This is a genomic window from Deinococcus malanensis (assembly GCF_014647655.1).
In the GTDB taxonomy this organism is placed as follows: Bacteria; Deinococcota; Deinococci; order Deinococcales; family Deinococcaceae; genus Deinococcus; species Deinococcus malanensis.
The window spans coordinates 1-53,612 of sequence record NZ_BMPP01000008.1 but is presented as its reverse complement, the minus strand read 5'-3'; the positions used below and the strand labels follow the sequence as shown (position 1 = coordinate 53,612).

Genomic DNA, 53,612 nt, shown 5'->3' with positions numbered 1-53,612 from the left:
TCCACGGTGGGGCCCTGACCCTGCCCGATATCGCCGGTGAGATGCAGGCCAAGGTGCATGGCGGGAACGTCCGGATGGGTCAGGCGCTCAGCCTGCAGGCCGAAGTTCACGGTGGAAATCTGACTGCCACCGAAATCGGCGGTCCCACCCAGCTGAATGTCCATGGCGGCAACCTCAGCCTGACCGGTGCCGAGTCGCTGAATGCCAGCGTCAACGGCGGCAACCTCAAGTGGGCCGGCGTACTGGGAGACGGCACCCATCGCCTGGACGTGAATGCCGGAAATGCCACTCTGTACCTCAACACCGGCAGCAGTCTGCAGGTGGATGCCGAGGTCACGATGGGCGCCTTCAAGGCCAACTTCCCTACCCAGAAGCAGGGCAGTTTTGTGACCACCCGGCACAGTGGGCAACTGGGCACCGGAACTGGCCGCCTGAGCTGCCGCGTGGCGGCTGGCCAGCTGAAGCTGGTGACGCCATGAGCGGGTCTGCTGTGACGGTGCCGGTCTACGGCGGGCTGGTCTGTACCAGCCTGACCATCAACGGGGGGACCACGGGTCCAGCGGCCCCCCGGAAAGGAGGCGACCCGAGATGACTGTTCCACTGCGTACCCATTCCTTCAGGATTCACCCTGCTCCGGGTCGCCTGAGTGGCTCCTCTGGCCCGGTGGTGACCGCTGTCATCAGGTCCGGACGCGGTTACCGCGTAATTCGCCGGGTTCGTCTGGCGCAGGCGACAGGATCCCGGCGTGCGAGCCTCTGGCAGCGCATTCTGAGCGTGCTTCACCCTTCTGCAGACGCTGAACTGCTGTATGATCGCCAGTCCTGGCGCCGCGCCCTGCATCAGGAACGGCTTGAGTTTCCCGCGCCCCTCATGCTGGGCGGACAGCTCACCTTTCTCCCAGGCACCAGCCGGTCCCGTTACCAGCGCGTGACGAGCAAAGGAGGCCTGTGATGAAAGAAAAGGTCAAACGCATTCTGGAACTGGTCCGCGCCGGCAAACTCAGCCTGGAGGACGCCGCGCCCCTGCTCGCCGCCCTGAACACCCGCCTGGCGCTGACGGACAGCGACCGTGAACTGGTGGCCTCGCTGCTGGCCCGTGAGGAACTCGACGCTGGTCAGGTTGCCGACCACCTGCTGCTGCTGCGTGGCGTCAGGGACATGGCGCCCTCTCCGCCTTTGCCGCCACGTCCCCCGCGGGTCGTCGTGGGCGGCCGGCCGATGCCGGGAATGGACGGTTTCGTTGATCGCCTTTCGGGCAGCCTGGACGGTCTATTCGACCGCGTCACCGAGCAGGTCGAACGGTCCATCGAGGGCAGCATGCCACCCCGGCACCGGACCGTGACGGTTCACAGCGGCCACTCCCACGGATCGGCGCGCATCCTGCGGGTAGAGGTCGAGTCCTCGACCGGCGACGAATACTCGGCCAACCTGCCGGTCAGCCTGGCGCCCCACCTGCACAAGCTGATTCCGCCGCACGGCCTGAGTGCTCTGGAACGGGCCGGGCTGAGCATTGAGGCGCTGCAGCTGCTGATCGAGTCCGATCCTCCTCCTGGCGATCTGATCAACGCCGAGGACTCGGAGGGCAACTCGGTCCGGATCACCCTCCGGTGAAGTCCGGCGGCGCTGACCCTGAAGGGGTGGCGGGCCCGGCCCAGCCCTACAGTATGTTTATGCGCCCTCTGCCCCTGCCTTTTCCCGACGAGACCGAATCGCCGCTGGTGACGGAACTTCGCTTTCCGACCAGCGGCGTTACGGTGCGCGGCGTCTTTGAACTGAACGAGTTCGCGGTGCTGACCCCCGACAATCTGGAGTTCCTGCGGCTGTACATCCGGGTGCGTGGCAACCTCAAGGAGGTCGAGCGCGTGCTGGGCGTGAGTTACCCCACGGTCCGGGCGCGCTTCGACACGCTGCTGCGCGCCATCGGCTACGAGTCGGAGGTGGCTGACCCCCATGACGAGGTGCTGGAAAAGCTCGAACGCGGGGAAATCACCCCCGACGAGGCCGCCCGCAAGCTCAGACGCTGAGTTGCTGTTCACCTGCGACCAGGGACGCGAGGCTGTCCCAGACCATTCGCACCTCGCGCAGCTGCCCACCGGAAACTGGCACGGTTTTCTCACCGTGCTCCCGTGCGCCCTGGCGGAGGTACCAGCCACGCGAGGGATTGACGTCCAGCACCCACAGCGCCATCGAGTGCGCGCCTGCTGCGTGCAGGTCCTGGGCCAACGTCAGCAGCAGCGCACGGCCTGCTCCCCTGCCCTGCACGCGACGGAACCTGTACAGCGTGTACAGTTCGGCATCGAAACCTGGGTGTTGCGGCGCCGGGCCACCCGAGGTGAATCCCACGATCTCTCCAGCAAGTTCCGCGACATAGACCGGCTGCCCGGGACGACCGATGGCTGCGGCCCAGTTGGCCGTGCGGCGCTCCCGGGCCGCAGCGTCGGTCATGTGGGTCAGGAACTCGGAGGGGACCAGACCAGGATAGGTTTCCGCCCAGCTCCCCGTATGCACGGCGGCTATGGCAGGGGCGTCGTCAGGGCACGCGGGCCGCACGGCTACAGTCATAGCCCAGCCTAAAAGAACATTCCCCTTCCCGCCTGCTTGATCTGGCGTAGGAAGGGGCACCTGCTCTGCTCAGTGGCTCTGTTCCAGATACTGCTTCAGGGCGTCCATGCGCACGATGATGGGTGTGCGGGCCCGCACGATGGCGCCGTCCTGCTTGAGCTTGCCCAGGCTGTGGCTGACCGTCTCGCGGGTGGCACCCACCATGCGGGCAATGTCTTCCTGATTGAGCTTCAGGGCCAGTTCCACACCCTGCGCGTGAGGGCGGCCAAATTCACGCGCCAGCCGGTAGAGCAGGCTGGCCACGCGTTCCGGGGCACTGTAGGCACTGACCGCCGCCGTCCAGGACTGGGCCTCGAACAGCCGCGCGGCCATCAGCCGGATCAGCTTCATCGCCAGATCCGGCTTGCTGTTCAGGAGCTTTTGCAGCTCATTGCGGGGCAGCACGATCAGGGTAGTGCGCTCCAGGGCCTCGGCCTGGGTGGGCCGGCGTTCCTCGGCCTGCAGCAGCAGTTCACCAAAGGTGTCGTGCTGACCGATCACACCCAGGATGGCTTCCTTGCCATTGGGAAACAGCTTGCTGATCTTGATCAGGCCGCTGCGCACGAAGTACAGCGCGTCTGCCGGATCGTCCATGCGGTAGATCACTTCCCCCGGCTGATAGGAGCGGTAGGGAGTGGTGGCAGCGACCTGTTCCAGTTCGGCAAGTTCAAGGTCAGCGAACAGCTCCGTACGCTTGAGGTGCCAAACCAGGCTTGGGTAATTCATGATCCTGTACACCATACCTGAAAACCCTGTGTTCAGGGGGTTGCGCAGGCAACAGGGAACGTCCGGGCTCCGGAGATGTTCAGGAAAACCGGAGCGTGACTTTCATCCACCCAAGTTTTATACTCGGTATAATTAACAGACCCGGGTCTCCTCCTGTTGTAGGCGGAACCCACCCAAGGAGGATGGACCGATGCCCACCTACAAAGCTCCGCTGCGCGACATGAAATTCATCATGAGTGAGCTGCTCGACGCCCCTGCCCAGCTTGCCCAGATGCCCTTTTACACCACCAACGAAACCGCCGATGCCGATCTGATGACCCAGGTGCTGGAAGAAGCGGCCCGGTTCGTGGAGACCGAACTGGTGCCCCTGAACCGCGTGGGTGACCAGGAAGGCTGCAGGCGCGACGAACAGGGCAACGTGACCACGCCCACCGGTTTCAAGGCTGCGTACAAAAAGTACCGTGAGGCCGGCTGGACTGCGCTGGACGCTGACCCCAACTACGGGGGGCAGGGCATGCCTCACCTGGTCAGCAACATGCTGGTCGAGATGATGTGCAGCGCCAACGTGGCCTGGAGCATGTACCCGGGACTGTCTCACGGCGCCTACAGCGCCCTGCGGGCCGTGGGCAGCGATGAGCTCAAGGATCTGTACCTGCCCAAGATCGTCTCAGGCGAGTGGACCGGCACCATGTGCCTGACCGAGCCGCACGCCGGCACCGACCTGGGTATGATCCGCACCCGGGCCACCGACAACGGTGACGGCAGCTACAGCCTCACCGGCACCAAGATCTTTATTTCGGCCGGTGAGCACGACCTGGCCGACAACATCGTGCACCTGGTGCTGGCCCGCCTGGAAGGCAGCCCAGAAGGCACCAAGGGCATCTCGCTGTTCGTGGTGCCCAAGTTCGTGCCCACCGCCGAGGGCGGGGTCGGCGAACGCAACGGCGTGGTCTGCGGGAGCCTGGAGCACAAGATGGGCATCCACGGCAACGCCACGGCCGTGCTGAACTTCGACGGCGCCAAAGGCTGGCTGGTCGGCGAGGTCAACAAGGGCATGAACCACATGTTCATCATGATGAACGCCGCGCGTCTGGGCACCGGCCTTCAGGGCCTGGGCCTGGGCGAGGTCGCCTACCAGAACGCACTGGTGTACGCCAAGGACCGCATCCAGATGCGCCACACGCCGCGCGTGAGCAGCGAAAGCGCCGACCCCATCATCGTGCACCCCGACGTGCGCCGCATGCTGCTGACCGGCAAGGCCTACACCGAAGCCGGGCGCGCGCTGGCCATGTGGCTGGCCCTGAGCATCGACACCGAGCACCATCACCCCGACGAGGCCAAACGCAAGGAAGCCGCCGATCTGGTCGCGCTGCTGACCCCCATCGCCAAGGCCTTCATGACCGACAACGGCTTCCACGTGGCCGTGCAGAGCCAGCAGGTCTACGGCGGACACGGCTATATCCAGGAATGGGGCATGGAGCAGTTCGTGCGTGACGCCCGCATCGGGCAGATCTACGAAGGCACCAACGGCATTCAGGCGCTGGACCTGCTGGGCCGCAAGGTCCTGATGGACGGCGGCAAGAAGCTCCAGAATCTGGCCGGCACCCTCCAGGAATTTGCCGAGGCGCATGAGGACGACGAGCACATCGGCGAGTACGTGAATCAGCTCGGCAAGGCCGCGCAGCAGCTGGGCAGCCTGACCATGGTGATCGGTCAGAAGGCCATGGGCGGCGAAGGCGGCGCCGACGAGGTGAACGCCGCCGCCGTGGACTATCTGCGCTACTTCGGCCACGTGGTGTACGGCTACCTGTGGGCCCGCATGGCCAAGATCGCCCAGGAGAAAATCGACGCTGGCACCGATCGCGACGGCTTCTACCTGGCCAAGGTGCAGACCGCCCGCTTCTACTTCGCCAAGCTGTTCCCCGAGACCAAGACGCTGGCAGCGACCATCAAGGCCGGCAACGAGTCGCTGGCGGTCGATGACCAGGCGGTCTTCGGCTGGGAACCGGCCCTCGCGCTCGCCTGAAGCGGGTCCCGATAAAAAGAGCACCTCTGACCGGTCTGGTCAGGGGTGCTCTGCTTTCGCAGCGGCTCTGCCTAGGACGCCACCCTGCGGGTGCGTTTAATCGTGCCGATGCCTGCTTCCGAATGCAGGACATGCCGGTACAGCTGCCAGCGCTCGCGTGCCACCAGCGGGTCGCGGGTCAGGTGGTCAAACCGGTAGTAGGCTGCGTGACCGTCCGGCAGGACAAACGTGGGTGTGCCGAATACACCCAGACGGTGGGCTTCGCTCAGGTCCGATCGCAGGCCCTCGCGCAGGCCAGCATCGTCAGCACGGTCGGCGGCCCAGCGGTCCGTGTCCAGGCCCGCTGTCCGGGCGGCCTGGGTCAGGGCCTCCTCCTCCAGGGGCTGCCCGTCCTCATGGCGAATGCGCAGCAGCGCCAGAGAGAACGCCCAGGCGGCCTCGTCTCCCTGGCAGGCCGCCGCACGCGCGGCCAGAAATGCCGCGAGGCTGCTGCGCTGGGAAACGGTGCCCTCCCCTGCCGGCTGGTCAGTCAGCCACCAGCGCGGCTCCGGCTGGCCGGCGTTGTCAGGGTGGTTGCCCTGCACCAGGGAGAAGTGCCGCAGCCGGAAGGTTTCCCCTTCGGCGCGCAGCACATGGGCCAGTTCCATTCCCCGCCACGCATACGGGCACACGAAATCGAAAAACAGATCGGTCGCGGTCATCCGGCGACCCTAGCACGGCGGATCTGAGGCCTGACGGGAAGGTAAACCCCACATGGCGACCCGGCCCAGCATTCACGGGGGCCGGGTCCGGTACCCTTTTCGTCATGAGCCGTACTCCTGACACCGTGAAGCTGGCCGCCGTGCAGATGCACGTGACCGATCAGCTCGAAGACAACGTGGCCCGCGCCGAGGCGCACGTCCGCGACGCTGCGAAGCAGGGTGCGCAGGTGGTGCTGCTTCCGGAGCTGTTCGAGAACCTGTACTTCTGTCAGGTGGAGCGCGAGGACTACTTCGGGCTGGCCCATCCTATCGAGGACCACCCGTTTATCGGCCGCTTTCAGAATCTGGCGCAGGAACTCGGTGTGGTGCTGCCACTCTCGTACTTCGAGGCCGCCGGGCAGGCGCACTACAACTCGCTGGTCTGCATCGACGCGGACGGTTCACTGCTGGGCAACTACCGCAAGACCCACATTCCTGACGGCCCCGGTTACGAGGAGAAGTACTACTTCAATCCCGGTGACACCGGCTTCAAGATCTGGCCGACTCGCTACGGCCGGGTAGGCGTGGGAATCTGCTGGGACCAGTGGTACCCGGAAACCGCGCGGGTGATGATGCTGCAGGGCGCGGACTTCCTGCTCTATCCCACTGCCATCGGCAGTGAACCGGCCGAGGTCGAGACCCCCAACAGCCACCACATGTGGCAGCGGGCCATGGTGGGCCACGCGGTCAGCAACTCCACGTACGTAGGTGCCGCCAACCGGATCGGCACCGAGCGGGTCGGTGACCTGGAGCAGACCTATTACGGCCACACCTTCGTCAGTGACTACACCGGCGAGATCGTGGCCGAACTCGGCGAGCAGGAAGAAGGCGCGCTGGTGCAGGACCTCAACCTGACAGGGGCAAAGAAATTCCGCGCTGGCATGGGCTTTTTCCGCGACCGCCGCCCAGAGCTGTACGGCGCCCTGCTGACCACCGACGGCGTGACCCGCCGGGGCTGACTTCAGGACTCAGGGAGGTCCGGCGCGAGGTTGAGACGGTAGAGGTACCGTTCCGGCCCGCGCCTTGACGCGTAGCGGACACGCAACTCATGCAGCTCCCGTTGCAGGGCCTTGGCGTCCTCCCGGGTGAGCTGCAGTTGCCCCCAGTCCACGGTCAGGGCCGGCCCGGAGTCGTGGAGCAGATCTGCCAGATCGAAGGCCTCGGCACGGGGCGTGATATCAAAACTGACCTCATCCCCTGTGCGGTACAGCCGCAGGGCGATGTCCTCGTCACGCTGTACCAGCTTGACACCGGCCTGTACCACCGCGTGGTGGAAACGGGTCTGGAAGGTGCCCTCGTGCAGGGAGATCAGGTCTTCCAGACTGCCCAGTGCCGTCAGATGGTATGGAATCAGAAAGGCGTCCGAGACAGCGCGGTAATGCCGCATGGCGCGGCCCCGCCTCGGCTCCAGACGTGTCTCGGTGACCAGACCGGCAGCCAGCAGCCGGCGCACCCGGCGGTGTGTGGCATTGACCGGTCGCGCGCAGGCAGCGGCAAGCGGCGCCACGCTCCATTCGCGCCGCATCAGGTGCTGCAGGACCAGGGTGTACTCGGGGGACAGGCACAGCTGCGCGGCAAACGGGTCGCGGATATGCAGCCAGACGCGGGACATGGCCCTCAGCGTACCGCGGGGGCCCGGAGCTCTACTCGACCTGAGGACTTGATGGTCGAGTAGACAGCAGGGCACGCTGGGGCATGACCACACCCGCTCCGCAGCCGGCTCCGGAACTTCTGGCCATTCAGGCCCTGTGGCACCCGGAGGCCGTGCGCAACCCATATCCCGGCTATGAGCGGGTCCGGGCTCTTTCCAGCGGGGGTGTGTTGTCTGTTCCGGAATGGAACGCGACCTTCATGAGCGGACACGCCGCCAACAGTGCCCTGCTGCGCTCCCCGGCGGTCCGCAGCGGGAGCATGATTGCCCAGGCGCCCGGAGATACCGAGGCCATGCGCCTGCTCAAACCCATGATGCTGTTTCACGACGGCGCCGGGCATGCACGCCTGCGGGGACTGGTGCAGGCGGCCTTTACGCCCCGGGTGGTGGCCGAGCAGCGCGAACTGGTCAGAGCCATGCTGGCAGAGCTTCTTAAGGCCCTGCCCCGCGAGGCCGAGACTGATCTGGTTGCCGGCCTGGCCGCGCCGCTGCCTGCGCGCGTGATCATGCACATGCTGGGCCTGCACGGCGACGACGAGGCCCGCTTCATCCGCTGGACCCAGAGTGTGGCGGACCTGCTGGGCGGTGCCGACCAGAGCGCGGAGCTGATGGCGAGGATCGAGACCGATGCGAGCGAGATGCGCGAGTATTTCCGGGGGCTGGCCGACGAGCTGCGGGCCTCTCCCCGCCCGGGGCTGTTGAGTGCCCTGGCCGCCACCGAGGACGGCGGCGAGCGCCTGAGCAGCGACGAACTGCTGTCCAACGCGGTCCTGCTGCTGGCCGCCGGTCACGAGACCACCAGCAATCTGATTCCGGGTGGTCTGCTGGAACTCTCACGTCAGCCGGAGGCGTGGGCCGCCCTGGTCGAGCAGCCTGACCACCCCAACGTCGCCGACGAGCTGCTGCGCATCGTTTCGCCGGTGCAGTACGACGGCCGGACCCTGGCCGAGCCGCTGACCCTTCAGAACATACCGTTGCCTGCCGGCAGCCACGCCCAGCTGATGCTGGGGGCCGCCAACCGTGACCCGCAGGTTTTCCCGGAGCCGGACCGTATCCGCTGGGAACGGCCCAACAGCGCGCGGCATCTGGCCTTTGCTGCCGGCGCCCACTACTGTCTGGGCGCCAGTCTGGCCCGGCTGGAAATCCGCGAGACCTTCTCGGCGCTGGCCACCCGTTTCCCTGGACTGCGGGTGACAGACACCACCCCGCCCTTCAAAACCAACCCGGTGCTGCGCGGGGTCACCCGGCTGAACGTCCGCCTCAACGGGTAAGCCATGCCACCCTGGTGCGCCGCTGCAGGCCTCCCCTGACCTGATCTGTGCCTGGAATTTCCGCGCCCGCCTCCGGGTAACTTGCCCCCATGAAATAGAGGCCATGCGCCGGCACATTTGCTCCCGCCTGCGAACGCTGCCGGCGTGCAAGCACGTCGCGGACCGCCTGCGGCTCCAGCTTCCCCTGGCCGCACAGCAGCAGCGTTCCCACCAGTCCGCGCACCATGTGGCGCAGAAAGCTCTCGCCGACCACCTGAACCTCCCAGAGGGGCGTAGCCGGAACCACCTGCAGGAGACGCAGTTCGCGCACGGTCTGGCGGTCCTCCTGGGTGGCAAAGGCGGCGAAATCATGCGTACCGGTCAGGTACGAGGCTGCCGCGTTCATGGCGCCGGCATCCAACCCCCCGGGTAGGTGCAGCGCCCGCCCATGCCACAGCGGATGGCGCTGTGGACTGACCAGCAGCCGGTAGACATAGCGCCGCTCGGTGCAGGAAAAGCGGGCGTGGAAACCTGCGGGGGCTTCATGGGCGTCCAGAACCGACACACTGGGCGGCAGCCAGGCATTCAGGGCGCGCGCCAGTTTCGCCGCCGGCACCCGGAAGCCGCCCGGCACATCCACATGCACTGGCATGGCCTCGGCGTGCACGCCCGCGTCGGTGCGGCCGGCGGCCACGGGCCGGAAAGCCCCGTCTCCCAGCCGCCCAAACGCCGCATGCAGCGTGTCCTGGACACTGGGCGCGTTGGGCTGTGACTGCCAGCCGGCGTAGGGTCCGCCGTCCCACGCCAACGTCAACAGAACCCGCCGGTAGCCGTCAGGCGGGCGGAACTCTGGGCGGGCTTCGGGCAGGGCATCCATCGCAGGCAGGGTAGCGCGGCCACACCGTCGTCCGCCAAAAGGCATTCATCCGCCGGGCCAGAGCGGGACTTATGCTGGGCGACCGTGACTGCCCCGCTGCTCCTTGGCCCGCTACGCTCGACCGGACGGCTTCTGCTGACGGCTGCCCTGTGTATCTCGCTGTTGACGGGCGTGGCCGACGCAGCCACTGCCTACCGCGTGAAGCCCGGTGACACCCTGAGTGGCATCGCCGCGCGCGCCGGCGTCAGCATGGCGAGCATCCAGGCCATCAACCCGTCACTGCGTCGCACCGATCGGGTGCAGTTGGGCCGCGTCCTGAAGCTTCCCAACCGGAAACTGGCGGCGCGCACCCATATCGTCAGGGAAGGTCAGAACCTGACCGTCATTGCCCGCAAATACGGCCTGAGCGTGACGCAACTGGTGCGCGCCAATCCAAAGTACGCCGGAGGCCGGGCGCTGTGGGCCGGCACGAAGCTCACCATTCCGGCCCGGCGGGCCGCCGCGCGCACCAGCACGCCAGGCGCGACCGTGCGCCGGGCCAGCGTGCGCGTCAGCAGGGCCACAGGAGGAACCTGGTTGTGGCCGGTCAAGGGTCACCATAACGTCAGCAGCGGCTATGGTGAGCGCACGCTGGAAGGCGAGCAGGAGATTCATTACGGCATCGACATCGTGGCGCCCGTGGGTACCCTGGTGAGCGCGGCACGTTCAGGGCGGGTGCTCGAATCCCGGCCGGACTTCGACCGGGGCTGGGGCTGGACGGTCGTGATCGAGCATCCGGACGGCTGGATCACCCGTTACGCGCACCTCAGCGCCAACCTGGTCCGCACCGGCGAACTGGTGGTGCGTGGCCAGCCGGTGGGCCGGGTGGGCAACACTGGACGCAGCACGGGTCCCCACCTGCATTACGGCACGTATCTGCGCTGGAACCCTCGCGACCCCATGAGTCTGTACTGAGATGGCCGGCGCAATGGCGTCCCAGCCAGCACAGATTCCGCCTGCACAGATCTGGTACGTCGAGTCCAGGGGCAAGGACGCCCTGAGCAACCTGCACGCGTTTCTGAACTCGCTGCGTGGGCTGCCCGGTCTACTGGGTGCAGAGCTGCTCACCAGCCCCGCCCAGCCGGACCTGGCCCTGGTCGCCAGCCGCTGGTCGGCCCCTCCTCCTGACATGCAGCTGCCACCCGGCGCGCGGGGCTGGACATTTGAAGTGGCGGCCAGTTGCCGACCCGGTTCTGAAGTACAAGCCCTGCAGGCTGAGCCCGAACCGGCTCCGGACCGGAAAGCAGCATCGAGCGCCCGCCGTGAACCAGGTACATAGATAGCGCCGCAATTGATCAGACCCTTGCTCATCCTGCCGGGGCCACTGGGCTGGCCGGAACCATCCCGCTGCTGTCAGCCCAGCTTCCACCTACAGCATTGGTCAAAAAGAGGCCATCTTTTTGACCGGGCGAAGCGAATAAATTTTAGCGAGCAGGACGCAGAACGAAGCCGCCAAGAGGCTGTCTTCCGGGTGGCGTCATTCGGAGAACTGCCCTACAAAGCAGGAACGTATCCTGCCACCTCGTCCATCAGGTCGCGGGCCGTCAGGTCCAGGCGGACCGGCGTCACGCTGATGTATCCGGCCTGGATGGCACCGTAGTCGGTCTCCACGTCGTGAGCGTCGCGGGCGCGGCTGGTGCCGGCAACCCAGTGGTAATCGCGGCCCTCGGGGTCCTCGCGGGTCACGATGGAGTCTTCCCAGCGGTGTTCACCCACCCGCGTGACCCGCACGCCTTTGGGCACGCCATGCGGGAAGTTCACGTTGAGCAGCACGCGCGGGGGCAGGCCCCGGGCCAGCACCTGCTGGGCCAGACGCACGGCGTAGGCGGCCGAGGCCGCGAAATCGTACTCCCCGGAAGGCGCAGACTGCTGACTGAAGGCGATACTGGGCAGACCCAGCGCCAGACCCTCGATGGCCGCCGCGACGGTCCCGCTGTGGGTCAGGTCGTCGCCCAGGTTGGGGCCAATGTTGATGCCGCTGACAATCAGGTCCGGGGTGCCCAGCAGGTGCACACCCATCACCACGCAGTCGGTGGGGGTGCCGTCCACCCGGTAGGCCGGAATGTCTCCGAACCCCGCGGAGGCTGTGTGCTTGAAGCGCAGCGGGCGGCGGATGGTAATGCCGTGTCCTACCGCAGACTGCTCCACGTCTGGGGCCACCACCACCACATCCGCAATCTGGGCCATGGCCTGTCCCAGGGCCTTGATTCCAGGTGAGAAGACGCCGTCGTCGTTGGCCACCAGCACCTTTTTTCTGTTCGTTCCGGTCATTGGCCCTACTCTAGTGTGGCCCTGGCGACGGGAGTGACAGAGCCCTCCACGACATCTTGTGAAAAGGCCCGCCAGTCAGTGCACCCGATGCTTCTGATGGGACCGTCCGCAGCTTTGCGTGTCTCACGGGCCTGTGGGACGTCTCCGCGTGTCAGGCCTTGAGCTGACCTCAGACAGAGGCGGGATCTGCGTCTGGCTGTGGAAGGGTAAACCCAAAGGTCGCGCCCCGCCCCGGCTGGCTGCTGGCCCACACCCGGCCTCCGTGCCGCGTGATGATGCGCCGGACATTGGCCAGCCCCACCCCTGTCCCTTCAAACTCGTGCTGGTGATGCAGGCGCTGGAACACCCCAAACAGCTTCTCCTGGTATTTCGGATCGAAGCCCACGCCGTTGTCGGCCACCAGCACCGCCGTGGCCCCGTCGTGCTTCTCGGCCCAGATCCGGATGCTTGCCACCTCACGGGGACGGGTGTATTTCAGGGCATTGGACAGCAGATTGACCAGCACCTGCCGCAAGGTGTCCCAGTCGCCGGCCACCACCGGAAGGGGATGCACCTCCCACTCCACACTACGCCCGGCAATGTCCGGCTCAAGCTCGTTGCGCACGGACTGGACCAGGACTTCCAGATCCACGGCTTCATACTGAATGGGCAGTCTTGAGGTCCGCGAGAGGTCCAGCATCGCGTCGATCAGGACATTCATCCGCCCGGCCGCCTCGCCCACCACGTTGAGGTAGCGCGCCGCCTTGGGGTCCAGGGCCTCACCAAATGATTTGCGCAGCAGGTCATTGAAGCCGGTGATATGCCGCACCGGGGTACGCAGGTCATGCGACACGCTGTAGGCAAAGGCCTCAAGTTCCTCATTGGCGTCGGCCAGCGCGGCCGTGCGCGCCGCGAGCACAGCGCGTTCCTGGGCCAGTTCCGTGATCTTGTCGGCGCGGTCCACGGCCAGTTCCAGACTGCGCGCAACCGTCTCGATCACGGTGCGCTCCACCTCGGTCCAGCCCTCGCGCCCGAACAGTGCCAGCCCAAAAATCCCGCGCACACCGTGTGGCGACCTGAGTGGCAACATAGCGGTGGCTGTTACATGGGCGGTGTGATCCGGGAGGTGATCGGTCGCCCGGTTATACAGATGCTGGTAGTACGGCTGCCCTGTCTCGAAGGGAATGCGCAGGTTTGAGGTCTGCTCGTGTGCCAGACCGGCATCGTGGGCCTGCCTGAGCTGTTCGTCACCGTACTCGCCCAACATCTGCCGGACGTACCAGCGCTCTCCACTGCGTTCGTAATACACCGCTGTGCCCAGGGGAATCAGGGATTTCAACAGGGATTGGGCCTGCCCGATCAGGTCGTAGGGTTCTCCTGTGGCAGTGAGGTCACGGGTCCATTCGTCGAAAGCGGCCAGCGCACGGTTGCGGGCAGCAAGTTCCGCGTTGCGCTGTTGCAGTTCGCGGGCAAGCCTGGCTGACTGAAGGCTGGAAGCCACCTGCGCGGCCAACAGCCGCAGAAAGTCGCGGTAGTCCTCGTCAAGCCGTTTGCGGGGGTTGATTCCGGTGATCAGCAGCCCCAGCAATGTGCCGGTGTCCGTCTGTCTCAGGGGCAGCAACGCCACCTGCTCGACCGGCTCGGGCCAGGGTCCGGCAGCCAGAGGGGTCGTAGCCATGACCTGCAGGGTGAGTTCCTGCTGCGCGAGCCCAGCCGTCCAGTGTTCGGGCAGCAGGCGCCAGGCTTCTGCCTGATCCTGTTCCAGCCTGGCATGGCCGGACAACGACAGGGTGCCGTCAGCTTGCGGCAGGTACAGCAGCACGAACGGCAGGTCATGGGGGTTGTCATCGGCAACGCTCAGGGTTTGCCGGACGGTGTCCCCGGACCCGGCGGTCTCCAGCAGGCGCGCAGTCAGCGCTGCATGGGTTTTTGTCCGCCGCGCCGCAAGCACCCGGTCTGTCGTCTCATTGACCAGCGAAAGCACACCCCCGACCTCCTGATCCACGTACAGGGGGGTCCAACTGACGTCGAAGTAACACTCCTCCATGTACCCATGGCGCACCAGGGGCACCAGCAGATCCACGTATGCGGCGCTCTCGCCCCGTTCAAGAGCGGCGTCGAAGACAGGCTTGAGCCCTGGATACCCATCCTGTCCGAAGATATCGGCGGTCCGTGCACCCAGCGCCCAGGGGTGCTTGTCCTGCCCCAGGATGGGCCGGTAGGCATCGTTGTACAGCGCGATCAGATCGTGCGTCCACCCCAGGTACATCGGCTGAGTGGACGAGAGGATCAGTTGCACGAAGGTGCGCAGCGGCCCTGACCACGACCCGGGCGGTCCCAGGGTCGTGGACGCCCAGTTAAAGTCGCGCATCAGCACGGCCATTTCGCCGCGCTGCCGGAACAGGACGTCAGACGACTCCAGGGACTCGGGACTGCCAGAGGGGAACATCAGTTGTCAGTCAGAATACCAGCTTGGTCTTCTGACTATGAAAAATGCGCCTCCGGCCTTCACCTCCAGCAGGCCCGGTCTCCCTGTACGGTCAGCTGTTCTGCAGCAGGACGCGCATCTTCTTGACGAATACTGCATAAGACGCTATTTTTTGTCCATCACCGCCCGAGAGGCGGCTTTTTTATTGCCTGTTGTCCGCTCTGGTGCGCCCGACACACCCAGGGCAGGTGTACGCTTCGGGCATGACTGCTGCCTCATCGTCAGGTTTTCCGCTGGCCCGTGCCGAGTGGCTGGTCGCCCACCTGCACGACCCGCGCGTGCGGGTGCTGGATTGCCGCTATGGCCTGAGCGATCCGCTGCTGGGGCGCATCGCCTACCTGGAGGGTCATGTGCCGGGTGCCGTGTACGCCGACCTGGAGACGGACCTGAGTGGACCGGTACAGCCCGGTGGCGAAGGCGGGCGGCATCCCCTGCCTGCTCCCGAAATGCTTGCGGCGTGGCTGGGACAGGTGGGGATCGGCAACGACAGCGTGGTGGTCTGCTACGACGACCCGTCCGGTGGTCAGGGCTTCTACGCGGCGCGGGCGTGGTGGCTGCTGCGCTGGCTGGGTCACCGTGAGGTCAGCGTGCTCGATGGCGGCTGGCCTGCTTATCTGGCAGCCGGGGGTCCGGTGAGCACGGAAGATGCCAGGTATCCTGCTGCCACCTTTATCCCTGAAGTTCAGGCTGACTTCGTGGCCGGTGCCGATGAGGTGGCCACGCGTGACGCGGCCACACTCCTGATCGACTCGCGCGCCGCGCCACGGTACCGCGGAGAGACCGAGCCTCTGGACCGCAAGGCTGGTCATATTCCGGGGGCGGTGAACCGTGACTGGAGCAGCGCGCTGCACCCTGACGGTACCTTCCGTTCCGGCGAGGAGCAGGCGACCCGGCTGCAGGCTGGTGAGCAGACGACCATCACCTACTGCGGCAGCGGCGTGAGCGCCACACCAAACCTGCTGGCCCGCGAACTGGCCGGTATACCGCTGGGTCCCCACAACCGCCTGTACGCCGGCTCCTGGAGCGACTGGGTCAGCGACGACAGCCGGCTAGTGGCCACCGGGGAGGAGGACGCCAAGCCTCAGCAGATGTAAAGCAGACCCATCCCCAGCTTTCTGTCACCCCACGACAGGCGCCCGGACCATGTCTCATTTCTGCTTTGGATGCATCGAATTCAGATGCATACTGGAGCCATGAAGACGCGGGAGCAATTGCGGATGCTGATTCTGGCGGTGCTGGAACGCCAGCCAGAGCACGGCTACGCCATAGCCCAGGCCATCAAGGCGCGCTCGGAAGGTCTGCTCACCGCCCGCGAAGGCAGCCTCTACCCGGCCCTTCACGCCCTGGAAGCCGAAGGCCTGGTCGAAAGCGAAGAGCACGATGTGGGTGGCCGGGTGCGCCGGGAATACCGACTGACCGAGAAGGGCAAAGGGGTGCTGGCCAAAGCCCGCAAGGAGTGGGAGAAGCAGGTGCGTGCTGTGGGGGCTGTGATCGGAGGACAGTCATGAACGCCCAGAACTGGCTCACGCGGGCCACCGGGGAGTTCCCGGAAGGCGTGACCCGGCGGGTCAGTGCTGAAACGCTGGCTCACCTTCAGGACACGGGTCTGCCCCAGGACGCGGACGTTTCGGTCGTGCTTGGGTCACCTGACGACACGGCGCGTGAATTGAGGCAGCTTTACCTGAGCCGAAGAGAGTGGGCCGGTCTTCAGCCGGGAAGCAGTTACCGGGCGCTGATCACCTTTGCCAAATGGGGCGTGTGGGCCGTGGCTGTTCTCCTTTGCATAGAGGCCCTGAATGAGATCAGCGTGCTGTACACAATGGCACTGGTGGTCTACCTGCTGGGGCTGGCCTGGACTCACAGGCTTCCCTATGTCCGGCGGTGGAATCTGCGAATGGGGGCCATGCTTGCGACCATGTGCGTGTTCAGGTGGCTGCCTGACCTGTGGAAAGACGCAGGTCTCAGCCCGGACTACCTCTGGGTGATTACCCCGGTTCTGCTGGTCAGCATGACGGCATACCTGTGGACAGAAAATGGCCGCCTGCGCCGCACGCTCACGCTTGAAGGAGAACCCGCATGAGCCTGGAAAAGTATCTGCAGGACGTGACCTGCCGGTTTCCACCCGACACGGCCGAGCGCATCCGCCGAGATCTTGAGGAGCACGCCCTGGCCCATATTCAGGAGCTGAAGGAAGCAGGACACCCGGATCCGGAAGGCACTGCGCTGGCCGCTCTGGGCTCGGTCTCGGAGGTCTACCGGGCCCTGGAGCAGCAGCACTACACCCTGTTACAGGAAACGGAGTTGGAGGCCATCCGGGCGTACCGGAACGTCAAAGTTCAGAGCCTTGCCCAGATCCTGCTTGGATTCCCCCTGTGGCTCGCACTTCCATTTTTGAATGTGCTGCTTGACCCGGAGGAGACGTTTTTCTGGGGATGGTACGCCGCCTACGTCCTGGGCCTTCTGCCAATCCTGGCACTGGAATGGTGGATCCCCCGGCATTTTGCCACCCGGAGTGCCAGGGTACTGCTGGGGCTCCTGCGTTTTATGTGGTTTCCGATGATGTACCTAGGAATGCATCTGGTATGGCAGGAGGAAGATGACTTCTGGTTCGGGATCGTCGGAACATTGGCGGGCCTTGGCGTCCTCCTGCTGATTCCGAGCGGACCAAGTGTCCTGTGGGCTTATGTCCGCAAAGCGCTGCGCAATGCCCGCTGACCGGTGAAAAAGCAGAACTGGGTAGCCCCTCCAAGTCCCGTGGCCAGCAACATGATGCACCGAAGGTCATTTTCGTCACATTAGGCAAAGAGTTAACTTATCTTAAAGAAGATGAAGATCTCTCCTTATCTCGTGCTCGCTCCTGTCGCTGTTCTATCGGCCTGTACTGCGGCCATTCCGCAGGAGCCCTTCAGGGCTGGCGATGTGTTTGTGATGACCGGACTGACGAAAGACAATCAGGGAGTCTCCCAGACCTTCACCCTGCGGGGTAAGGGCACCTGGGACAAGGACGAGTGGGACTATGACGCCGACGGTACCGGTACAAACACCGCTTCTCTGACGATTTCAGCCGAACAGGACTTCGTGTCTGTCTTTGACTATCAGGAGGCTCCTGTCGGCAAGACGATCGGCAGTGCCCAGGTTCTGGCATGCCTGGCTCCTGTCTCCGGCCCAGGATGGAAAGTGGCCAGTGGCCGCCTGCTCCGGACTACACACGACAACGTCCGCACCATGGTGGCCACCTGGAACACCCAGTCCAAGGAGAACGCCTACGCCGCATTAATCGAAGCCACCGGTACCTGCGTCCTTAAACGCCAGTAAACATTACGGGGCTTTATCAGATGGCGTGGTCAGGGTGCGGACCCTGACCACGCCATCCTGAAATTCCAGCGTCAGGTCCTGGGTACCCCCCACCTGCTCGGCGCGCGTGACCGGCTGCCTGGCTGCGTCACGTACCAGCGCGTAGCCCCGGGCCAGCGTGCGCCCAGGCGTGAGCCCCAGGGCCTGCCTCATCAGGGCGTCGGTCTGTGCCTGGGCGTGATCGGTGGCGCGGTGGGCAGCCCGCAGGGCACGGTCCACGGCCCAGGCTGCCCCGGCGTCCGCGTTCAGCAGCAGTTGCGCGGCATGGGCGCGGATGGTTCGGGCATGCTCCTGGGCCTGCGCAGCGGCCTGCACCACGGTGCGCACGATCAGGGCAGCGGCCTTGCTGGGGGTGTCGGTGCGGATGGAAGCCACCTCGTCGGGCAGGGTATCGTCGCGGGCGTGCCCCAGGCCAGTGATCACAGGAACTGGAAAAGTCGCCAGGGCGCGCACAAAATCCAGGTCATTGAGCCAGGCGAGGTCCGTCACGGCGCCGCCGCCCCGGATCACGACCAGGGCGTCCAGGGGCTCCCGGGCATGCAGGACCCGTGCCTGTTCAACCGCACGGGTCAGACTGGCTGATGCTTCACGGCCCTGAAAAGTGGCTTCCAGATACCCGAACCGGACCAGCCCAGCAGCCTCCAGCGCGTCCGCCTCGCGCCGGAAATCGCCCAGACCGGCCGCTTCCACCGGGGCAATCACCGCCACCCAGGTGAAATCGGAGGGGGCCGGCAACAGGCGATTGAGGCCGTAGACCCCTTCGAGCAGCAGGGCCTGCCGCATGGCGTCGAGTTTCAGCGCCGTGTCTCCCAGCGTAAATTCCGGAGCGATGTCGAGCACATTCAGAGAAAATCCGTACTGGGCGTGAAACTCGGCGGTGCAGAACAGCAACACCTTCACCCCGGCCGTCAGGGTTCCGCCGGTGGCCTTCCGGAACTTGCCTTCCAGGCTGAAGCGTTCACGGGCCCAGACGGTCGCGCGGCACTTGGCCACCTCCACGCCGTCTTCGAGCTGCACGAGGTCCAGGTACAGATGACGGCGGTCGGTCACGCTGACCAGTTCGGCACGCACCCACACACCGCCCGGTACTCCCCTGGCGATGACCTGCCCCACATAGGTCAGCACATCGGCCAGTTCCAGAAACTGCTCCGGCGGACGCGCCGTGTCTTTCTTGCGTTTACGCCCGCTCATGTGGCGGCTCCCAGCCGGTCTCCCAGCAGCCGGCCAGCCACGGCCGCCAGGACGCCCAGGCTCACGCTCAGGCTGATGTACAGCAGCGCCATCCCCCCGGACCCACGCGCCGTCAGACTGTCGAGTTCCACGCTGAAGGTGCTGAAGGTGGTAAAAGCCCCCAGAAACCCTGTGCCGAAGGCCAGACGCGCGGTCTCGGGCCAAAGTCCGCGCCCCACCAGGGCCACCGTCAGGCCCAGCAGAAACGAGCCCACCACGTTGATCAGCAGGGTCGGCACCGGAAAGCCGGAGCGAACCAGCGGCGTCAGGACCAGCATCACCCCGTAGCGGGCCGCGGCCCCCAGCGCCCCGCCCAGCATCACCCACAGCCACGTGCCCACGCAGCACAGCATAGGCGACGTAGCATGGGCGTCATGATTCGTGCCCGCCTGCTGGCCACTGGCCAGGAATTTGACTGGCAGGACCAGACCAGTGGTGTGTGGGTGGATGCGCAGGCGGCGACCGACGCCGAACTGGCCCAGTTGAAAGCCGCCTTCCCGCTGAACCGTCTGGCCCTGGAAGACGTGCTGGAGGTCGGGCACTGGAGCCGCGCCGAGCAGTATCCGGAACATGCCTTTATCACGGTGCGCAGTTACGCGCGCCCCGACACCGACGACGAGTTCACCGAGCGCCTCAGCATCTTCGTGTTCGACGGCGCCGTGCTAACGCTGAGCAGCCACGGCACCCTCGCGCTGGGCCGGGTGTGGCCGCTGGCCAACGGCCGCGAGGCGCTCAACAGCCCGCACGAGGTGACCTACGAACTGCTCGACCATACGGCCGATACCTTTTTTACGGTCGCCGATACGCTCGAAGAGCAGGTAGACAAGCTGGAAGAACGGGTCTTCCAGAATGAACGAAGGAATCCAGTGGCCGACGTGTTCGAGCTCAAGCACCTGATTACCCAGGCCCGCCGGCTCGCCAACGAGGCCCGGGAAGCGACGGCCATCCTGGGACGTTACGCTGCGGCGTCTCCCGCCGATCTGGTGCGCTACCGCGATGTGCAGGACAGCTTTACGCGGGCGGTCAGCCGCTTCGAGGGCCTGCGCGAATATCTGACCAGCCTGCTTGACCTGCACCTGAGTCTCCAGAGCCAGCGCATGAACGAGGTCATGCGGACCCTGACGGCCGTCAGTGTCATCTTTCTGCCCCTGACCTTTCTGGCCGGGGTGTGGGGCATGAATTTCGAACACATGCCGGAACTGCGCAGCCCCTACGGTTATGTCTTCGCCTGGAGCAGCTTTCTGCTGGTCGGCGGCCTGCTCGCGGCGTACTTCAAGCGGCGCGGCTGGTGGTAAGTGACCGTGCTGGCTGCCCCAGGGCCAGTCCTGCGCCCACCAGCAGCACCGCTGCACTGAAGCCCAGACCCAGCCGCAGGCCCCCGGCACTGTCTGCGGCCAGTCCAGTGAGCAGTGGTCCGGCCACCTGACCCAGGGCAAACACACTGGTAAACACAGCGATGCCGCGCGACCAGGCGTGTTCGGGCAGAACCCGCCGGGTGATCACCGTCGTAAAGGTCACCACCGCCAGGAAGCTCAGCCCGAACAGCACGCCGGACAGAAGCAGCGCAGCCGGATGTGACGCGACCAGGGGCAGGGCCGCACCAACGGCCAGCAGCAGCATCAGCAGGGCCATGGCCCGGGCCCCGGTGGCGCGCGTCATCAGTGGGCCCCAGACGAACGGATTGGCGATCACGCACACACCCAGCAGGGTCCAGAACGGGGTGATCAGCCCTTCTGCGCCCAGTGAACGCAGGAACGCCACGATAAAGGTCATGTACGCGATGTAGCCCACACCGAAACAGGCATATGCAGCCAGGGTGAACCCCAACGGGCGGAGGGAGGCGTGTCCCTCTCCCTCCGGGAGAGCCGGGGCCCGGTCCGGCAGGCGCCCCAGCGTGCGCAAGGTCAGGGCCAGACACACCAGCGACGTGGCCCCCAGCGCCGCCCACGCCCCACGCCACCCACTGGCCAGCAGCGGAGGCACCAGCAGCGCCGACAGGACGATACCAATGCCGGCACCGCCGTAGAAGACACCCAGCAGGCGGGCGCTCTGCTCCGGGTAGGCGCGCGCCGCCAGTGCCGCCAGCCCTCCCCCACTGACAAAGACCCAGGCGCCACCCAGTCCGGCCAGCAGCCGCCACAGCAGCAGCGCGGCGCTGTCCGAGGTGAGCGCGCAGGCCAGCAGCGCCAGGGCGGTGAGCAGCATTCCGGCCTGAAAGGTACGGCGAAGGCCGGCCCGGCCCGAGAGCCAGCCGGCACTCAGGGCACCCAGCAGATACCCCAGGGCATTGACAGCGTTCATGCTGCCGGACAGGGTGAAGCTCCAGTTCAGATCCGAGCGCATCACCGGCAGCAGCAACGCGTAGGCGAAGCGCGCGAATCCCAGGGCCACCGCGCCGCCCAGCGACAGCGCCAGCATGTCGAGCAGGGCCCGGGCCGCAGGAGAGAGCCGCTGCCTACCGGTCATCACAGACCCTCAGGCGCGGCGGATCAGGGTGCGGAAGGTCAGGTCGTAACGGTTTTTCTCGTCGGCGGCCCGCTCACGCTCGGCACTGACCTCCCACTCGCCGGGCAATTCAGGGAAGAACGTGTCGCCATCGAGCACCGCGTGGATCACGGTCTGCTCCACGCGCGTGAGCTTCTGCAGGTACAGCCGGTAGATTTCCTCGCCTCCCAGGATGGCGATCTCAGGAGCGTCACCGGCAGCTTTCAGGGCTTCCTGAGGGGTATGCACCACACTGCACCCGGGCGCCAGGAAGCCGGGATTGCGGGTCAGGACAATGTTGTCGCGCCCCGGCAGCGCCTGCCCCAGCGAGTCGTACACCTTGCGGCCCATGATGTTCGGCTTGCCGACGCTAAGCCGCCGGAAGTGCGCCAGGTCAGCCGGCAGGTGCCAGGGCATGCCGCCATCTTTGCCGATCACGCGGTTTTTGGTCATGGCGACGATGGCGACCAGTTCCAGCCTAGCCGACATGCTGCACCTCGATACCGGCAGAGCGCAGAATCTCGGCCCCGCTGGGCAGACCCGACTGCACCCGGCTGGTCTCACTGTAAACGGCGGCAAAGGCCACCCGGCCCACCCGGCGCGAATTGACGATCAGGCGGGCGCAGGTGGCGCAGGGCTCGTGGGTCACGTATAAGGTGTGGCCCTCTCCGTTCCAGTTGGCGGCCAGCAGGGCGTTGACCTCCGCGTGAATAAAGCCGCTGTGGCCCTGGTCCAGGCTCTCGCGCTCGTTCGGTTCCCCGGCAGCGCGGCCGTTGTATCCCACACCTACCACCCGGTGATGCCGGTCCAGGATGCACGCTCCCACCTGCACCTTCGCGTCGGCGCTGCGGGAGGCCCACAGCCGCGCGGTGGCCAGGCCCAGCTCATCGAAAGTAGGTCGGTTCATCAGCGTTTCTCCAGAGCCGTGCAGAGTTGCGCAGCGACCTCATTCAGTTCGGCACGTGAGGGCTGAGGCCAGGAAACCTCAATCTTAAAACCGTCATCTTTCAGACGCGGGAAGACATGCATGTGCACGTGAAAGACATCCTGAAAGGCGGCTGAGCCGTTGGCCATCCACAGATTAAAGCCTTCACAGGGGAGATCACTGCGCTCAAGGGCCTGCGCGACCTGCTGCGAAAGTTGAGCCAGCGCGGCAGCTTCTGCAGGCGTCAGGTCCGTAAATGTAGCCGCGTGACGCCTTGGGACGACCAGGGTGTGCCCTGTATTGAATGGACTGATTGTCAGAAAAGCCAGACAGAGTTCGTTCTCGGCCACCACACTCGACTCGGCTTCTCCCCTCAGAATCTTGCAGAAAATGCATTCCTGCTCGCTCATACCGCCACCGGAGCCTTGATTCCGGGGTGTGGGTCGTAGCCTTCCAGCGTAAAATCCTCGAAGCGGAAATCGTCCAGCTCACGCACGGCCGGGTTGAGGTGCATGACCGGCAGTGTGCGCGGTTCGCGGGAAAGCTGCTTGCGCGCCTGCTCCAGGTGGTTGGTGTACAGGTGGCAGTCGCCCCCAGTCCAGATGAACTCGCCGGGTTCGAGCCCCGTGACCTGCGCGACCATCAGCGTCAGCAGCGCGTAGGAGGCGATATTGAACGGCACACCCAGGAAAATGTCGGCTGAGCGCTGGTACAGCTGGCAGGACAGTCGCCCGTCCGCCACATAGAACTGGAAAAAGGCGTGGCAGGGGGGCAGGGCCATCTGCTCGATCTCCCCGACATTCCAGGCACTCACGATCAGCCGGCGTGAGTCGGGGGTACGCCGGATCTGCTCGACCACCTGGGCAATCTGGTCGATGTGCCGTCCGTCCGGCGTGGGCCAGCTGCGCCACTGCACTCCGTAGACCGGGCCCAGCTCGCCGTGCTCGTCAGCCCATTCGTCCCAGATGGTCACGTCGTGTTCGCGCAGGTACGCGACGTTGCTGCTGCCCTGCAAAAACCACAGCAGCTCGTGAATGATCGACTTCAGGTGGGTACGCTTGGTGGTGACCAGTGGGAAGCCCTGCGCGAGGTCAAAGCGCATCTGGTGCCCAAAAACCGAGAGGGTGCCGGTCCCGGTCCGGTCGGTTTTCTCGGTGCCGTGCTCCAGCACGTGCCGCATGAAGTCGAGGTACTGCTGCATGACGGTCAGCCTACTTCCTGGAAAGGCGGGTCTGCATGGGACCGTCCAGGGTACCCCTCAGGCATCCTGGGAGCAACCCCCCCCATCCCCTGTGGCGTAGTGGTTGATATGTCAGCATGTGTTCATTCCTGGTCCGCTGCCGTGACCAGCCTGCTTCTGCTGGTCGGCTGCGCACCGGACCCTGCGCCTCCCAGTGTGTTCGATGCGGGTGTGCGTGAGCTGCGCGAGCATTACCACGGCTATTCGGCAGTTCCGCTTGAACCTGTAGTGATGCGGGCTCGGGCAGCCCTGAAGGCGCAGTGCGCCGCAAGCCCCTGCACCCCCCTGAATGACTATGAGGCGCTCAGGAGCATTACCGACGCTTTGCAGGACAGCCACAACTGGGTCTATACGCCCACTCAGATAGAACAGATGGGCAAGCTGCTCAAGGCCAGTCAGTCCCCCCTGCTCAGCTACGGTGTGGTCGCACTGAGTACTGGCTCCCGGTAGGTACTCGTACAGGACGTCGTGGTGGGAAGCCCAGCAGAAAAGGCTGGCCTGCAGCCCGGAGACCGGCTGACCAACCTGAATGACCAAGGACCACCTGGAACCGTTGAAGGGCTGCAAAAGGCTGAGATCTTCGATGATCCGCCGCTGCTGAAGGTCCGGGTGGAACGCGGGCCGGTGAGACGGGCGCAGATTCGCACCCTTACCCTGGAGCCGCGAGTGCTGCGCCGCATGCACCTGCCGTTGCTGTATACGCCCCCGGACGCGCCGGTGGGTGTGCAGGTCCTGCGTATTCCCAGTTTCAAGGAAGGGCGGCGGGTCGGGCCACGGGTGCATGCCCTGGTCCGTCAGGCACAGAAACAGGGCACACGTAAGCTGATCGTGGACCTGCGTCATGGCGGTGGCGGCCTGTTGCAAGAGTGCCTGATGGCTGCTGGAGCCATCATAGGTCCGGCTCAGGTCAATTCCGAAAGCCGACGAGGACCATCTTCCGCCGAGTGGACCGGCCGCCGGGTCCAGTTGCAGAGAGATCTGATCATCACAAGGCCATGGTGGCACGCGTCCTCCCGCTCACACGTTCTGGCTTTTCCCGCCCGCTGGCACGGCGAGACGGTCGTGCTGGTAGACCGGGGCACCGCCTCGTGCCACGAGACCATGGCGTATCTGCTGCAGCGCACAGGCATCCCGGTGCTGGGCCTCCCGACAGCCGGGCTGCTCTCCACCTCTGTCTTATGGCGTGAACTCCCCGGGGGCGGAGCCCTTCAGGTCTCGATGTACCGGAAACTGGACAGCCAAGGAAAACCCATGCTCCACCGTGTGACCCCTGATATCCGGGTGGTGGATGATCCGCAGGTCTTTGCCGCCACGGGCCATGACCCGGCGCTGCAGGCTGCCTATCGGCGGCTGGCCGTGCAGCGTTGATGGACGCGGCCCACTGCGTTCCCTCCCCCGTGACAGGAGTGCCCCTTTACACTCAGAAGGTATGACCAACATCCGCAAAGAGTCCGACACGATGGGCACGCTGGACGTCGCCGCCGACCGGTACTGGGGCGCGCAGACCGAGCGCAGCATCCACAATTTCCCGATCGGCCGGGACACCTTCGTGTGGGGACGCCCCGTCATCCGTGCACTGGGCATCCTGAAAAAGGGCGCCGCGCAGGCCAACGCCGACCTGGGCGAACTGCCGCGTGACGTGGCCGACCTGATCGTGCAGGCCGCTGATGAAGTGATTGCCGGCAAGCTCGACGACCACTTCCCGCTGGTCGTGTTTCAGACCGGCTCGGGCACCCAGAGCAACATGAACGCCAACGAGGTCATCTCCAACCGCGCCATCGAGATCGCGGGCGGAGAGATGGGCTCCAAGAAGCCCGTGCACCCCAATGACCACGTCAACCGCGGCCAGAGCAGCAACGACACCTTCCCGACCGCCATGCACATTGCGGTGGTGCTGGAACTCAGCGAGCGGCTGTACGGCAGCGTGGGCAAACTGCGCGACACGCTGGACGCCAAGGCGAATCAGCATGCCGGGCTGGTCAAGGTCGGGCGCACGCACCTGCAGGACGCCACGCCCATCACCCTGGGCCAGGAGATCGGCGGCTGGGTCGCGCAGCTCGACTACGCCCTGGCGGAAGTGCGCCACGCCGGTGAGGGCCTGCTGGATCTGGCCATCGGCGGCACGGCGGTCGGCACCGGCCTGAATGCCCACTCGCAGTTCGGCGACCTGGCCGCGCGGAAGTACAGCGAGGAAACCGGCTTTCCATTCCGCAGCGCGGAGAACAAGTTCGCGGCCCTCAGCGCTCACGACGCCCTGGTGCAGACCAGCGCCGCCCTGCGCACCCTGGCCGGTGCCCTGATGAAGATGGCCAACGACGTGCGCTGGCTGGCTTCGGGGCCCCGCAACGGCATCGGCGAGATCACCATTCCCGAGAACGAGCCCGGCAGCTCGATCATGCCCGGCAAGGTCAACCCCACCCAGAGCGAGGCCATGACCATGGTGGCCACGCGCGTGTTCGGCAACGACGCCACCGTGGCCTTCGCGGGCAGCCAGGGCAACTTCCAGCTCAACGTGTTCAAGCCGGTTATGGTGCACGCGGTGCTGGAGTCCATTCGCCTGATCAGCGACGCCTGCCTCGCCTTCAACGACAACTGCGCCGTGGGCATCGAGCCGAACCTGGAACGCATCGAGCACAACCTCAGCATCAACCTGATGCAGGTCACGGCCCTGAACAAGCACATCGGTTACGACAAGGCCGCGGCGATTGCCAAGAAGGCGCACAAGGAAGGCAGCAGCCTGAAGGATGCTGCCCTGGCACTGGGGCACGTCACCGAGGAGCAGTTCGCCGAATGGGTCGTGCCGCTGGATATGACCCACAGCTGAGCAGGAGGGTTCAAAGTGGTGGGGGCTCAGGCGCGCCCTGAGTCATGAACGCCGGTGTCAATCCGGGCCGCGGGAGCATCGTGCTCCCGCCGCTGTCTGCCAACCTGGTCATGGTATACGGCGTGTTTTCCGTTCCGCCTTCCAGAGTCGTCAGTTCGCCCGGTCAGGCCCCTGGATCTCGGCCCGCAGGACCGTGCGCATGATCGTGCCGCTGTGTGGTGGGCGCACTCATGCGCCGGGCGTGGAGGCGCGGGCAGGCGCGACAACATCTGCACGTCACCTGCGCAGCGCACGGCGGTAGATCAGGGTGAACGGAAGGGCGCCCACCACGGTGTGGTTGAGCAGGTGCCACCGCTCTGCATAATCTGCACCCCAATCACCGTAATCACACATGCCGGGGAACCTTCTACCGGCCAGTTCCAGGGCGATAAAACAAGGGTTGAGTAGGTGTGGCACGATTTCTGTGCCAGCCAGGAACACGACCGGGCCGAAAAACACCAGCAGCCTTCGTCCAGCGCTGGTCCTCCGGCCGTGCAGCAGGTCCCAGATTCCGGTCAGCAGGCTGGGTCCATCCGGCAGAACGGTGAGCCCGTACCCCAGCGTCGAGATAATTATGGGCGCGTTTTCCGGCCCCGGTCTCCTCCTGGGCGTTTCGCCGCCTGACGGGAACAGGGCAACCAGCAATCCGCCCAGAAGCCCGACCGCGATAGAAAAAAGCAGTGTTCGCCACGAATAACGCGCCAGCCGGTCTGCCAGCCGCTCGGCACGCGTCGCCGGCATGGGCACCGGACGGCTGCTGGGCTCCGAAATGCTCATAACTAAAAGTATTCAGGGGTGCTTGTCTGTCCAGCACCATTCCTCCGGAGCACGGGCAGATAAACCTCCCTTTAAGCGGCTCTCGTGAAGGGGGCGTCCCACGCAGGCAAGCTGAGGCATGACTGACGACCAGAAAAATCCCCAGGGCCATGACCCCGCCGAGCAGTCACCCGCCGAGGGCCAGAGCCATCCCATCCCCGAGGCGGCCCATGGCAAGAACCCCGGGGTAGACCCCGCAGCCAAGGACGCGCCTGCCGAAGGTGGCCGCGACGAAGTCGAGGACAGCGACACACCCGGGCAGTAACCGCCCGCTTCTCTGTTCACCCACGCCCATGACTGAGTCACCGGTCCTGAATGTGGTCCGCCCGGCCCCGGAGCGGGCCGAACTGCTGCAGTGGATGTACGCCAGGTTGCGCGACGAGTATGGTGAAAAACCACTGGAGCCCCGGCGCGACCCCATGCACGAGTTGGTCAGCACGATCCTCTCGCAGCGCACCAACTGGCGCGACGAGGACGCCGCGTATCAGGAACTGCGAACCCTGGGGGACTGGGACGCCATTATTGCCGCGCCCACCGAGGCGGTGGCTCACGCGATCCGCCGCAGCAACTACCCCGAGAGCAAGGCCCCGCGCATCCAGGCGACGCTGCGTGCCATCCGTGACGCCCCGGGAGGCTATGACCTGGACTTTCTGCGTGAGTTGCCGGTCAAAGACGCCCTGAAATGGCTCACCGACCTGCCGGGGGTAGGGGTCAAGACGGCCAGCCTGGTGCTGCTGTTCAATTACGCCCGGCCGGTCTTTCCGGTGGATACTCACGTGCACCGGGTCAACACTCGGGTCGGAACCATTCCCCGTATGGGCGAGCAGGCTGCCCACCGCGCGTTGCTGGGGCTGCTGCCCCCTGAGCCACCTCTGCTGTACGAACTGCACATCAATCTGCTGAAGCACGGGCAGAAGATCTGCACCTGGAGCCGCCCGCGCTGCCGTCAGTGTGTCCTCCGTGAGCGCTGCGACGCCTTTGCTCTGTACGGCGATCAGGTGCCCAGCTTCAGTGAGAAAGCCCCGCCCTCCGCCTGAGGCGCCCCGGTCAGCCCCGTTCGCGCTCGCGCAGCACTAGTTGCACCAGTCCCAGCAGCATCAGTTCCTCATCCTGTGGCTGCCCGGGACGCAGTTCCTCGACTGTAAAGCGTCGTGACAGGAAGCTGCGTTTCTTGTGCACCCGGTAAGCTGGCTGCCCACCAATGTCGGCCACGGTGTAGGTGGGATTGACCAGGTAATCAAAGCCCATAGCCACCAGATCGCCCACCACCGGCACCGCGCCGATCAGACCTTCGACGACACTCATCCAGGGATGGTCGTCGCGGATGGTAAAGCGGGCTTCGCCCTGCGGGCCCAGCAATTCGTAGCTGGCGGCCCAGAGCGTGCGCACCCCCTGAGCCTGGAGGGCGCCGACCTCGCTGCCGTCCACCCGACGCAGTTCGCGGCGGGCCCGCCAGTCCAGCGCTCCGGCCATCAGCCCCCGGGCCCGCATGGCGTGGGTCTGCACCCGGCGTTCCTCGTCGGCGTAGACGCGTACCTCGTCGCGAATGCTGAAGGTCTTCTCCTTGACCACCGCGATCAGTCTGCCGCTGGCGTCGGTGACGCGCAGTTCGGTAAACAGGCTGAATTTGAAATCGATGTTCAGCGGAAAAACCGGATTCATGCTCTGGAGTATGCGCTCAGGACGGCTGAGGTTCCCACAGGTCAAAGCGCGCCCCGGCCCCGACGCCTGCGGTCTGGGCCCAGACGGCTGCCGGCTGCGCCTTGCGGGCCTCAGGCTGCACGGTCTCGATCCGCACGGCGCCGCTTCCCGCAGCCACCACCAGACCAGCCTCGTCTATCCGCAACACCTCGCCGGGCTGACCCTGTCCTTCCACGGAACTCAGGCCCCCGAGCTTGAGACGCGCTCCGCTCAGAAAAGCGGTCGTCTGCGGCCAGGCAGCCACGCCACGAAAGCGGTTGACAATCGCCTGGGCCGGATCACGCCAGCGCACAAATCCATCCTCCTTGACCAGCATGGGGGCGTGGGTGGCCTGAGCCTCGTTCTGGGCAGTAGGCCTCAGGGCGCCGAGTTCTTCCAGGGCCTGCACGATCAGCCCCGCTGCCTGCGTCGCCAGGGCGTCCGCCAGTTCAAGGCTGGTCCAGGCAGGCTCAATAGTCAGTTCCTGTTGCAGCACAACCGGGCCAGTGTCCATGCCCTCGTCCGTCTGCATGATGGTCGTACCGGTCACCGCTTCACCCGCGATCAGGGCCCACTGAATGGGCGCGGCTCCCCGGTAGCGGGGCAGCAGGCTGGTGTGGGTATTCAGAAAGCCGTGGCGCGGCACCCGCAACAATGACGCCGGCAGAATCTTGCCGTAGGCGCAGGTCACCGCCACGTCCGCGCCCGAGTCCCGCAGGGTGGTCTCAAAGGCGGCGTTGCCGCGCAATTTCGCGGGTTGGGCAAGCGGCAGGCCCAGTTCGGTGGCGCGGGCTGCAACCGGCGGCGGCGTCAGTTTCAGACCCCGGCCGACCGGCTTGTCCGGTTGGGCCACCACCAGCACAACGTTGAAACGCTCACGAATGGCGTCCAGCACCGGCAGGGCAAAGGCCGGGGAGCCAAAAAACGCCACGCGCGGCCTGCCTGGCAGCGCCGTCAAGATCCGCGCTCCTGGCGGCGCTGCCCTTCTAGCACCGTCAGGTCATTCAGGTGCTGCTTGGCCTTGCGCTGCATAGCCAGCAGGTCGCGGCGGTGGTCCTCGGTGACCTCGGGCGGCAGGCGGTCCAGGAAGAAGATGCCGTCCAGGTGGTCGGCCTCATGCTGGAACACCCGTGCCAGGTAATCGTCGGCCTCTATGGTCCTCTGCACGCCGTCCAGGTCGGTATAGCGCACCTGGATGGCGCGGGCACGCGACACACCCTCCTCGTAGATGCCCGGAATGCTCAGACAGCCTTCCTGGTACGAGCGGTCTTTTTTCTTGTCCAGCACGCTCAGCACCGGGTTGAGCATCACGAATTCGCGCAGGACGCGCGACTTGAGGGGGGTGTCCTGCCCCTCGTTCTCTTCCTCATCGTCCTCGTATTCGACCGCCACGAACATGCGCACCGGCAGGCCCACCTGCGGCGCCGCCAGGCCTACGCCGCGTGCCTCGAACATGGTTTCGAGCATAGTATCGGCGACCTGACGCACGGTCTGGGGGTCAAAGCCAGGCACGGTCAGCGTGTCGGTGTGCTGCAGTGGCCGGGCCTTGCGGCGCAGCACCGGGTCGCCGTACAGGCGGATGGGATAGATGCGTGGAGAGTCGCTGGGAACCGTCACAGTACCCCGTTTTACCAGAGCCCCGCCACGTGCGCCCAGGATGAAACGCGCAATGGAGAGCAGCAGGCCCCTGCTTGCGTGTTCTCTCACGACCTCCCCACCCCGGCAACGGAACATCAGCCCGGAAGGTTCTGCACCGTTTCAAGGCTCTGCATAGCTTCGCGGCTCTGCAAAACCCCATGGCCATCCTCTGCCCCCAACTGCTCCCCGAATGGAGGTTTCCTATGACCCGACACGTTCTGACCGTCACGGCCCTGATGCTCTTGTCCCTGACGCCTGCGCTCGCCCAGATCACCCCTGCCCAAACTACCCCGGCCCAGAGCGCGCCGACGCAGTCTGCCCCTGCCTCTTCACCCAGTGCTGCGGGTGCCCAGCCCGCCGATCAGTCAGCGGCTCAGGCCCGCACGCTGGCAGAGCGTGCCCGCGCCATGTACCCCAGGGGCAGTGCCAACATTGACCAGCCGCTCTGGAAGCAGGCGGCCGCCGCCGCTGAGGCCGCTGTCAGTGCCGAGCCCACCAACGCGGAATACCTGAAACTTCGTGCACAGATCTATACCGAGGTGGGCTTCTGGCGGCAGGCGGAACTGGCCTGGGCCGCCTACTTCCGGGTGGCACCAGCCCAGGGGAACACGGCGGAAACGCGCCAGGCCGCTGCCGTGCAGTACAACCTGGGCTACGCCGCCTACACCCGCAATCAGGGAGCGGAAGCGGCGCGGTTCTTTGCGGCCTGCCTGCAGCTTGACCCGGCCAGCGTGCCCTGTACCACCTGGGCAGCCCGCACGGCGCTGGAAGCCGGCAGCTATGCCCAGGCCCAGACCCTGTACGCCAGTGCGCTGCGGCTCAGCCCCGGAGACAAGACCCTGAGCTACTTCCAGACCGTGGCCCAGAACGCCAGCCGCTACGGTCCAGCCGCCACGCGCGCCTTCAGCCGGGCGTACCGGGACGCGGAAGCCGGGCGCAAGGCCCAGGCACTGGCCGGGTTTCAGGAAGCGGCCCGCAGCGCGCCGGGCTTTCTGGAAGCGCAGCGTGAGACCGGGCGGCTGGCCCTGGAACTGGGAAACGCTCAGGTGGCGTTAACGGCCTACCAGAAGGCCACGGGCCTCCCCGGGGCCACGGCAGCTGACCGCTACAACCTGTCCCTGGCCAAGGAGGGACAGAAGTACGGGCTGGAGGCGGTGCGCACCTTCCGCGAGGCCTATGCCCGTTACGCTGCAGGCAACAAGGCGGCGGCCGAACAGGGCTTTCAGGCCGCGACTGCCCGCAACCCGAACTACGCCAAGGCCTGGGCCTGGCTGGGCCGGGTCCGTTACGAAGCCAGAAATTTCCAGGCGGCTGCCGAAGCCTATGGGCGTGCTGTCCAGCTTGACCCCGCAGACAGGTCCAGTGCGCACTTCCTGCGTCTGGCCCAGCAGGACAGATAGTGCTGGTGAGGACCAGAGACTGGGCACTGTATGCGGCGTTCCCTGGAGAAGCTTTCCGGGGTTCCGAAGATCTTCCAGATGTATTCAGGAGGCAGCATGTCCGGTCCAGCAGCACCTGCCTAAGCACATCTGCGTCCGCTTTTTGCCACATTTTCCGCAGCACGCATGCAGGCAGCGTGGCATGGTAATCCGATGAAATACGACTGGCTGCAGCTGACCTCGCATGCCCTGATGGCGGTCCTGACCCTGGGCACCCTGGCCCTGCTGGTTTACGTCATAGTCTGAGAGCTCCGTTCTTTCCGCTCACCTGGCGCAAGCCAGGTGGGACTTTTATTGCCTCCAGGATTCGGCCGACAGCTTGACCACGTCGAGGACATCGACCGGCTCATCAGCATGTTCATAAAGGGCACCACGGTCCTGCACGCTCCATGAACGTGGCTTCTGGCTTCTACCCCGAAGCCGGCTGGCGGCCAGTCTTCAAGGCGACCTGCACCGTACACAGATAGGCCTGTGCCCCGACACATTTTGTCGGCCCCCGCAAACCGGTTCTATCGAACCTATGGTCGCAGGTCCGCAACCATGCCTTGGTCAGGCCAAAAAAGCAGCGAGAGCCCGTGGGGTTCTCGCTGCTTTGAGGGTGCGGGTGACTGGCCTTGAACCGGTCGGGGAGCCTGCATCTGGCCCGCTCGCACGTCCGTTTTTCAGAAGGTGGACGTCTCCCTTCGCTCCTGGAGAGGACGCAAGTATGCCGCTCTCCTCTGCCCAGCAGATGGGGAGAAGGTCAGGAGAGTTTCAGGTTTTCTCCTTTGGCGATGAGAAGACTGTCAAAGCATGCTCTGGCACAGGCAGATGGTCACGCCCCGAATCAGCATCCCTGCCGCAAGGACCTGCCAGTTCAGAGGCGGTTATGGGCCTGAGCCCGACATGCGCCTACAGTTCATGACAAAGGAAAAGCTGCCCCTCGAGGCAGCCTTGATTTCTTTAAGATAAGGCGATATTCACGCTATGTCAACACCAGTCGTCAAATGGTGATCCGAGTGTAGAGATTCGCCGCCTGGACGCTGGCTTTCGGCTCCATACCGGGTGTCTGGGTCATGCAGACCAATGAAAGATATGCGTTCCAGGGGCCAGCCGCACCGTGGCCCCACAACAGTGGGCCGCCTATGGGAACGGTGCTGCATTTCGATGCTCGACCTTCCATAACCCGCAGCACGAAATTCTTAGGAAGAACAGGTGTTCAATGCAGCCTGACCGGCCCCACGGAGGTGCGCCCAGCATGATTCACGGGTCGGCAGCGCACCACGGAACAGCAGAAGTCAATTGGTGATGGACGAGGCCCCGAGGAAACCAGCTATGAAAGAACCCCACCAGGACCGCACGGCGACCGCTTCCGATACACGTCTTCATCCCCGGCCGCAACTGACCCGCGACCATTGGCAGGACCTGAATGGAGTCTGGCGCTTTGCCCATGACGACGCGGATAACGGGCTCCGTGAACGCTGGTTCGAGCGTCCAGAAGCTTTCGATCAGGAGATTATCGTGCCCTATCCCCCGGAGAGCCGGGCCAGCGGACTGCGGGCCACCGGTTATCACCCGGTGGTGTGGTACCGCCGGACCATTGAGCTGGTGCCGGAGGACCGCAAGGGCAAAGTCCTGCTTCATTTTGGAGCGGTGGACTACCGGGCCAGGGTCTGGGCCAACGGACACTTGGTAGCAGAGCACGAGGGCGGCCACACGCCGTTTACCGCCGATCTGACCCACGCCCTGGTTCCCGAGGAGTCGCAGGTCATCGTGGTGCGCGCCGAAGACGACCCTCTCGATATGGCGCAGCCACGCGGCAAGCAGGACTGGGAACGGGAGCCACACGCCATCTGGTACCACCGCACCACCGGGATCTGGCAGCCGGTCTGGCTGGAAGTTGTGCCGCACACGTTTATCGAGTCCATCCGCTGGACCCCCGATGTCGAACGCAGCCGGCTGGGATTTCACCTACGCCTCAACAAGGCGCCCGACCGTGACATGCGCGTCCGGGTCCAGCTGAGTCTTCAGGGAACGCGCCTGGCCGATGACACCTACACCCTGGACGCCCAGGAGCTGTTGCGCGACATCGACATCCGCTCACTGCACTTCAAGGATGAGCGCAGCGATCTGCTGTGGACTCCCAGGAATCCCAACTTGATCGACGCGCAGATCAGCCTGCTCGACGAAGAGGAAATTGTCGACGAGGTGGGCAGCTACGCCGGCATGCGGAGCGTGGGCGTGCGGGATGGGCGCTTCCAGCTCAACGGCCGGGCCTATTACCTGAGAATGGTCCTGGCCCAGAACTACTGGCCCGAGTCCCACCTCGCAGCACCCAGCGAGGATGCGCTGCGCCGTGAGGTCGAGCTGGTCAAGGAGCTGGGCTTCAACGGCATCCGCATTCACCAGAAGGTCGAAGATCCCCGCTTCCTGTACTGGTGTGACCGGCTGGGGCTGGTGGTGTGGGGCGAAATGGCCAACGCCTATATCTTTACCCCCGAAGCGCAGCGCCGGCTCACCCGCGAGTGGCAGGACGTGCTGGAACGGGACTACAACCATCCCAGCGTGGTGACGTGGGTGCCGGTCAATGAAAGCTGGGGGGTACCGAATCTGGAAGGTGACCGCGCTCAGCGCTCGTTTGTGCGGGGGCTGTATCACCTCACGGCGGCGCTGGACCCCACCCGGCCCGTGATCGGGAATGACGGCTGGGAAATCGTCGAGGGCGACATTCTGGGGGTCCATGATTACGCCCTGGACGGCGCGACCCTCCGCGAGCGCTACTGCTCGGCCGAGGCACTGGAGCACACGCTGGCATCGGTGCAGCCCGCGCGGCGCAATTTCTACCTGGCGGGACACCACCGCAAGGGCGAACCCGTCATGCTCACGGAGTTCGGTGGACTTAGCCACGCGCCGGCCGATTCGGACCGCTGGTGGGGCTACGGGACCCTGCCCGATACCGACACCCTGCTCAGCAGCTACGAGGACCTTCTCAACGCGGTGCTGGACAGCCCGGTCATTGCCGGCTTCTGCTACACCCAGCTGACCGACACCGAACAGGAGACCAACGGCCTGCTGCGTGAGGACCGCACCCCGAAACTGGACATGAAACGGGTCAAGGCCATCAACACGCGCGTCTCCAGGGCTGTACAGCACGACGTGCTGCAGGAAATCCACGCCCTGGCCGACGAACGCCGCCGCGAGCAGATGCGCGCCCAGGCGTCCCAGCCAACTTCTGTCAACGACCGGTAATCCGGACCGGCAACTGCAGAGAGCCTCAATGGACTTCGAGCCTGCCTTCCCTGGTAGATCGCTACGGGAAAGCAGGCTCAATTGATGGCGGGGTAACCGCTAGGCGCGGGCCAGCAGCTTCATGCGCAGTTCGGTGGTGCCTTCGCCCAGTGCTTCGGTGACAGCCACACGGAAGCGCACGCCGTCGTGCATTTCCAGGATGGCTTCCGAGCCCTCACTCAGGTCAGGCACCGTCTGATCCAGCGAGACCCGCATCAGCCCCCGGCCGCCTTCAAGCGCTTCAATGCGCCCTGGCACGGCCAGGTCACCAAAGAACGCCATGATGGTGTTGAACTCTTTCATGGCTTCAGGCGTCGCCCATCATGAGGCCCTCGATGGTGTGCCCCTGCATGATGGGTTCGAGTTCATCGACCACCCGGCAGATCAGGTGGTCCTTGACTTCCTGCGGCAACTGCTCGTAGTACGCCCGGGTGAACTGCAGGTCGTGTTTCTCGTCATGGCCTGCGCCAGGCGCGTCCACTCCCAGCACCAGGACCGGACGGGCCTTGTTGCTGACATTCGCCGTGCCGCGGTGAATGGTCAGGGCGCTGCGCGCCGAGATATCGCCCATCTTGGGCAGCTTGCGCTGCGAGAGGGCGTGGTACCGGGGGAACAGCGACACGGGCGGGAACATGCCGTGGTCAAACTCGCTGGGATCGTCCCACTGGGTGCCCGGGGCAATCTCGAAAGGCCCCATGTCTTCCTCGACATCCACGGTGGTCAGGTTGAACGCCAGCGAGTTCAGGCGGCGGTCCACCAGCGTTTCTGAAGTGGCCGGGAAATCGCGGTGCCAGGGCTGGTCCTTGGCTCCGGGGTTGGGGACGTCAAAACCGATCTCGACAATCTTGTAGTTCGGGCCAAGCACGCTGGTGCACACGGCCACAATCCACGGATGGGTCACCAGGTCCAGGAAGCCGCTGATGTCTTCGGGATGAATCTCCACATAGTGCCGGTTGGTGCCGCGCCCGACCGCGCCGCCAGGACGGGCCAGGGCCGCCTGATACAGCTCCGGAAGTTCCCGGCCAAGCTGGGCCACCCACTCCCGTGGAAAGGCACCCTTGAGACCGATAATGCCGTCACCGTAGATCCCGGCCATGATGGCCGGCACGTCATACTGCTCCTGCACGGGCTTTGTCGCACTGCTGAGCGTCATAGGGTCCTCCGTAGGTGGGGGCCGGCGGTGCGGCCAGGAAATGGGTTCGGCGGGGTCTGTGGGCAGCGGTTCACCCATGATCGGGCACTATCGTGAGGGACATTGAAGATTGGGTTGTGATCCGGAGATGTCCCTACGGGTACTCCGGAGCCAGGACTCTCCTCTCGCCGTTCCCTGCCTCAGCAAGGCAGGGCCTGAACGCTCAGGGGCAGACGCTTCAGGTTTCCCGGCCATTCCCCTGATCGGCTTGCCGGAGCGCCTCCTCGAAGGTCCTCAGGGTGTCGGCACCGTACAGCACCATCCGGACCGTCATCTGCGGATGAACCCGCAGGAAATCCCGGATCGTCCCGAGGGCAACCTCAGCAGCCTGTTCGGGGGGATAGCCATAGACCCCGGTGCTGATAGATGGAACGGCCACCGACGGGCAGCCGTGCGTGGCCGCCAGTTCCAGACTGCGGCGGTAGGCACCGGCCAGCAACCCGGACTCTCCAGCGTTTCCGCCCCGCCAGACCGGTCCCACGGCATGAATGACAAAGCGGACGCCCTGCCGTTCCAGCCCGAACGCCGGGGTGATCACGGCCGTTCCGGTGGGCGTGCCCCCGATCTGGTGGATGGCACGTAAGAGTTCGGGGCCTGCGGCGCGGTGAATGGCCCCGTCTACCCCACCGCCCCCAGCCAGTTCCTTGTTCGCGGCCGTGACCACCGCACAGGTCCGCTGAGCGGCGATATCTCCCTGAACCAGTTCCAGTGGCATGCCCCCAGGCTACGCGGCCCCGGCCCGGCGCAAGTGCCAGGAAGGTTCAGGAATTGACCACCTGCTGCAGATCGGCCTCGCTGAGGGCGTCACTGCGGACCTGTGCAGCGCGCTTCACAGCGGCGCGGTCCTCTGGCGTCCAGCGGCTCTCCGGACGCTGCCGGGCCCGTTCGGCACCCTGCACGGCCTCCAGTTCCCGCACGGCGCGTTCCAGGTCATCGTTGACAACCACGTAGCGGAAAGCGTGGGCGTGCATGATCTCTTCGCGCGCGCGGGCCAGGCGCTTCTCGATCCGCTCGGGAGTTTCGGTGGCGCGGCCTTCCAGGCGCCGGCGCAGCTCGGTGAGGCTGGGCGGCATGATGAACACCAAAATGGCCTCGTCGCCCATACGCTCGCGGACCTGCATGGCCCCCTCGACCTCGATTTCCAGAATGACGTCCTGGCCCCGCCTCAGGGCTGCCTCGATAGGCTCAACTGGAGTGCCGTAATGGTTGCCTACAAAGGCCGCGTGCTCCAGAAAGCCGCCCTGCTGAACCTTCTGCTCGAAGACTTCTGGGCTGACAAAGATGTAGTCCACGCCGTCCACTTCACCCGGGCGGGCCTCCCGGGTGGTCCAGGAGGTGCTGTAAAAGACGTCCTGATCACGCAGCCACAGCTCACGCAGGGTGCCCTTGCCCACGCCGGACGCGCCGGTCATCACGATCAGCAGGCCGCGGGGCGGGGCGGTGGATTCAGCGGGAGTGGTGTGGGCCTCGAACATCATTGGGCCCACCATACCCGCCCTCACCCCCGGAGGCAAAGGCGCTGATATTTATCAGATAGCAGCGCAGGCTCCGGAGCCACGATCAGTTGCGTCCTGCCGGTCCCCGCCACCGGCGGTCCTGAACCGGCGATTCCAGCCCGCCCTAACCCCATACGCGGCCACACCGGGACCTGCCCGACACTCCTGGCTATCGCTGCTGGCTTTCGTCCAGGCCCACACCGAAGCCCTGGTCCAGCAGATCCTCGCTGTAGGTGCGGAAGGCCAGCATGGTCTGGGTCCGGATGATGCCAGCGACCTTGCGCAGGTGGCCGGTAACCACATCGTCGAGATCGTCGTAGCGGGCCAGTTTCAGGATGGCGACAATGTCCCACTCACCGGTCACGCTGTACACCTCACGGACGCTGGGGACACCCGCCAGGGCCTCGGCAGTTTCCGGAATGCGGTGGCGTTCGGCCTGGACCAACACGATTGCAGTGACCATGCCTGACATTGTGCCTGCCGGGCAGACAGACCGTGAGACATCTGCCAGGGGCCTGCCCGTGCCTTACCCTGAGGTATGTCCCGGCCCTTTCCTCTGCAGCCCGGTGAACTGCGCGACCTGCACGGTGTGCAGGAGCAGCACGCCCTGGGGGCCAGCCTGGCGGCCGCCTTGCCTCAGGGCGCGCTGCTGTTCCTGGAAGGCGAACTCGGCGCCGGCAAGACGACCCTGACCCAGGGTCTGGTGGGCGCGCTGGGCTTCCCCGAACCGGTCACCAGCCCCACCTACGCCCTGATCAACGCCTATCCCACCCCGTCCGGGCAGGTGCTGCATGTCGATGCCTACCGGGTGCGCGACGTCAACGAGCTGTACGAGATGGATCTCGAAGACCTGATCACTTCCTCGCGCCTGAGCGTGATCGAGTGGGGAGAAGGCCTGTACCAGGATTACCCCCAGGCGCCCATCCTCCGGCTTGCGCATGTGGACGGACAGCCGGAACTGCGCCGGGTAACCCGCGAGCGCTGAGAAAGACCATCGGAGGAGAGTGCGGGCATACAGGTTGCCTCGTCCGCCTCAGGGAGTGTTTCGCAGTCCTCCGCGGGCCCATGAGGGCAGCATTGCCGGTTTGACGCTGGTGAAAGGCACGGTTCCGGTCACAATAGGCAGATGTTGACCCTGGTCCTGAATTGCGGGTCCAGCAGCGTGAAATTTGCGTTGCTCGACCTTTCTGCAAATTTGACGCTGCTGTCGGGTCTGGCCGAACGTCTGGGGCAAGCCGGTGCCGTGGCCACGGTCAGCCGCAGTGAGGACAAACGCAGCGTGCCAGTGCCGGGCGGCAGTTACGCCGAGGCCTTCGAGGTTCTGCGTGCTGAACTGGACGCCCTGGGGGTGCGCGAGCAGATCCGCGCCGTGGGGCACCGCGTGGTGCACGGCGGAGAACGTTTCAGTGCCCCGGCACTTATCGACAGCGAGGTCATGGCCGCCATCCGGGCGTGTGTCCCTTTGGCACCGCTGCACAATCCCGCCAACCTTGCCGGGATTGAAGCGGCCCAGGAGGCCTTTGGCGGGCTGCCCCATGTGGCGGTGTTCGACACGGCGTTTCATCAGACCATGCCGGAAGTCGCCTTCCGTTACGCGGTGCCGGAATCCTGGTATGTCCAGCACGGCGTGCGGCGCTACGGCTTTCACGGCACCAGCCACGCCTATGTGGCCGCAGAAGCCGCCCGGATGCTGGCCAGACCCCTGGAGAAGCTGAATCTGGTCACCGCCCACCTGGGCAACGGCTGCAGCGTTGCGGCGGTCCAGGGTGGGCGCAGCGTGGACACCAGCATGGGCCTGACGCCACTTGAAGGTCTGGTCATGGGCACCCGCAGCGGAAATGTGGATCCTGGCCTGCACGAGTTCATGGCTCGTCAGGCTGGCCTGAGCCTGACTCAGGTCACCACCGCCCTGAACAAGGAAAGCGGACTGAGCAGTCTGTCAGGCGGGCTGGGAAGCGACATGCGTGAACTGGAAGCCGCAGCCGGGCGCGGGCATACCGGCGCGCGCCTGGCGGTCGCCGCCTTCGTCTACCGGCTGGCCAAAGAGGTGGCAGGCATGGCAGTCGCGCTGGGCCGGGTGGACGCCCTGGTCTTCACTGGCGGCATCGGTGAGAACAGTGCCACTGTCCGGGCAGCCACGCTGGAGCAGCTGGGGGTGCTGGGTTTCAGACTGGACCCGCAGGCCAACGCTCAGGCCGTGCGGGGCCAGAGTGGTCTGATTTCATGGCCCGGCAGCGTCCCGGCCCTGGTGGTCAAGACCAACGAGGAACTGAGCATCGCGCGCCAGACCCAGCAGGTGCTGGCTGCGCAGACAGGAGTCCGGGCATGAAAACCCTTTTTGTCGCGCCCACCCGCAACGGTGTGGGGCTGTCCAGCACCGCTCTGGGGCTGATGCGCGCCCTGGAACGCCAGGGGCTCAGGGTTGCTTTTCTCAAACCCATCGCCCAGACGCACGAGGCCCAGACCGACGACAGCGTGCATTTCGCACGGGTGCTGGCCCATGCGCTGACTCCGGACCCTATTCGTCTGGCGGTGGCCGAGGAGCAGCTCAGCCACGGCGGCGAAGAGGAGCTGATGGAAAACGTGATCGCCCTGGCGCGGGAAGCCAGCGCCAGCAGGGCGGACGGGCGCGCCGCGGACGTGCTGATCGCCGAGGGGCTGGCCCTGAACGAGCGCAACGTGTACGCCGGCGCGCTGAACGCCAGCCTGGCACGCAATCTGGAGGCCGACACGGTGCTGGTCACCAGCCTCTCGGGAGTGACGCCGGCGGTGCTGGCCGACGAACTGGAAATTGCTGCGCAGTCCTACCGCCGCAGCGATGGCAGCGGCCTGGCCGGGTACGTGCTGAACTTCGCGCCCACCGAGCTGGATTTCGGCAGCCTGATGGCTGAGCTGCGCGCCCGCAGCCAGGTGCTGGCCAGCGGTGAGCTGCCGCTGCTGGGTGTGGTGTCGGTCTCGCCTGGCCTGGCCGCGCCGCGCACTCAGGACGTGGCCCGCTACCTGGGGGCCGAGGTGATCAACGAGGGCGAGGCCCTCACCCGCCGCGTGACCAGCACGGTGGTGACCGCCAGGACGGTGCCCAAGATGGCCAGCCTGTTCACGCCCGGTGCCCTGGTGGTCACGCCGGGAGACCGGGAGGACGTGGTGATGGCCGCCTCCCTGACGCACCTCAGCGAGGTGCCGCTGGCCGGGTTGATGTTTACCTCCGGCAGCGCCCCGGAAGACAGCATCGAACGGCTGTGCCGCGCAGCGCTGACAAGCAGCCTGCCGGTGTTGCGGGTACCTACGAACTCGTTTCACACGGCCTCGAACCTCTCACGCATGGACCCGCGGGTGCCTCACGACGACACCGAACGCATGGAGCGCATGCTGGAGTTCATTGCTGACCGCCTCGACACAGTGCCGCTGGGGGCGCGGCTACGGGTGCCGCAGGAAGGCAGCGAGCGCCGGCTGCCGCCCAGTGCCTTCCGTTACGAACTGATCCAGAGGGCCCGTGCGGCCAACAAACGCATCGTGCTGCCGGAGGGGGACGAGCCACGGACCGTAAAGGCCGCCATCCGCTGCACCGAAAAGGGCATTGCGCGCTGCGTGCTGCTGGCCAGGCCAGAGCGGGTGCGTCAGGTGGCCGAGGGGCAGGGCCTGAGTCTGCCTGAGGGTCTGGAAGTGCTGGACCCCGACAGCATCCGGGGGCGGTACGTGGAACCCATGGTCGAGCTGAGGCGCAGCAAGGGCCTAACCGCTCCCCAGGCCGAGGCGCAGCTGGAAGACACGGTGGTGCTGGGCACCATGATGCTGGCGCTGGGCGAGGTGGATGGGCTGGTGTCCGGTGCCGTGCACACCACCGCCAACACCGTGCGTCCGGCCCTGCAGCTGATCAAGACCGCGCCTGGGGCGCAGCTGGTCAGCAGCATCTTTTTCATGCTGATGCCCGAACAGGTGCTGGTCTACGGCGACGCTGCCATCAATCCCAATCCCAATGCGCAGGAACTGGCCGATATTGCCCTGCAGAGTGCTGAAAGTGCCCGGGCCTTCGGGATTCCGGTCCGGGTCGCCATGCTGTCCTACAGCACCGGCGAGAGCGGCAGCGGCGAGGACGTGGAGAAGGTCAAGGAGGCCACCCGGCTGGTGCGCGAGCGCCGGCCGGACCTGCAGGTGGACGGCCCGCTTCAGTACGACGCTGCCTCGGTCCTGAGCGTGGGGCAGCAGAAGGCCCCCAATTCGCCGGTGGCAGGACGGGCGACAGTGTTTATCTTCCCGGACCTGAACACCGGAAACACCACCTACAAGGCCGTGCAGCGCAGCGCCGGGGTGGTCGCCGTGGGACCAATGCTGCAGGGGTTGCGCAAGCCTGTCAATGACCTGTCACGCGGCGCGCTGGTCGATGACATCGTGTACACGATTGCGCTGACCGCCATTCAGGCCACCCAGGTCAGCGAGGCGTAGGCATGCCGTGGTTTCCGGGTGGCCCAGCGCCCTTTACCATGAAGAATGGCTGCCAACGGCCCTGGTGACCACCTCAGTATTCCCCTTCATCAGCGAGCCCGCCTGAGCGTTGCGGATACACCAGGGGCCGCAGGTTACGTACTGGACGACGTTCCCTACGGCTGTGCTCTTGCCGAAGTGAGCGCGCACATTCTGGCGCAACGCCACGCCGTTGTCCTGGGCTTCCGGGAGTTGCAGCCGGGGCTCGAGCGGGACCTCCGTGCCGGGCAGGCGGCTGCCCTTGCCATGGCCCTCGCGGAGCTGGCCTCCGGTCAGTCACCGGCCACGACAGCACGTCAGACCTTGCAGGCCCAGCACCCGGTGCGAGGCCCGGAGGTCATGATCCGCACGGACGGCAGCGCCGACAAGCAGACGGGCGCCCTGAGCCTGGGTTACCTGCTGAATGCCCAGCCCTACGCCCTGAGCCTGCGCGGCGTGGCCGGTCACGAGGGTCTGGCGGAACGGGAAGCCATCCGGTTGGCTCTGTTGCATGCCCAGGTGCTGGGCTACACGCGCTTTCATGTACAGAGCGACCACATGTTCCATGTCCGGCGTTACGACGAGGCGCTGATTCACCGGGGCCGCCGGAAATCCGAATCGCTCGAGCGCCTCGATGCGATGGTGGACGCTCTGGGGCCTCAGGTGACGTTCGAGTATGTCAGCAGCCTGAATACCGGAGCCCCACACCGCATGGCCCTGCACGCCCTGGCACTCGACCGGCTGGCCAGGAACGAGGCGCTTTCGCGTGCCCAGGCGGTGGCGCTGCGCCGGGTCCATTACGCCCTGAAAGCTGGCGGAGATGTCCTGTACTGAAAGAGGGTGCGTCTGGGTTCCTCATCTGGGCAGCGGGGACACAGAGGTCACCCGCTTTCCGAAGCGCAACGCTGGATCCGGGTGGGACGGTCTCGGAGCACAGCCCCGAACGTCCTCGCCCGGCTCAAGGTTCCGGATCCTCAGCCGTCCCTTCAGCTGTACAGATCTGCCCGGCTCAGGGGCAGACCAGCGCTGCGCTGGGCGTCCGGCTTGGCCAGCAGGCTCTGAAACAGTGTCAGGTGCCCTTTCTGGAAGTAATGCCCGCAGGCGCCCAGGTAAATGCGCCACAGGCGGAAACGTTCCGGACCCAGGGCCGCCAGCGCCTCCTCGCGGTGCTGTTCCAGGTTCGCGGCCCAATGGCGCACCGTCAGGGCATAGTGTTCGCGCAGGTTTTCCACGTCGCGCACCTCGAACAGTGCTTCCGAGGCGTGCTTGAGGGTCTCCCACACCGGCAGCAGCTCGCCGTCGGGGAACACATACTTGCGAGCGAAGTTGCCGCTTTGCAGCCACATGGGCACCCGCGCCTGCCCCAGCCCGTCGCCGATGGCGTGGTTGAGCATCAGCCCGCCGGGTTTCAGGGCCGCATAGGCCGCGCGGAAGTAGGTGGGCATGTTCTTGCGCCCCACGTGCTCGGCCATACCAATGCTGCTGATCTTGTCAAAGGCCCCTTCGCCTGTGGCCAGAACGTCGCGGTAATCCCGCAGTTCCAGCGTGACCTGACCTTCCAGTCCAGCGGCCGCCACCCGGGCACGCGCCTCGTGCAGCTGCGCTTCGCTGAGGGTGACGCCCAGCACCTGCACCCCGTACTTCTGGGCCGCATAGATCGCCAGACCGCCCCAGCCGCAGCCGATGTCGAGCAGGCGCTCACCCTTTTGCAGGCGCAGTTTGCGGCAGATGTAGTCGAGCTTGGCCTCCTGCGCCTGATCCAGCGTTTCCTGTCCGGTGGGGAAATAGGCGCAGGAATAGACCATGCGCTGGTCCAGCCACAGTTTGTAGAAGTCGTTGGACACGTCGTAGTGGTAGGTGATGGCCTGACGGTCGCGTTCGCGGCTGTGCTGGGGCCCTTCCAGCGTGGCGGTGACCGGAGCCGGCGCGCCGCCCGCATGCCGGCGCAGAAGCTGCACGTCCCGGGCCATGGTGGCCAGGGACGCCGGCGAGAACGAGCCTTCGAAGTCGTCTGCCAGCCCCGCGACCGCCCCAATATCTCCTTCGATCTCGAAGTCACCGCGCAGGTAGGCCTCGCCCAGGGCCAGGTCTACCGGCAACCTCATCATGCGTCCCAGCGCCCGGTCACTGTTCAGCACCAGTCTTGCCTGGGGCGGGGTCTGCCCCCCCGGCAGCACCGTGCCGTCCCACAGGACCATCTCAAAGGCACGTTTGTCAGGTAGGACGGTGCTCAGCAACCGCAGGCTGGCGTCACGGACCTCCTGCGGAGTGGGGGCGGGGCGGGTCGCCTGACGGCCCGCGAGGGCCGCGGCACCCAGGCCGGCTGCGGCCAGGAGCGCGCGGCGCCCGGTGATGGGAGAAGAAGTCATGGTGCCGACAGAATAGGGAGCCGGGGGGCTGGGCGCCAGCGCAACTCCAGCTGCAAAGCGTTCATGTGTGGCTGGGCGCGGGGCCGGAGGGTGCTGGCCTTTCGGGGAAGACCGGCAGATCGCTACCGGCTGGTCCTGCTGGTCTTGTGGGAACACACCGAACGGCTCCACACCCGCAGGCTGTTCTTCTCCCGTCTGACCTGCCCGCCAGCTATTGGTGCCGGGCACCGACCCATCCGGGGTTTCTATGGACTAGAAGAGTCCGCTGCAGCGAACGGCACCCGACCTGACCACGGCCTTGCGGTCTATCCGGCTCCCGCACTTCGTTCAGCTCCTGCCGGGGCCATAGATCCAGTCCTTCACCCTGGCTGGCGCCTCCCGGGTCATTTCTGAAGCGGCTGGCACGGCTCCAGACATGACACAGATCTAACGTCGTCCTGCCAGTTTCAGCAGCACCGCTCCCGCCACAACCGCGATCAGGTCCGGGGCGTAGGCTGCCAGCGCCCCGGGAATCGCCCCGTTCTCGCCCATGATGCGGAATACGCTCCAGGTTGCGTAATACGCGAAGGCCAGCAGCAGGGCCCATACTAGCCCCAGGTCCCGCCCACTCTGGAAGGTAAAGACCGCCAGGCTCACGGCGAAAAAGGCCAGGGCCAGCGCCGCCAGCGGTTCGGCGAACTTCTGATGCAGGGCGGTGAACTCCGCAGGTGCCTGAATGTGCTGCTGGCGGTAGGAGTTGGTGCGGGCCAGCAGCTCACGCAGCGGCAGGTAGGTGGCCTTCAGCGCCTTGCCGCCGGTGTCCAGGTCTGCCTGCACGTCCTGAACCGGCAGGGTGCCGCGCTCGAAGCTCAGGATGGTGACGGGACGGCCATCCTGATAGGTCACCCGCTGCCCGCCCTGAAGTTCCAGCACATTGCTGCCGGCCTTCAGGCGGCCCTCCCGGGCGGTGATCACCTCGCGCGGCACCGAGCCGCCCTGCATGGTCACGATCCGCAGGCCGCGCAGTTCGCCGCCGGCCCTGACCTCCGCCACGCTGATCGCGCGGCCCAGCGCGTCGCGAAGCACCAGGCTCTGCCCGCCCGCTTCCTGCGCGCCCAGCCCGATCACCCGGGGATTGTCAAATACGATCTCCTGCTTGACCTTGCGTTCCTCGATCTTGGTGCGGGGCAGCAGGCCCTCGCCGATCCCGAAGGCCAGTAGCGTCACCCCCAGGCCCAGCAGCAGCACCGGCCGGAACAGCCGCCGCGCCGGAATTCCGCTGGCCAGTGCAGCCTTGAGTTCCGAGTCGCTGCTCAGGCGCGAAAGGCCCAGCAGGGTGGCAAACATCAGAGCAATGGGCAGGGCGCGCGCCGCCGCTTCTGGAACGTTGAGGGCCAACACGCGGGCCACCAGCAGCGGCCGCGCGCCCTTGGCCAGCAGCGGCGCAATCACTTCCTGCAGGGCCGCCAGCACAAACAGCACGATGACCGAGGCCAGCGCCCCGATCAGCAGCGGCAGGATCTCGGCCAGGACATAGCGCTCGAAACGCTTCATGTGCGTCTCCGGGGCCAGCCGAGGTTCATCGGAGCCTCCAGGCCAGCACGCCTGCCAGCAGCAGGAAGGTCAGGTTGGGCAGCCACGCGGCCAGGGCAGGGTCCATGGCGCCGGCCCGGGCCAGCTGCGGGGCGGTAGACCACAGGATGTAGAAGGAAGCAATGAATACCAGCACCGCCGCAAAGGCCGTGGCCCGGTTGCGGATCAGCAGACCCAGGGCGCCGGCCGCCAGCGCAAAGACCACCGGCGTGACCGGATCGGCCACCCGTGTGGCCAGCTGATACAGGTAATCGCGGCGCTGGGTGGGGCTGAGCTCACGCTTGAGAGCTGCGCGCAACTGGGCGTTGCTGAGCTGCTTGGCCTCGGCTGGCGGGGGCTGCAGCGTGTCGCGCTGGGGAAGCACCAGGGTTCCGGTCTCCTGACGGGGAGGCTCACCCGGGCGCACCACCCAGGCATTCTGGAGGGTCCAGGTGCGTGCCTTGGCATCCCAGATCCCGGTGGTGGCGGTCAGGGTTTCGTCACCGCGCTGCACCATCACTCCGGTCAGTTCGGCGCGGTTGCCCCCCTCGGCGTTCACCACCCGGCTGGCGTAATACAGCGCACCCGCCGGGGCAAAGGTGTAGTGCTCCTGGGTGGGCGGAGGAGGTGTCTGCTCGTAGATGCGGTACCACGCGCGGTCCCACTGTTTCAGCCCGGCCGGCACCAGGGTTCCGGCGTTGTATGCGGCAATCAGCCCCACCAGAGCAAAAGGCAGGAGCAGCGGCCAGACCAGACTCAGGGGCCGCACCCCAGCCGCCAGGATGGCCTTGAATTCGCTGTCGCGCTGCATGCGCGAAAAAGCCAGCAGAATGGCGAACGGCACTGCCAGGACCAGCGTCCGGTTCAGAATGGTCGGCAGAATCGCGCCAAAGGCCGCCACCGCCTTCCACAGCGGAGGGTGATAGGTCAGCAGTTTGGCCACGGTGGTGCTGAGCACGTCCGTCATCTGCAGGGTCAGGAACAGCGCGGCGCCCGCCGCGTACCAGCGAAGCACCTCGCGCAGCACGAAGCGGGTCAGGATGGACGGCACGCGAGCGATTCTAGCGGGCGCGGATGAGGGCCGGTACAACAAAGAAGGCCCCTGCCCGCAAAGGGGCAGGGACACAGGTCAGAGAACTTAACCGGTCTGGGGGGTCAGCGGCATTTCCCACCCGAGGCGCTCGCGGCGGGCCACCTGCTCGTGCACGCGCAGGATCGCGGCGTTGCCGTGCGCGCCGTGTTCCTGAATGGCGCGCGCCGTGGCAGTGTCCAGGTAGGCCATGCGCAGCAGTTCGGTGCTGTTCAGGCCGTCGCGGGTCTGCTTAACCCCACGCTCGCGGCGGATGGTCGCGCTGTCGGTGCCCAGCACGCTGCGGTTGCTGATGCTGCCCAGCTGGCCGTAGACCTGTCCCGAGCCGCCGTGACGCGAGACGGTGCTGAGCAGTTCGCGCCGGGCATGGGTGCTTTCCAACCGGGCGGCCAGCCAGCGCCGGGCTTCGGGGTCGGGGTTGCGCTCGGCGATCTGGGCACTCAGGCGCACGTCGCCCTGCATGGCCCGTGACAGCAGGGTCTGGGCGCGCTTGCGCCAGCGCTTGGCCTCAGCGGTGTCGAGCACGAAGGCCAGGCGGGTGAATTCGTCGGGGTGAAGGGTCGGCTCGGCGCCCGCGCCGAAGTCGCGCTCGGAGCTCTGAAGGTCCTGGGTCCGGGCAAAGTCAGCCCAGTCGGCGGGAAAGGCGAGGCCCAGCTGGGCCAGCGCGGCGGCGGCGTTGATCAGGCCGTCCGCGCTCACGGGAAGCCGGACGTTGCCGAATTCGAGGATGTTCGGAAGGCTCTTCATACGAGGAGTATAGCACAGATTATGTTTGAAGCATAATTCTGCGAGGGTTTCAGACAGCTTTTCCGAGAGCCAGCGCTTCTCGAAAGCGACCTTCGATGTGCCGTCACAGCCACACTTTTCGCAGAAGGCTCGTGCTGCGTCCCGTCCCGCACCCGTCATCAGCATCACCTTGTAAGCCCTGGCTCCTGGGCCCGACATTCTGCTTACGTCAGAAACCGGCGACCCACCCCCTGGCCCCGCACCGCAGCCTCGGTCCCCACACTCTCGATGACGCCGGATGGCCGCCCTTCGTAGGTCAGGCCAGGAATGAGGGCCAGGGTCAAGGTTCCTAGCGGCCGTCCGCCAGTCTCGGCCAACAGCAGGGTCAGGCCCGGCTGCGCCCACATGGCTTTCCAGGCCCGCATATGCGCCGGCTTCAGGTCCAGCGGGTGCCGGGTCCTGAGCTGCCGGTAGAGGCCCAACAGCGCCGGCAGGTCGTCCTGGCATGCCTCCCGAATCTTCACGTCGTCTACTCCGGGATTCTCCTGCATGACCTCATCTCCTGCCCACCCGGTCACGCTACACTGTCAGGTCTGTACCTCAGGCGGTCACCGTGACCGCGAGGATCGGCGCGAGGCCCTGACGCGGGGCGGAAGCGACACCGAAAAGGAGCGTCTACAAATGCATAAAGTTGCCATCGTCGGCCGACCGAACGTCGGCAAATCCAGCCTGTTTAACCGCCTGATCGGCCGCCGCGAAGCGGTCGTGGCCGACTTTCCCGGGGTGACCCGCGACGCAAAAGAAGGGTTGATGCTGTACCACAACCACCGCATCACCCTGATCGACACCGGCGGCCTGTGGAGCGGCGACGAGTGGGAAGCCGCCATCCGCGAGAAGGCCGAGTGGGCCATGGAGGGTGCGCAGGCTGTGGTCTTCGTGCTCGACCCCCGCGAGGGCCTCAGCGCCGCCGACTACGAGGTTGCCGAGTGGCTGCGCCGTGTCGGCAAACCCGTCATTGTGGTGGCCAACAAGATCGACAGCCCCAAGCATGAGGTCTATCTGGCCGAACTGTGGGGTCTGGGCTTCGGCGATCCGGTGGCCATCAGCGCCGAGCACGCCCGCGGTCTCGATGAGCTGCTCGACCGCGTCATGACCCACCTGCCGGCCGATGACGAGGACGTGCCGGAAGTCGCGCCGATCCGCATCTCGCTGATCGGGAGGCCCAACGTGGGTAAGTCCAGTCTGCTCAACGCCATCACCAACACCGACCGCGCCATCGTGGCCGACCAGCCCGGGACCACCCGGGACAGCCTGGACGTGGAATGGGATTTCGGCGGTCAGCGCTTCGTGCTGGTGGACACTGCCGGCATCCGCAAGAAGCCCGACACGGCCATTGAGGACTACGCCATCCAGCGCTCGCAGGCCGCCATCGAACGCAGTGACCTGATCTGGCTGGTCGTGAACGCGACCGACATGGGCGACCACGAGCTCAAACTGGCCAACCTGGCCTACGACAGCGGCAAGCCGGTGATAGTGGTGGTCAACAAGTGGGACCTGGTGCCGGACGAGGAACTCAAGCGCACCGAGAAGGACCTGAACCAGAAGCTGCACCATATTTCCTTCGCGCCGCGCGTGTACACCAGCGCCATCAACGACTACGGGATTCACGAGATGCTGGCCGAGGCCATGAAGCTGCACGACAAGTGGCAGAGCCGCATTCCGACCAGCGAGCTCAACCGCTGGCTGGAGGTCTGGCAGATGCGCCAGGCCGTGCCGAACTTCCACGGCAAGAAACTCAAGATGTACTTCATGACCCAGGTGGAGACCGCGCCGCCCACCTTCGCCATCTTCTGCAACCGCGCCGACTTCGTGACCCGCGCCTACGAGGGCTTCCTGCAAAACCGCATCCGCGAGGACCTGCAGCTGGCCGGTGTGCCCGTACGGCTCAAGTGGAAGGAAAAGGGCCCTTACAAGCGCGGCAAGAAGGGCGAGGAGGGCGAGGACTGAACTGAGCGGGCTTAGGCTGAGGGCATGAGCGAGTTCCTGACCCTGCCCGGCGACCTGCCCGCTCCCGCTGATGACGGCGCCTGCGCGCACTTGGCAGGCCTCCCGCTTCCGTCTATGGCCCTGCCCGGAACCGATGGTCTTAACACCGACCTCTCCGCCTTGCCGGAGAGGTCGGTGTTGTATATCTACCCGCGCACGGCCCGTCCAGGCGTGCCCATGCCGGAAGACTGGGACCTGATCCCCGGGGCCAGAGGCTGCACGCCGCAGTCCTGTGCCTTTCGGGACCATCACGCCGAGTTGCGTTCAGCTGGCGCGCGGGTGTTTGGACTCAGTGTCCAGAACACCACCGAGCAGCGGGAGGCGGCGACGCGGCTGCACCTCCCTTTTCCACTGCTGTCGGACGCCGGGCGTGCTCTGTGCAGCGCACTGCGCCTGCCGACCTTCCAGGCAGGCGGAGAGACCCTGCTGCGCCGTGTCACCCTGATCCTGCAGGGCGGCCTGGTCGAACATGTCTTCTATCCCGTATTTCCTCCCGACCGCAATGCGTCCAAGGTACTGGCCTGGCTGGCCGATCATCCGGAACCCTGAAAAAAGCATGATGGAGGCAGCCCCCGCAGAAGGGCCGCCTCCATCATTGGACCTGAGGTTAGGGCTGGTAGGTCTTGAGCCCGCCGCTGTACCCCGGCAGGGTCCGGGTGCGGTAGAACACCAGGCTGATCGGTAGATTGCTGCCACTGGACGGCACAAAGTCAATCTTCAGCCGGTCGGACTGCGCGCGCCACAGCAGCACCGGATGCTCGGGCTGCAGAGCATTGCCCTGACGCGGCAGTTTGATGGTCTGGTTAAACGGACCGTCCTGGACATTCATGGCGCCCCGGTACAGGCCACCGCGTGGGCTCAGGGCCACGGCCGTCCCGCTGGCGCCATTGACCTCCAGGTCGTACAGCACCCCGTAGTTCCCGGCCAGACGCACGGGCTGACGGGTCAGGGCGTCCACGCCGATCACGGCCGGGTCCACCTGTCCGTCCCCGATCACGATGCGGGTGGGCAGTGCCCCCAGATTGACGCGCAGGCTGCGCACCGCGCCCGGGAAGGTGCCGCGCACGTGACGGCCGTCCGGCTGCAGGTAGGGCAGCTGCTGGGCGACCTGCGCCGTGGGGGGAAGGCTCGCCTCCAGCATCAGGAAGGTCAGCTCCACCCGGCCCGAGGCATCGATGTCCTGCATGATGTTCACGCCGCTGCCCGGGTTCAGGGTCGGGCTGGCATATACGGCGGCCGACTGCCCCGGGGCCAGACTCAAGGTGGCGCCGCCGGTGCTGGCAAAGTACTCCAGCAGGGTGACCTGCCCCAGCAGACCCTCGATGCGGGTGGGGGCCGTTTCACCCTGACGCTCGGTGCGGACCTCCACCTCGCGGCTTTCCAGGTTGCGCGCCAGAATATACAGGCGCGCGGGGCGGCCCAACCCATTCATGTGATAGGCCAGCAGGCGCGCGCGGCCCGAGAGGCTGTCCTGGTACAGCACCCCGCTCTGGCTGGGCACTTCAGGACTGTCACTGAACAGCAGCGGGTAGTTGGGCCCCTGAATGACCGTAGGCGCCGCAGCCGGGTAGCTCAGCACCTGTGGATCGGGAAACGCGTCGCCCGGCTGCGCGTACTTCAGCGCGTAGGTCAGCGGGGTGTCGATCGGGGTGCCTTCCACCCGGATGGTGCGGGTGAAGGGCTGGCTCTGCAGGCCGCGGCTGTTGGTCACGGCCAGGCTGACCGTATAGGTGCCCGGCTGGAAAAACACGTCCTGGCGGCCACTCCAGCGGCGCCCTGTGATGTCGGCACCGTCCGGGTCGTAGGGGTACTCGGTGTAGATCACCCGCTCGCCGGGCGCGTAGACACTCTTGTCGGTCGAGAAGCGGGCCTGGGGAGCCGACGGGTTGCCCCCCTCACGCAGCGCAGTCAGGGTCACGGTGCGTCCCGAATCGTCGGCAGCACTCAGGTTGGCGTTCAGGGCGTCGGCCAGCGAACGCACACTGACATACAGCACCCCGCCCACTGTGGCGGCGTTGCCAGCAGGCTGCGGAAGGCCGGAAAGCGACACCTGATGACGGCTGGTGTCCACGCTCAGGCGGCCCAGCTGTGTCTGGCCGTTGCCGGCGGTCAGGGTCTGGCCCAGCAGGGCGGCCATTTCACGCAGCGGCAGCATGCTTCGTCCGCCCACGTTGCGCGGGACATTCTGCAGGCGCACCGGCTCGCCATTGATATAGGCCGTGGCCTGATCCACCGTGAAAGTCAGCTGCACCGAGCCCACCCGGGTCACCGCGGCCTGGGCGCTCAGCACAGGGGTGGCACTCAGCGGGGCACCCAGCAGGGCGAGCATCAGCAGGCCACCGGCAGAGGTTCGTCGGCGGGTCCGGAGGCGGAGGTTAGAAGCAAACCGTGCAAAACACATCCGCCGAGTATGCCCGCAGAGTCTGATCCATGTCTGCCGGGTCTTTCCCGGTCCCCGTTATCCGGACGAAACCGTGAAGAGTACATCAGGAACATGAGGGCCTGACACCGCAGAACTTGGTGAAGACGCTCCTCTTCGTGGAGCGCAGCGTGGCTCTAGACTGGAGCATGTCCGTAACCCAGGAGTGCTGCCGTTGAGCTGGCCCCGCTGGGCCTGGGCGCTCCTGGGCGGGGCCGGAGTGCTGCTGGTCGTGATCGTGCTGGTGATGCCGCGCGGCGGCGGGCAGGACCTGAACAACTCGGATTTTATGCAGGCACTGAAACAGGGCGAGGTCAGTAGCGCCATTGTGACCTTTCAGAACGGCACCGCCGCGATCAGCGGCCAGCTGAAAAACGGTGATCCCTACCACACCCGGGGCCTGGCCAGCGACCCGGCCCTGCGGCTCGAGGCGCTGCAGGCCAGAGGCGTGAACGTGCAGTACGCGCCCACTTCCCGGCTGAGCGGTCTGAGTCTGCTCAGCGGACTGCTGACCCTGGCTCTGATCGCCGGACTGGTGATGGTGCTGCTGCGCAGCCGTCAGGGAAACAGCCAGGACACGACGAGTCAGTTTGGGAAGTCGAAGGCGGCGGTGATCAGCGAGGGGCAGGTAAAGCTGAACTTCACCGACGTGGCGGGCTGCGACGAGGCCAAGCAGGAC

58 protein-coding genes (1 of these 58 running past the window's edge) are annotated in these 53,612 nt (G+C 65.8%); 29 read left to right on the top strand and 29 right to left on the bottom strand.

Going from position 1 to position 53,612, the window contains the following annotated elements; translation table 11 throughout:
* The 4 genes from IEY49_RS10725 to IEY49_RS10710 form a co-directional block, all read left to right on the top strand.
* A protein-coding gene (locus IEY49_RS10725) for a hypothetical protein (protein ID WP_189008129.1) crosses the window boundary here: on the top strand, window positions 1-479 show its 3' portion. The gene continues 391 nt to the left of window position 1, outside the view; only the last 479 of its 870 coding nucleotides appear in the window; its start codon lies beyond the left edge, outside the window; the stop codon is at window positions 477-479.
* A gap of 109 nt (window positions 480-588) precedes the next feature.
* Window positions 589-951 (top strand): hypothetical protein, encoded by a 363-nt coding sequence (locus tag IEY49_RS10720; protein WP_189008126.1) that lies wholly within the window; start codon window positions 589-591, stop codon window positions 949-951.
* Window positions 951-1,610, top strand: coding sequence for an SHOCT-like domain-containing protein (locus IEY49_RS10715; protein ID WP_189008123.1), 660 nt, complete (start codon window positions 951-953; stop codon window positions 1,608-1,610). The genes IEY49_RS10720 and IEY49_RS10715 overlap by 1 nt, the downstream gene beginning before the upstream one ends.
* 53 nt (window positions 1,611-1,663) lie before the next feature.
* Window positions 1,664-2,023, top strand: coding sequence for a DUF2089 domain-containing protein (locus IEY49_RS10710; RefSeq protein ID WP_189008120.1), 360 nt, complete (start codon window positions 1,664-1,666; stop codon window positions 2,021-2,023).
* Here the strand turns inward: IEY49_RS10710 and IEY49_RS10705 are convergent.
* On the bottom strand, window positions 2,013-2,561 hold the full coding sequence (locus IEY49_RS10705; protein ID WP_189008117.1) for a GNAT family N-acetyltransferase: 549 nt from the start codon (window positions 2,559-2,561) through the stop codon (window positions 2,013-2,015). The genes IEY49_RS10710 and IEY49_RS10705 overlap by 11 nt on opposite strands.
* Before the next feature lie 69 nt (window positions 2,562-2,630).
* The gene (locus IEY49_RS10700; protein WP_189008113.1) at window positions 2,631-3,326 is read right to left on the bottom strand and encodes a Crp/Fnr family transcriptional regulator; all 696 of its coding nucleotides are present in this window, start codon (window positions 3,324-3,326) and stop codon (window positions 2,631-2,633) included.
* Window positions 3,327-3,516: 190 nt separating this feature from the next.
* Between IEY49_RS10700 and IEY49_RS10695 the strand changes: the two genes are divergently transcribed.
* Window positions 3,517-5,352 (top strand): acyl-CoA dehydrogenase C-terminal domain-containing protein, encoded by a 1,836-nt coding sequence (locus IEY49_RS10695; protein WP_189008110.1) that lies wholly within the window; start codon window positions 3,517-3,519, stop codon window positions 5,350-5,352.
* 71 nt (window positions 5,353-5,423) lie between these two features.
* On the opposite strand, the gene IEY49_RS10690 is transcribed toward IEY49_RS10695, so the two are convergent.
* Window positions 5,424-6,053 carry a DsbA family oxidoreductase gene (locus IEY49_RS10690; protein WP_189008107.1) on the bottom strand — a complete coding sequence of 210 codons (630 nt, stop codon included), beginning with the start codon at window positions 6,051-6,053 and terminating at the stop codon, window positions 5,424-5,426.
* Window positions 6,054-6,157: 104 nt separating this feature from the next.
* Here IEY49_RS10690 and aguB point away from each other — a divergent pair, with 104 nt between their 5' ends.
* Window positions 6,158-7,051, top strand: a complete 894-nt coding sequence (aguB, locus tag IEY49_RS10685) for an N-carbamoylputrescine amidase (RefSeq protein WP_189008093.1) — start codon at window positions 6,158-6,160, stop codon at window positions 7,049-7,051.
* 2 nt (window positions 7,052-7,053) lie between these two features.
* Here the strand turns inward: aguB and IEY49_RS10680 are convergent, their stop codons facing one another.
* Window positions 7,054-7,704, bottom strand: a complete 651-nt coding sequence (locus tag IEY49_RS10680; protein ID WP_189008090.1) for a hypothetical protein — start codon at window positions 7,702-7,704, stop codon at window positions 7,054-7,056.
* An 83-nt stretch (window positions 7,705-7,787) separates the two neighbouring features.
* Between IEY49_RS10680 and IEY49_RS10675 the strand changes: the two genes are divergently transcribed.
* Complete coding sequence (locus IEY49_RS10675) at window positions 7,788-9,014, top strand: cytochrome P450 (RefSeq protein ID WP_189008086.1); 1,227 nt, start codon at window positions 7,788-7,790, stop codon at window positions 9,012-9,014.
* Here IEY49_RS10675 and truA read toward each other — a convergent pair.
* Window positions 9,004-9,870, bottom strand: a complete 867-nt coding sequence (gene truA / locus IEY49_RS10670) for a tRNA pseudouridine(38-40) synthase TruA (RefSeq protein WP_229780737.1) — start codon at window positions 9,868-9,870, stop codon at window positions 9,004-9,006. The genes IEY49_RS10675 and truA overlap by 11 nt on opposite strands.
* Window positions 9,871-9,954: 84 nt before the next feature.
* On the opposite strand from truA, the gene IEY49_RS10665 reads away from it, so the two are divergent.
* A complete protein-coding gene (locus tag IEY49_RS10665) occupies window positions 9,955-10,824 on the top strand; it encodes a peptidoglycan DD-metalloendopeptidase family protein (protein ID WP_229780736.1) in 870 nt (289 codons plus the stop codon).
* Between the two features lie 13 nt (window positions 10,825-10,837).
* A complete protein-coding gene (locus tag IEY49_RS10660; RefSeq protein WP_229780735.1) occupies window positions 10,838-11,188 on the top strand; it encodes a hypothetical protein in 351 nt (116 codons plus the stop codon).
* Window positions 11,189-11,403: 215 nt separating this feature from the next.
* On the opposite strand, the gene surE is transcribed toward IEY49_RS10660, so the two are convergent.
* Both surE and IEY49_RS10650 read right to left on the bottom strand, forming a co-directional pair.
* The gene (gene surE / locus IEY49_RS10655; protein ID WP_189008083.1) at window positions 11,404-12,180 is read right to left on the bottom strand and encodes a 5'/3'-nucleotidase SurE; all 777 of its coding nucleotides are present in this window, start codon (window positions 12,178-12,180) and stop codon (window positions 11,404-11,406) included.
* Window positions 12,181-12,349: 169 nt separating this feature from the next.
* On the bottom strand, window positions 12,350-14,608 hold the full coding sequence (locus tag IEY49_RS10650; RefSeq protein WP_229780734.1) for a sensor histidine kinase: 2,259 nt from the start codon (window positions 14,606-14,608) through the stop codon (window positions 12,350-12,352).
* A 242-nt stretch (window positions 14,609-14,850) separates the two neighbouring features.
* On the opposite strand from IEY49_RS10650, the gene IEY49_RS10645 reads away from it, so the two are divergent.
* From IEY49_RS10645 to IEY49_RS10625, 5 genes are all read left to right on the top strand, one after another.
* The gene (locus IEY49_RS10645) at window positions 14,851-15,741 is read left to right on the top strand and encodes a sulfurtransferase (RefSeq protein ID WP_189008080.1); all 891 of its coding nucleotides are present in this window, start codon (window positions 14,851-14,853) and stop codon (window positions 15,739-15,741) included.
* A gap of 99 nt (window positions 15,742-15,840) precedes the next feature.
* The gene (locus tag IEY49_RS10640) at window positions 15,841-16,155 is read left to right on the top strand and encodes a PadR family transcriptional regulator (RefSeq protein ID WP_189008078.1); all 315 of its coding nucleotides are present in this window, start codon (window positions 15,841-15,843) and stop codon (window positions 16,153-16,155) included.
* Window positions 16,152-16,727: a hypothetical protein gene (locus IEY49_RS10635; protein WP_189008075.1), complete on the top strand. Its 576-nt coding sequence runs from the start codon at window positions 16,152-16,154 to the stop codon at window positions 16,725-16,727. Before IEY49_RS10640 ends, IEY49_RS10635 begins: the two co-directional genes overlap by 4 nt.
* On the top strand, window positions 16,724-17,362 hold the full coding sequence (locus IEY49_RS10630; protein ID WP_189008072.1) for a hypothetical protein: 639 nt from the start codon (window positions 16,724-16,726) through the stop codon (window positions 17,360-17,362). The genes IEY49_RS10635 and IEY49_RS10630 overlap by 4 nt, the downstream gene beginning before the upstream one ends.
* A 111-nt stretch (window positions 17,363-17,473) precedes the next feature.
* Entirely contained in the window at window positions 17,474-17,962 is a 489-nt protein-coding gene (locus IEY49_RS10625) for a hypothetical protein (RefSeq protein WP_189008069.1), read from the top strand.
* A 3-nt stretch (window positions 17,963-17,965) separates the two neighbouring features.
* Here the strand turns inward: IEY49_RS10625 and xseA are convergent, their stop codons facing one another.
* Together xseA and IEY49_RS10615 are read right to left on the bottom strand one after the other, a co-directional pair.
* Window positions 17,966-19,192: an exodeoxyribonuclease VII large subunit gene (xseA, locus tag IEY49_RS10620; protein WP_189008067.1), complete on the bottom strand. Its 1,227-nt coding sequence runs from the start codon at window positions 19,190-19,192 to the stop codon at window positions 17,966-17,968.
* Complete coding sequence (locus IEY49_RS10615) at window positions 19,189-19,551, bottom strand: fluoride efflux transporter FluC (protein WP_189008451.1); 363 nt, start codon at window positions 19,549-19,551, stop codon at window positions 19,189-19,191. Before IEY49_RS10615 ends, xseA begins: the two co-directional genes overlap by 4 nt.
* A 54-nt stretch (window positions 19,552-19,605) precedes the next feature.
* Here IEY49_RS10615 and IEY49_RS10610 point away from each other — a divergent pair, with 54 nt between their 5' ends.
* Window positions 19,606-20,526 carry a magnesium transporter CorA family protein gene (locus IEY49_RS10610; RefSeq protein WP_189008063.1) on the top strand — a complete coding sequence of 307 codons (921 nt, stop codon included), beginning with the start codon at window positions 19,606-19,608 and terminating at the stop codon, window positions 20,524-20,526.
* On the opposite strand, the gene IEY49_RS10605 is transcribed toward IEY49_RS10610, so the two are convergent.
* From IEY49_RS10605 to IEY49_RS10585, 5 genes are read right to left on the bottom strand one after another with little or no spacing between them, the layout of a single operon-like run.
* The gene (locus tag IEY49_RS10605; protein ID WP_189008060.1) at window positions 20,504-21,697 is read right to left on the bottom strand and encodes a YbfB/YjiJ family MFS transporter; all 1,194 of its coding nucleotides are present in this window, start codon (window positions 21,695-21,697) and stop codon (window positions 20,504-20,506) included. The two genes, IEY49_RS10610 and IEY49_RS10605, sit on opposite strands and share 23 nt — an antisense overlap.
* A gap of 9 nt (window positions 21,698-21,706) precedes the next feature.
* Window positions 21,707-22,204 carry a dihydrofolate reductase gene (locus IEY49_RS10600; RefSeq protein WP_189008057.1) on the bottom strand — a complete coding sequence of 166 codons (498 nt, stop codon included), beginning with the start codon at window positions 22,202-22,204 and terminating at the stop codon, window positions 21,707-21,709.
* Window positions 22,194-22,622 carry a deaminase gene (locus tag IEY49_RS10595; RefSeq protein WP_189008054.1) on the bottom strand — a complete coding sequence of 143 codons (429 nt, stop codon included), beginning with the start codon at window positions 22,620-22,622 and terminating at the stop codon, window positions 22,194-22,196. Before IEY49_RS10595 ends, IEY49_RS10600 begins: the two co-directional genes overlap by 11 nt.
* Window positions 22,622-23,050 carry an HIT family protein gene (locus IEY49_RS10590; protein WP_189008052.1) on the bottom strand — a complete coding sequence of 143 codons (429 nt, stop codon included), beginning with the start codon at window positions 23,048-23,050 and terminating at the stop codon, window positions 22,622-22,624. Before IEY49_RS10590 ends, IEY49_RS10595 begins: the two co-directional genes overlap by 1 nt.
* Window positions 23,047-23,841, bottom strand: a complete 795-nt coding sequence (locus IEY49_RS10585; RefSeq protein ID WP_189008049.1) for a thymidylate synthase — start codon at window positions 23,839-23,841, stop codon at window positions 23,047-23,049. Before IEY49_RS10585 ends, IEY49_RS10590 begins: the two co-directional genes overlap by 4 nt.
* Before the next feature lie 141 nt (window positions 23,842-23,982).
* Between IEY49_RS10585 and IEY49_RS10580 the strand changes: the two genes are divergently transcribed.
* The 3 genes from IEY49_RS10580 to fumC all read left to right on the top strand — a co-directional run bounded on the left by IEY49_RS10580 (window position 23,983) and on the right by fumC (window position 26,704).
* Window positions 23,983-24,330 carry a hypothetical protein gene (locus IEY49_RS10580; protein ID WP_189008046.1) on the top strand — a complete coding sequence of 116 codons (348 nt, stop codon included), beginning with the start codon at window positions 23,983-23,985 and terminating at the stop codon, window positions 24,328-24,330.
* Between the two features lie 18 nt (window positions 24,331-24,348).
* Window positions 24,349-25,248, top strand: coding sequence for a S41 family peptidase (locus IEY49_RS10575; RefSeq protein WP_268239033.1), 900 nt, complete (start codon window positions 24,349-24,351; stop codon window positions 25,246-25,248).
* Between the two features lie 61 nt (window positions 25,249-25,309).
* Entirely contained in the window at window positions 25,310-26,704 is a 1,395-nt protein-coding gene (gene fumC, locus IEY49_RS10570) for a class II fumarate hydratase (protein WP_189008041.1), read from the top strand.
* Between the two features lie 276 nt (window positions 26,705-26,980).
* Here the strand turns inward: fumC and IEY49_RS10565 are convergent, their stop codons facing one another.
* Window positions 26,981-27,520, bottom strand: coding sequence for a hypothetical protein (locus IEY49_RS10565; RefSeq protein WP_189008038.1), 540 nt, complete (start codon window positions 27,518-27,520; stop codon window positions 26,981-26,983).
* 118 nt (window positions 27,521-27,638) lie between these two features.
* Here IEY49_RS10565 and IEY49_RS10560 point away from each other — a divergent pair, with 118 nt between their 5' ends.
* Both IEY49_RS10560 and IEY49_RS10555 read left to right on the top strand, forming a co-directional pair.
* Window positions 27,639-27,824 (top strand): hypothetical protein, encoded by a 186-nt coding sequence (locus IEY49_RS10560; protein ID WP_189008035.1) that lies wholly within the window; start codon window positions 27,639-27,641, stop codon window positions 27,822-27,824.
* A gap of 28 nt (window positions 27,825-27,852) precedes the next feature.
* Window positions 27,853-28,596: a monofunctional DNA glycosylase gene (locus IEY49_RS10555; protein ID WP_189008032.1), complete on the top strand. Its 744-nt coding sequence runs from the start codon at window positions 27,853-27,855 to the stop codon at window positions 28,594-28,596.
* Window positions 28,597-28,606: 10 nt separating this feature from the next.
* Here the strand turns inward: IEY49_RS10555 and IEY49_RS10550 are convergent, their stop codons facing one another.
* Genes IEY49_RS10550 through def form a run of 3 tightly spaced genes read right to left on the bottom strand, consistent with a single transcriptional unit; the run spans window position 28,607 to window position 30,856 of the window.
* Window positions 28,607-29,221: a hypothetical protein gene (locus tag IEY49_RS10550; RefSeq protein ID WP_189008029.1), complete on the bottom strand. Its 615-nt coding sequence runs from the start codon at window positions 29,219-29,221 to the stop codon at window positions 28,607-28,609.
* Window positions 29,222-29,237: 16 nt separating this feature from the next.
* Window positions 29,238-30,200, bottom strand: a complete 963-nt coding sequence (fmt, locus tag IEY49_RS10545) for a methionyl-tRNA formyltransferase (protein WP_373291901.1) — start codon at window positions 30,198-30,200, stop codon at window positions 29,238-29,240.
* Window positions 30,194-30,856, bottom strand: coding sequence for a peptide deformylase (gene def / locus IEY49_RS10540; protein ID WP_189008448.1), 663 nt, complete (start codon window positions 30,854-30,856; stop codon window positions 30,194-30,196). Before def ends, fmt begins: the two co-directional genes overlap by 7 nt.
* A gap of 224 nt (window positions 30,857-31,080) precedes the next feature.
* On the opposite strand from def, the gene IEY49_RS10535 reads away from it, so the two are divergent.
* Together IEY49_RS10535 and IEY49_RS10530 are read left to right on the top strand one after the other, a co-directional pair.
* Window positions 31,081-32,277 (top strand): tetratricopeptide repeat protein, encoded by a 1,197-nt coding sequence (locus tag IEY49_RS10535; RefSeq protein ID WP_189008023.1) that lies wholly within the window; start codon window positions 31,081-31,083, stop codon window positions 32,275-32,277.
* A gap of 1,353 nt (window positions 32,278-33,630) precedes the next feature.
* The gene (locus IEY49_RS10530) at window positions 33,631-35,544 is read left to right on the top strand and encodes a glycoside hydrolase family 2 protein (RefSeq protein ID WP_189008020.1); all 1,914 of its coding nucleotides are present in this window, start codon (window positions 33,631-33,633) and stop codon (window positions 35,542-35,544) included.
* Between the two features lie 99 nt (window positions 35,545-35,643).
* Here IEY49_RS10530 and IEY49_RS10525 read toward each other — a convergent pair whose 3' ends face one another.
* From IEY49_RS10525 to IEY49_RS10505, 5 genes are all read right to left on the bottom strand, one after another.
* Complete coding sequence (locus IEY49_RS10525) at window positions 35,644-35,886, bottom strand: hypothetical protein (RefSeq protein ID WP_189008017.1); 243 nt, start codon at window positions 35,884-35,886, stop codon at window positions 35,644-35,646.
* Between the two features lie 4 nt (window positions 35,887-35,890).
* Window positions 35,891-36,736 (bottom strand): phytanoyl-CoA dioxygenase family protein, encoded by an 846-nt coding sequence (locus IEY49_RS10520; RefSeq protein ID WP_189008014.1) that lies wholly within the window; start codon window positions 36,734-36,736, stop codon window positions 35,891-35,893.
* A 217-nt stretch (window positions 36,737-36,953) separates the two neighbouring features.
* A complete protein-coding gene (locus tag IEY49_RS10515) occupies window positions 36,954-37,490 on the bottom strand; it encodes a macro domain-containing protein (protein WP_189008011.1) in 537 nt (178 codons plus the stop codon).
* Window positions 37,491-37,536: 46 nt separating this feature from the next.
* The gene (gmk, locus tag IEY49_RS10510; RefSeq protein ID WP_189008445.1) at window positions 37,537-38,250 is read right to left on the bottom strand and encodes a guanylate kinase; all 714 of its coding nucleotides are present in this window, start codon (window positions 38,248-38,250) and stop codon (window positions 37,537-37,539) included.
* 190 nt (window positions 38,251-38,440) lie between these two features.
* Window positions 38,441-38,734 (bottom strand): Lrp/AsnC ligand binding domain-containing protein, encoded by a 294-nt coding sequence (locus IEY49_RS10505; protein ID WP_012694475.1) that lies wholly within the window; start codon window positions 38,732-38,734, stop codon window positions 38,441-38,443.
* A gap of 75 nt (window positions 38,735-38,809) precedes the next feature.
* Here IEY49_RS10505 and tsaE point away from each other — a divergent pair, with 75 nt between their 5' ends.
* From tsaE to IEY49_RS10485, 4 genes are all read left to right on the top strand, one after another.
* Entirely contained in the window at window positions 38,810-39,256 is a 447-nt protein-coding gene (gene tsaE, locus IEY49_RS10500) for a tRNA (adenosine(37)-N6)-threonylcarbamoyltransferase complex ATPase subunit type 1 TsaE (protein ID WP_189008008.1), read from the top strand.
* Window positions 39,257-39,397: 141 nt separating this feature from the next.
* Window positions 39,398-40,600 carry an acetate kinase gene (locus tag IEY49_RS10495; protein WP_189007990.1) on the top strand — a complete coding sequence of 401 codons (1,203 nt, stop codon included), beginning with the start codon at window positions 39,398-39,400 and terminating at the stop codon, window positions 40,598-40,600.
* Window positions 40,597-42,714, top strand: a complete 2,118-nt coding sequence (gene pta, locus IEY49_RS10490; protein WP_189007987.1) for a phosphate acetyltransferase — start codon at window positions 40,597-40,599, stop codon at window positions 42,712-42,714. Before IEY49_RS10495 ends, pta begins: the two co-directional genes overlap by 4 nt.
* A 45-nt stretch (window positions 42,715-42,759) precedes the next feature.
* Window positions 42,760-43,566, top strand: a complete 807-nt coding sequence (locus IEY49_RS10485; RefSeq protein WP_189007985.1) for a ribonuclease H family protein — start codon at window positions 42,760-42,762, stop codon at window positions 43,564-43,566.
* 152 nt (window positions 43,567-43,718) lie between these two features.
* Here IEY49_RS10485 and IEY49_RS10480 read toward each other — a convergent pair whose 3' ends face one another.
* From IEY49_RS10480 to IEY49_RS10460, 5 genes are all read right to left on the bottom strand, one after another.
* The gene (locus IEY49_RS10480; RefSeq protein ID WP_189007982.1) at window positions 43,719-45,101 is read right to left on the bottom strand and encodes a class I SAM-dependent methyltransferase; all 1,383 of its coding nucleotides are present in this window, start codon (window positions 45,099-45,101) and stop codon (window positions 43,719-43,721) included.
* 426 nt (window positions 45,102-45,527) lie between these two features.
* Window positions 45,528-46,634: an LptF/LptG family permease gene (locus tag IEY49_RS10475; protein WP_189007979.1), complete on the bottom strand. Its 1,107-nt coding sequence runs from the start codon at window positions 46,632-46,634 to the stop codon at window positions 45,528-45,530.
* Window positions 46,635-46,659: 25 nt separating this feature from the next.
* A complete protein-coding gene (locus IEY49_RS10470) occupies window positions 46,660-47,703 on the bottom strand; it encodes an LptF/LptG family permease (protein ID WP_189007976.1) in 1,044 nt (347 codons plus the stop codon).
* 87 nt (window positions 47,704-47,790) lie between these two features.
* Window positions 47,791-48,489, bottom strand: a complete 699-nt coding sequence (ddrC, locus tag IEY49_RS10465; RefSeq protein WP_189007973.1) for a DNA damage response protein DdrC — start codon at window positions 48,487-48,489, stop codon at window positions 47,791-47,793.
* 203 nt (window positions 48,490-48,692) lie between these two features.
* Window positions 48,693-49,019 carry a GNAT family N-acetyltransferase gene (locus tag IEY49_RS10460; protein ID WP_189007970.1) on the bottom strand — a complete coding sequence of 109 codons (327 nt, stop codon included), beginning with the start codon at window positions 49,017-49,019 and terminating at the stop codon, window positions 48,693-48,695.
* Window positions 49,020-49,149: 130 nt separating this feature from the next.
* Here IEY49_RS10460 and der point away from each other — a divergent pair, with 130 nt between their 5' ends.
* Window positions 49,150-50,475: a ribosome biogenesis GTPase Der gene (der, locus tag IEY49_RS10455; protein WP_189008441.1), complete on the top strand. Its 1,326-nt coding sequence runs from the start codon at window positions 49,150-49,152 to the stop codon at window positions 50,473-50,475.
* A 24-nt stretch (window positions 50,476-50,499) separates the two neighbouring features.
* Window positions 50,500-51,063 carry a peroxiredoxin gene (locus tag IEY49_RS10450; protein WP_189007967.1) on the top strand — a complete coding sequence of 188 codons (564 nt, stop codon included), beginning with the start codon at window positions 50,500-50,502 and terminating at the stop codon, window positions 51,061-51,063.
* A 58-nt stretch (window positions 51,064-51,121) separates the two neighbouring features.
* Here IEY49_RS10450 and IEY49_RS10445 read toward each other — a convergent pair whose 3' ends face one another.
* Entirely contained in the window at window positions 51,122-52,843 is a 1,722-nt protein-coding gene (locus IEY49_RS10445) for a stalk domain-containing protein (RefSeq protein ID WP_229780733.1), read from the bottom strand.
* Window positions 52,844-53,099: 256 nt separating this feature from the next.
* Between IEY49_RS10445 and IEY49_RS10440 the strand changes: the two genes are divergently transcribed.
* The coding region (locus IEY49_RS10440) for an ATP-dependent metallopeptidase FtsH/Yme1/Tma family protein (protein WP_229780732.1) at window positions 53,100-53,612 on the top strand (513 nt) is incomplete at its 3' end.

What these genes read in the sequence shown, in the direction of transcription:
- IEY49_RS10695 (WP_189008110.1), top strand. Translation starts at nt 3,517, where the DNA reads ATGCCCACCTACAAAGCTCCGCTGCGCGACATGAAATTCATCATGAGT.
- IEY49_RS10480 (WP_189007982.1), bottom strand. Translation starts at nt 45,101, where the DNA reads ATGACTTCTTCTCCCATCACCGGGCGCCGCGCGCTCCTGGCCGCAGCC.
- IEY49_RS10560 (WP_189008035.1), top strand. Translation starts at nt 27,639, where the DNA reads ATGACTGACGACCAGAAAAATCCCCAGGGCCATGACCCCGCCGAGCAG.
- IEY49_RS10675 (WP_189008086.1), top strand. Translation starts at nt 7,788, where the DNA reads ATGACCACACCCGCTCCGCAGCCGGCTCCGGAACTTCTGGCCATTCAG.
- IEY49_RS10525 (WP_189008017.1), bottom strand. Translation starts at nt 35,886, where the DNA reads ATGAAAGAGTTCAACACCATCATGGCGTTCTTTGGTGACCTGGCCGTG.
- IEY49_RS10485 (WP_189007985.1), top strand. Translation starts at nt 42,760, where the DNA reads ATGGCTGCCAACGGCCCTGGTGACCACCTCAGTATTCCCCTTCATCAG.
- IEY49_RS10520 (WP_189008014.1), bottom strand. Translation starts at nt 36,736, where the DNA reads ATGACGCTCAGCAGTGCGACAAAGCCCGTGCAGGAGCAGTATGACGTG.
- IEY49_RS10720 (WP_189008126.1), top strand. Translation starts at nt 589, where the DNA reads ATGACTGTTCCACTGCGTACCCATTCCTTCAGGATTCACCCTGCTCCG.
- IEY49_RS10630 (WP_189008072.1), top strand. Translation starts at nt 16,724, where the DNA reads ATGAGCCTGGAAAAGTATCTGCAGGACGTGACCTGCCGGTTTCCACCC.
- IEY49_RS10690 (WP_189008107.1), bottom strand. Translation starts at nt 6,053, where the DNA reads ATGACCGCGACCGATCTGTTTTTCGATTTCGTGTGCCCGTATGCGTGG.
- IEY49_RS10610 (WP_189008063.1), top strand. Translation starts at nt 19,606, where the DNA reads ATGATTCGTGCCCGCCTGCTGGCCACTGGCCAGGAATTTGACTGGCAG.
- surE (WP_189008083.1), bottom strand. Translation starts at nt 12,180, where the DNA reads ATGACCGGAACGAACAGAAAAAAGGTGCTGGTGGCCAACGACGACGGC.
- IEY49_RS10450 (WP_189007967.1), top strand. Translation starts at nt 50,500, where the DNA reads ATGAGCGAGTTCCTGACCCTGCCCGGCGACCTGCCCGCTCCCGCTGAT.
- IEY49_RS10515 (WP_189008011.1), bottom strand. Translation starts at nt 37,490, where the DNA reads ATGCCACTGGAACTGGTTCAGGGAGATATCGCCGCTCAGCGGACCTGT.
- IEY49_RS10600 (WP_189008057.1), bottom strand. Translation starts at nt 22,204, where the DNA reads ATGTCGGCTAGGCTGGAACTGGTCGCCATCGTCGCCATGACCAAAAAC.
- IEY49_RS10555 (WP_189008032.1), top strand. Translation starts at nt 27,853, where the DNA reads ATGACTGAGTCACCGGTCCTGAATGTGGTCCGCCCGGCCCCGGAGCGG.
- truA (WP_229780737.1), bottom strand. Translation starts at nt 9,870, where the DNA reads ATGGATGCCCTGCCCGAAGCCCGCCCAGAGTTCCGCCCGCCTGACGGC.
- IEY49_RS10605 (WP_189008060.1), bottom strand. Translation starts at nt 21,697, where the DNA reads ATGACCGGTAGGCAGCGGCTCTCTCCTGCGGCCCGGGCCCTGCTCGAC.
- IEY49_RS10530 (WP_189008020.1), top strand. Translation starts at nt 33,631, where the DNA reads ATGAAAGAACCCCACCAGGACCGCACGGCGACCGCTTCCGATACACGT.
- IEY49_RS10550 (WP_189008029.1), bottom strand. Translation starts at nt 29,221, where the DNA reads ATGAATCCGGTTTTTCCGCTGAACATCGATTTCAAATTCAGCCTGTTT.
- gmk (WP_189008445.1), bottom strand. Translation starts at nt 38,250, where the DNA reads ATGTTCGAGGCCCACACCACTCCCGCTGAATCCACCGCCCCGCCCCGC.
- IEY49_RS10680 (WP_189008090.1), bottom strand. Translation starts at nt 7,704, where the DNA reads ATGTCCCGCGTCTGGCTGCATATCCGCGACCCGTTTGCCGCGCAGCTG.
- IEY49_RS10460 (WP_189007970.1), bottom strand. Translation starts at nt 49,019, where the DNA reads ATGCAGGAGAATCCCGGAGTAGACGACGTGAAGATTCGGGAGGCATGC.
- IEY49_RS10645 (WP_189008080.1), top strand. Translation starts at nt 14,851, where the DNA reads ATGACTGCTGCCTCATCGTCAGGTTTTCCGCTGGCCCGTGCCGAGTGG.
- IEY49_RS10585 (WP_189008049.1), bottom strand. Translation starts at nt 23,841, where the DNA reads ATGCAGCAGTACCTCGACTTCATGCGGCACGTGCTGGAGCACGGCACC.
- xseA (WP_189008067.1), bottom strand. Translation starts at nt 19,192, where the DNA reads ATGAGCGGGCGTAAACGCAAGAAAGACACGGCGCGTCCGCCGGAGCAG.
- IEY49_RS10595 (WP_189008054.1), bottom strand. Translation starts at nt 22,622, where the DNA reads ATGAACCGACCTACTTTCGATGAGCTGGGCCTGGCCACCGCGCGGCTG.
- IEY49_RS10660 (WP_229780735.1), top strand. Translation starts at nt 10,838, where the DNA reads ATGGCGTCCCAGCCAGCACAGATTCCGCCTGCACAGATCTGGTACGTC.
- IEY49_RS10590 (WP_189008052.1), bottom strand. Translation starts at nt 23,050, where the DNA reads ATGAGCGAGCAGGAATGCATTTTCTGCAAGATTCTGAGGGGAGAAGCC.
- ddrC (WP_189007973.1), bottom strand. Translation starts at nt 48,489, where the DNA reads ATGAAGAGCCTTCCGAACATCCTCGAATTCGGCAACGTCCGGCTTCCC.
- aguB (WP_189008093.1), top strand. Translation starts at nt 6,158, where the DNA reads ATGAGCCGTACTCCTGACACCGTGAAGCTGGCCGCCGTGCAGATGCAC.
- IEY49_RS10640 (WP_189008078.1), top strand. Translation starts at nt 15,841, where the DNA reads ATGAAGACGCGGGAGCAATTGCGGATGCTGATTCTGGCGGTGCTGGAA.
- fumC (WP_189008041.1), top strand. Translation starts at nt 25,310, where the DNA reads ATGACCAACATCCGCAAAGAGTCCGACACGATGGGCACGCTGGACGTC.
- IEY49_RS10635 (WP_189008075.1), top strand. Translation starts at nt 16,152, where the DNA reads ATGAACGCCCAGAACTGGCTCACGCGGGCCACCGGGGAGTTCCCGGAA.
- IEY49_RS10625 (WP_189008069.1), top strand. Translation starts at nt 17,474, where the DNA reads ATGAAGATCTCTCCTTATCTCGTGCTCGCTCCTGTCGCTGTTCTATCG.
- IEY49_RS10495 (WP_189007990.1), top strand. Translation starts at nt 39,398, where the DNA reads ATGTTGACCCTGGTCCTGAATTGCGGGTCCAGCAGCGTGAAATTTGCG.
- der (WP_189008441.1), top strand. Translation starts at nt 49,150, where the DNA reads ATGCATAAAGTTGCCATCGTCGGCCGACCGAACGTCGGCAAATCCAGC.
- IEY49_RS10715 (WP_189008123.1), top strand. Translation starts at nt 951, where the DNA reads ATGAAAGAAAAGGTCAAACGCATTCTGGAACTGGTCCGCGCCGGCAAA.
- IEY49_RS10700 (WP_189008113.1), bottom strand. Translation starts at nt 3,326, where the DNA reads ATGAATTACCCAAGCCTGGTTTGGCACCTCAAGCGTACGGAGCTGTTC.
- IEY49_RS10505 (WP_012694475.1), bottom strand. Translation starts at nt 38,734, where the DNA reads ATGGTCACTGCAATCGTGTTGGTCCAGGCCGAACGCCACCGCATTCCG.
- IEY49_RS10710 (WP_189008120.1), top strand. Translation starts at nt 1,664, where the DNA reads ATGTTTATGCGCCCTCTGCCCCTGCCTTTTCCCGACGAGACCGAATCG.
- pta (WP_189007987.1), top strand. Translation starts at nt 40,597, where the DNA reads ATGAAAACCCTTTTTGTCGCGCCCACCCGCAACGGTGTGGGGCTGTCC.
- IEY49_RS10615 (WP_189008451.1), bottom strand. Translation starts at nt 19,551, where the DNA reads ATGCTGGGCGGGGCGCTGGGGGCCGCGGCCCGCTACGGGGTGATGCTG.
- IEY49_RS10475 (WP_189007979.1), bottom strand. Translation starts at nt 46,634, where the DNA reads ATGAAGCGTTTCGAGCGCTATGTCCTGGCCGAGATCCTGCCGCTGCTG.
- tsaE (WP_189008008.1), top strand. Translation starts at nt 38,810, where the DNA reads ATGTCCCGGCCCTTTCCTCTGCAGCCCGGTGAACTGCGCGACCTGCAC.
- IEY49_RS10705 (WP_189008117.1), bottom strand. Translation starts at nt 2,561, where the DNA reads ATGACTGTAGCCGTGCGGCCCGCGTGCCCTGACGACGCCCCTGCCATA.
- IEY49_RS10445 (WP_229780733.1), bottom strand. Translation starts at nt 52,843, where the DNA reads ATGCTCGCCCTGCTGGGTGCCCCGCTGAGTGCCACCCCTGTGCTGAGC.
- IEY49_RS10565 (WP_189008038.1), bottom strand. Translation starts at nt 27,520, where the DNA reads ATGAGCATTTCGGAGCCCAGCAGCCGTCCGGTGCCCATGCCGGCGACG.
- IEY49_RS10650 (WP_229780734.1), bottom strand. Translation starts at nt 14,608, where the DNA reads ATGTTCCCCTCTGGCAGTCCCGAGTCCCTGGAGTCGTCTGACGTCCTG.
- IEY49_RS10535 (WP_189008023.1), top strand. Translation starts at nt 31,081, where the DNA reads ATGACCCGACACGTTCTGACCGTCACGGCCCTGATGCTCTTGTCCCTG.